Genomic DNA, 57,671 nt, shown 5'->3' with positions numbered 1-57,671 from the left:
AACCAGCCCGGTTAGAAACCGGAGTGTAAGTGGCCTTGGGTGTGATGGCCGCACTTTGGCCATTGCGTCCAAGGTCCTTACACGCAGGTTTCTGGGCTGGTGAACGCGTTTAGGAGGTGTGACAGCATGGGCAAAATCTTAATTGTCGAAGATCATCAAGATATTCAAGCCTTGTTAAGAGATGTATTATCACCCTACTACGCTGTGATCCAAGCTTATGACGGTATCAGTGCCTTAGCACAATTTCATCAGGAAGCACCTGACTTGATTATTCTTGACTTAATGCTGCCAAACGTCACCGGTGAAAGTGTTTTGACGACCATTCGCAAAACGTCTAGCGTGCCAGTTTTGGTCCTTACCGCCATTCAAGACAAGCAAAAAACTGTCGCGCTTCTGCAACAAGGCGCCAATGATTATTTAACCAAACCGTTTGACATTGACGAGTTATTGGCTCGGGTTCAGGTGCAGTTGCGTCAAACGTTGCCTGCACCATCGGCTAAAGCACAAGATCACTTACAGGTTGGTGAAATCACGCTGAATCTCAAACGTCATGCGGTTACTGTCAACAATCAACCGCTGACCCTGCCGAAAAAAGAGTATGCGATGCTGGCGTTGATGATGCGCGATCCCCATCAAGTTTTCGACAAACAACAATTATATGAGCAGGTGTGGGGCGAGCCGTTCATGAACGCAGATAATACGCTGAACGTGCACATTAGCAATTTACGCACCAAAATCAATGATCTGGCAAAAGATCCGAAGTATATTGTATCAATCTGGGGCATCGGCGTTCGGTTGATATAGCTAGTTAGCTACGGATCATTTTTAAGGATAACTGCTAGCAATCGAAAAATGTTTTTCAAAGGAGAAGGCTATGCTTGGTATCATCATCGGACTCAGCGTCATTTGTCTTGTATTGGCGATCACTCTTTTGTTGATCATCATCGATATCCGCCGTATCAATCGCGAACTCACCTATATTAATCACATCGAGACTAACGCTGGGGTGACAACCAATACCAATTTTCCTTTGGTTCGTAAACTCGCAGCTGGGATTAATGACAATCTGAATGCCACCCGCCAGTTGCGGCTTGAGCAAATTGCGCAAGAAAAAAAGATTCATCAGATGTTGCTGAATTTGACGCATGATATTAAAACCCCGCTGACCGTCGCAACTGGCTACGTTCAACTTCTAAATCGCGATCCGCACGCCGACGCCAAACAATCGCTGGCCCGCGTGGCACACAATTTGCGGTCTGTTAATTACTACTTACATTACCTGATGGACTTCAATCTCATTCAGGAAAAATCCACGGCGTTAAAGCTAAAACCTATCAACTTATCAAAATTACTCGAAACTGAATTATTTGATTATTTTGACCAATTGACGGCCAATGGTATGCAGGTAACCCCAAAAATCGCGCCCAATCTTGTTTTAACAACCGATGAGACGATGATGCGCCGAGTTTTCCAAAATCTTATTGGTAACTGGCTAAAATATGCCAAGAATCAGGCTAGTGTCACGCTCGTTCGCCAAGATGAGCAGCACTTGACCATCACCTTCACCAACAACACCGACAAACCGCTTGCGAATGCTGACCAGCTCGTTGACAGGTTCTACACAACCGATTCGGCTCGGACAACCCAAAGCGTCGGCTTGGGTCTGAGCATCGTGCAATCACTCACCACCACGCTTGGCGGGAAAATGACGCTGCAAGCAGACAGGCAACAATTTGCTGTCACGCTCACCTTTCGCGACCACAACGTCTAAGATCACGCCTTTGCCTAGTCCATTCGTGAACTGGGTTTTTAAGCTGTCATTCAAAAAGCATCAGTTCATACAAAACACTTGCTTTTTGTAAGGAGATTGCTATTCTAGTAACAGCTTACAAATTGGAGGGGCATGATTTGAAAACACAACAAAAATGGCTTGTGGTTGCTGCTGCAGCACTCACTTTTGTACTGACTGCATGCGGTACCCAATCGAGCAAGGACAGTTCTAGTTCCAGCAAGCAACAGGTCTGGCACCGAATGGAAGCCGATGTGTTGCAAACGCTTGATCCAAGTAAAGCATCTGAAGGTGTCTCTGGACAGGCTATCATTGATACCATGAACGGGTTATATAAATACTACGGTCACGACCTGCAACCAGCCATGGCGACCAAAATCGTGAAGCCGACAAATAATGGCCTCACCTACACCTTTACGTTACGCAATGCCAAGTGGAGTGACGGCACCCCGGTTACAGCCCAAGATTTCGTTTTTGCTTGGCAGCGAACCGTTGATCCAGCTACCAAGTCCACTCAGGCCAACATGTACTCTGGCATCAAGAATGCGGACGACATTCGTGCAGGCAAAAAGCCAGCAACAGATCTGGGCATCAAGGCTATTAATGATAAAACTTTAGAAGTCACGCTTGAACACCCGATTCCTTACTTCAATAGCTTGTTAAATAACGTTGCGTTTTTCCCGCAACCTGCTAAGAAGGTTAAGGCATGGGGCGCCAAGTACGGTACCAAGTCGCAATATACTTTGTCGAACGGCGCTTTTAAATCCAAAGGCTGGACCGGCACTGGCGATAAATGGACAGAAGTTAAAAATACCACCTATTGGAACAAAAAGAATGTTCATTTGACGCAAATTGACGTTCAGGTAGTTAAGGATACCAATACGGCACTTGACCTATATCGCACTGGTAAGCTTGACGATGCCAATTTAACCGGCCAGCTCGCTGCCCAACAAAAGGGCAAGACTGGCTATGTTGCCACTAAACGGGCCCGGACTTACTTCCTTGAATTAAATGAAAATAAGGTCCCGGCATTCAAGAATACCAAGATTCGCCAGGCCATCTCCATGGCGATCAATCGCGACTCTTTTGTTAAAAATGTGTTAGCCGACGGTTCTATTGTCGCCCGTGACATTACCCCGGCTGATCTCAGCCAGCTGCCGGACAGCAGCACCGATTATGCGACAGCGGTCGCCAAGAACACGAAGGCCATCACGACTTACAATAAGAAGAAAGCTCAAACATTGTGGGCAGAAGGCCTGAAAGAAGTTGGCACCAAAACAGTTGATGTTGAGCTGCTAGGTGATGATGTTGATGCAGTCAAGGCAACTCAAGAATATCTTCAAGGTGCTTTGCAAGAGAATTTGCCAGGCCTCAAAATCAGTATCGCCAGTGTGCCAGCTAAGAACCGTCAGCAGCGCGCTGCCACCCACGATTTTGACATGGTCCTCAGTACTTGGGGGGCGGATTATCCAGATCCCAACACCTATCTCGATTTGTTCACGAGTAACAGTGAATACAACCATGGCCAGTGGCAAAATGCTGACTATGACAAGCTCATGGCCAAGAGTAACGGTGCGGATGCTAACAAGCCTACTGCCCGCTTCAAGGACATGACTGAAGCTGAACAGTTGCTGGTCAATCAAGCCGGTGCCATCCCGCTGTATCAACTCGTTTCAGCACGCATGGTTAATCCGAAGATCCATGATCTGAAGACGAGTCCGGGCAACAGTTTCAACTTTGTTTACGCCTATCTGAAATAAGCGCTTCACGGCGTTTTGAAGAAACAATCTAGGCTAAAAAAAATCCTTTGCCGTGCCAAACCCCGCAATCTCCGGCCAGCTGGGGCTTGCGACGCGAAGCTAAAGCGGAGACGGCGCTTCGAGCCCGCAAAACCTGCGGTCTCGAAGTCGCCTAACAACATCAGCTCCAAGCCCGGTCGCTGTGTTGTTTTCACGGCTGAGCCCCATCTGGCCTACGATTGCTCCGCCTTGGCACTGAGATCTTAAATCCCGACAGTTATCTATGAGAAAACGAAAGACGCCCGATTTTCCCTGCAAATGGAAAAATCGGGCGTCTTTATTTTTCAAAGCTGTGAATGATGTCCTCACCCTGTTGCCATTAATAAGCATTATCAGCATCAATCACTGGCGGCTCAATCGGTACCATTGTCCGCTGATGTTGACGATACGTGGCGATTTCTTTTACCCCGTGACGTTTAAGCATCGCTAGCGCATCAGCAAAGTTTGCCTCGTATTGCGGTCCTTCATGCGCATCACTGCCAATAGTAAACAAGTGACCACCCGCTGCTTGATACCAAGCAATCGCCTGATCATACAGTGGTGCATTGCCCCAGCGATACATTGACTTCGTATTCAACTCCAACGCCAAGTCATTTTCGACGGCAATGGTAAAAATTTGATCCAACAACGGCTTGCCCCAAGCTTCTAGCTGGTCCGGTGTGATGTCAAATCGGCGCAAGGCATAGTCAAAGTGTGCCAAGACGTCGGCATCATGAAATCGTTTGAGGCCAGCGAGCATCCGTTCAAAGTAATCTTCAAGCTGCTGTTTAGCTGGCATGGTGATCAATTGCTCATCCAGATAATCGTAATGACCATCATGATGAAAACTCAAAAGTGTCAAATCAAAGTCATGGTTGTCCAAGTACTGTCGGAATCGAGCATCGGCAGGAGCAAAATAGCCGGCTTCGATTCCAAGCAAGAATTCGTTCGGAAATTTTTCGGCCAGAGCCGCCTGCGTTGCCTTCATCCTAGCATAATCAGGCAGATTATCCCGGCCGCCATCATCAGGATTATCAAACTCTAAATGTTCTGTTGTCACGACAGGCGCCTTTGTCTGCGTTAAGTAATCACGGAGTTGGGCTTCGGAATCAAATGAATACAAGGTATGCATGTGCTGATCATAAATTGTCACGAATGAGTTCCTCCTTCTAGTGGGGTCAGTGTCCTTTACCCTACTGACAACCAATGATAGTTAGGGTTTCGAACCATGGCTTCTTATAACATAAGCATATCATAGACTGAACTTGCAATCGAAAATAGATGGCATCGCGTGAATCGACCGAGTTGCTGTGTTTGTGAACATGTTTTATGAAACAAATCAAAAACGACCTGTGTTATCCCCTAAAAATGAGGATGACACAGGTCGTTGTTTCTAACAATTTAACTGGAAATCATGCAAACTTAGAAATCGGCCCATCTGCATGTTGCGCTTGCAACGCATCAAACGCTTGCGGGGATAATTTGCCGAGATCAACAAGCTTGGTTTCAATTTGATCTAACACACTGGCACGGTCAGCTGCTGAGTGCATAAAGTCATAACGATCACGATCAATTGTAATCATGGACGAGCGCGTATACCCCTTCGCCCAATCACGATAAGCTGTGTTGACCCGCCGATAGTAATCGACCAACTCCGGCTTTTCGCGAATATCTTCCATATCGCGACCACGACTTTGAATTTCGTCAATTTCGTGATCTGGATCAATTTTCAGATAAACTGCTAGATCAGGAAAACCGTTCCAAGGACTGCCATTGACATTACTTTGCATCTCTTGAGACAGTGTCACATAAACATTGAAATCAACATCATCGATTTCACCGTGTTTATGCAACTGCGAGGCCATCACGAAGTCTGATTCAAGCGAAGAATCCATGATCGCGTTTTCTTGGGTCACAGCCTTCTTCAATTGCTGGTAACGGAACGTGAGAAATGCAATCTGCAACATCGCGCCGGTTCGCTTACGACTCTCAACGCCTGCACCATAAAATTTTTGCAGCATATTGGCGATCATGCCATTACCTTCAACATCTTCATAATATGCCGGTGCCTGCATATCTTCTGACAAAACTTTTGTCAGCGACGTTTTTCCTGCACCAATACTGCCTAAAATGTAGATCACAGTTCTCGCTCCTCAATTATGTTTATTATGTTGCGCCAACAACAAACATTACCACAAACACAGCTAAAGCACCACTTAGATCGTTTTTAGACCCAGCTGCTTGCGGCCCCGATTGAACCATGGGCTAACCGTGAAGGCCAAAATATCATTAATGACGTAAATGCTGGCATTAATCGCCATCGCTAAACTGGCATCCCCTTGCGCAAAAGTAATGGCCCATAAAACGAGCTGAGCCACGCCACTGAACAACCACCAGAAGTACTGATTGTTGTATCGCAGGAAGCAAACAATCCCACCAGTCAATGAAATCGCAAAAGCCATACCATCAAAAATTGGCCGCGGATCATTGGTAAACTGGCCGATCAAATAGGCGCTCACCGCCCACACAATCAACGTAAAGCCAATTGACAGCATCCATTTCTGGGCATTGAATGTCTTCAAGTTGTTCTTAGTATCATCATTCCAAGTCCGAACGCTAATCAAAACTGGCAAATCAAGTGTCACCACATAGGCTAGCTGTTCAAACATTGATAGATAATTGCGGGCGATAAAGCCGACATAGATAAAACATGCGGCACTCAAAAGACCTAACCACCCATTGACTGCTTTAGTGGCATTAATGGCCAAGACGCAAAGCACACCCAAAGTTGTCCCAATAAAAGTAATGATAGTCACGGGCGTTATCTTAGCATCTACAAGGGTCATCAACTGACACCCAAAAGCAAACCAGAACAAATAATAGTTCTGCTGCGGCCACCCCTTCAACTGATGCATCAACCAACTAAAATAATTCCCAGATGTTTGCACAAACAAGACTCCCTTAAGCTTTCGTTTTCGTTGCACTGACAACGACTATGCTCTATTATGCAACAAATTTTTTTAAATGTAAGTCTTGAATATACAATATATTGGTGTTAGCGAGTATGCTCACCACTACATGTGCCATTTTAGGTGAACCGCTTACACAACGCTAATCACAGCAAAAATAGCATGGGATCAGCAGAAATGATGCTTTTGGGGCATTAGCAAAGTCGCTTCTTAGAAAATCTAACGTGCCCAAAATGGCAGTCATACACCAGTTACATTGCGTGAAGCCCGATATAAACGATCAAGCAACTTCTGATCGTGTAATTCGGGCCGCTGATTCCAAGCCCATAATGCTGGGTAACCTCGCAAACCACGCCATGCATGTGGTGCATAAATCACGCCGCCTTGCGCATTGGGGTCGGTTGCCGCATACAGTGCTGGCAATGCCGCCTGATCTGGCGATTGCCGGAGAAACGGCAGCAAGCAAAAACTCAACGCACCCATTCGCATCAACCACGCAGTTTTCCTTGAGCTGATTGTTTTCAAACTCGTTGCGGCTAATCCCGGACTTGAGCCAGTCACGGTCACCGACTGTCCTGCCTCTGTCAATAGCTGATTGAGCTTAACCACCATCATCGCTTGCGCCAGCTTGGTAGTCGTATAAATCGTCCAAGGGCGATAGTCATGGCCATCAAACTGATTAAAGGTCAAATGTGGTCGACCCATGGCGATTGAGGCAACGTTAACCACACGGGCATGATCCGATCGCAATAGTAGCGGCATCAGTTCGATTGTTAAGATAAATCCGGCAAAATAATTCACTGCCCACATCAGCTCGAGACCGTCACGGGTCAAGGTACGTTTAGCGGGCATCATCACACCGGCATTATTGATTAAAATATCCAGCTTAGGAAGCATCCTCAGCAGGCGGTTGGCTAAGTGTTTAGTGGCTGCTTGATCCGCCAGATCAGCGCCCATAAACGTGACATTTTGTTGACCGGTTTGCGCCCTTAACTTGGCTGCAGCAGTGACGCCTTTTGATGCCTGTTTGCCAACGATGATCACCGTCGCCCCGTGCCGCAACAAAGCAGCACTCATTGCAAACCCAACTCCGCTGGTACCACCTGTTACGACCGCATAGCTGCCGTGAAGATCAGGCATATTTTTTTGCGTCCAATGTCGTATCGGTTCCCGCATAGGCCACTACCTCCGTTTCAACAACAACTGCCATTTGACTGCAAGAATTTATGCCTTTTTACGCCGTTTCAACATCACCCGCAGGTTGCCTTGTGCACGCTGAAATTGAAGAAACTGGCGGCGCGTCCGTTCAACCATCTGATAGCGCTTCGGATTCTTTTTATAAAAGTCTTGATGATAGTTCTCGGCTGGCCAAAAAGTCGCAACAGGTTCAATTGCAGTGATGATTGGCCGCAAATAACGCCCAGAAGCAGCCAATTCAGCCTTAGCCGCTTCCGCTATCTGGCGTTGCGTATCGTCTTTGACAAAAATCACAGGACGATATTGACTGCCGCGATCTTGAAATTGCCCCAGTGCATCAGTCGGATCAGTTAACTGAAAATAAAGCGCCACTAATGCGGCGTAGCTCATTTTGCGGGTATCAAAAATAATTTCAACGGCTTCAACATGCCCGGTATAGCCGCCGATCACTTGTTCATAAGTGGGATGTGCGCTATGCCCGCCAGTGTAACCCGAAGTGACTGCGGTGATACCAGGCAAATCGACGAATGGTTCAACCATACACCAGAAACAACCGCCAGCAAAAATAGCCCGCTCCTGAAACGGCATGTCGCGATCAAAATGGGCACTCAAATCTGTCTGCACAGCCCCTACTGGATCACCGGTCTCTGCTCGATAAAAGTCAGCCACATCCGGGGTCAGGTTATCACGCATCGCCAATGGCCGCAAAGATGATTCAAGTTGCGCCCAGCCTTCCGCCACTGGTCGCCCGGCCTCTACCAAATGTTTGGCCTGGCGCAATTGTTCGCGCTCAAATGCACGCGTTCCCGGTGCAAGCATCAAGTTAGTCACCTTAGCTAAAAATACGTCTTGCTCCATGTCACCAGCTCCTTTTAAATGTGCTTATCAAGTTAACGACAATGAATAAGCCTGCCTATTTTTACTAAGTTATCACGGTCACAAAAACGAGGCCAGCCCATATCTTAAGGCAAGTATACGCGCGAACGGCAAATTTCGATAGCGCACAACCTTTTTGTCCTGATGAACCTAACCGAGCCTCCTAACATATAGACAACTGCGCACCTAAAAAAGCATCCATAGCCGTCTTGCCTACAGATGCTTTCCCAATATTTTTATGATAATTCTTCTTTTAATCCCTGATCACGAAACTCAGTGTTGTCCATCCAGTCAACCTTAAATCGCCCGTTGTCATAGGTAACCTTGCTAACACTGGCATTCGTGAGTTCGGTCCGATTTGGCAAATCGCCACCATGCGCTCGTAACCACAGGAGACTGGCCGTGCCATGGCTGACAACCAACACATTGGTCTCATTCGCAGCTTCTGCGGCTGTCACAATTCGGCGCATGGCAAAATCATACCGAGAAACCACTTGTTGCGTATTCTCAGCTTGATTAGTTGCATCAGCTGCGTGTATCCCATCAGGAATCGCTTCCAGCGGCATTTTACCGCTGCGCACAAGAATGTGATAATCCGGAACACCAAAAACCTCCTGTGAAACATCCTTTAACGATCGTCCTTCAAAAACGCCATCATTTTCTTCACGCAGTCCTTTGTCGGTTTCAATTGCCAGCTTTACCTGCATGCCCAGTAAAATTTGTTGCGCAGTTTCCTGTGCTCGAAGCAGATCACTGGCAACGACTCGGTCGATCATCAAACCGCTTGCCCGCAACCCGCGGCCCAAAGCCAATGCCTGTTTACGGCCACGCGCATTGAGTTGCGAATTGGTGATACCTTGAATTAACTGGCTGACATTACCGGCTGTTTCCCCATGACGAACAATATAGAAATGAATCACGAGCTCCTCCTGTGTTTCCGTTTAAACTGCAACTGACGCTAACACCCAGCTTGGGGCATCTCCACAAATATCACGCCCTGAAATAGCCAAGACTGACAATGATTATTTACCGAAAATTTCCTCTTTCAAACGCAATCCGGTTGGTGTCGTTGCTAAGCCGCCTTCGCCTGTTTCCCGTAAGGTCGCTGGTAATTGCATCCCGACACGATTCACAGCCTCAATCACTTCATCAGCCGGAATAACACTGATGCAACCAGCCAACGCCATGTCAGCAGAAATCATCGCCTGACTGGCGCCCAGCGCGTTGCGTTTTACACACGGCACCTCAACTAACCCAGCGACTGGATCACAGACTAACCCGAGCATGTTCTGTAAGGTAATGGCAACTGCAGTCGCTGCTTGCTCCACCGTACCGCCATTAGCCGTTACCAACGCAGCTGCCGCCATTGCACTCGCAGAACCGACTTCCTCTTGGCAGCCGCCTTCTGCACCAGCAATTCCCGCATTATTGGCAATCACTAGGCCAAACGCACCAGCGGTAAAAAGAAAATCCAACTGTTGATCATGACTTAGATGCAACCGATCACGCATAGCAAGCAGAACACCAGCTAAAACGCCAGCTGATCCTGCAGTGGGTGTGGCACAAATCAAGCCCATTTTGGCATTAACCTCGTTAACAGCAACCGCATTGCGAACAGCCTCCATGATCGGCTTGCCGCTCATGAACTGACCACTGGTGACATAGGCGTCTAATTTCTTCGCCTCGCCGCCAGTCAAACCGGTAACACTTTTGACGCCGGCGATGCCTTCTTTGACGGATCGTTCCATCACTTCCAGATTACGGCTCATAAGATGGCGAACTTGTGCCTCCGTCCGTGTCGAGTTTTCAACCTCGGTATGCACCATTAACGCAGCAACAGATGGAAACGCGTGACTTTGCTCAATCAATTCTTTGACGGTATAAAACATAGGCGACTCCTTTATCAAAACATCAGGGACAACAATTAAAAACGACTGTCATTCGAAGTAAGTGACATTCACCATATGCGGCAATTGTTTCAACTTAGCCAAAATATCATCTTGATAGTCGTCTGTTTCAATAATCATGATCGCCTGCTCGCCTTTTGATTCGCGAGTCACAGTCATGGTACCGATGTTAATACCAGCATCGGAAAAGATTTTCGTCACCTGCGCGATCATCCCGGGAACGTCTTCATGAATTGTAATATAAGTTGGCTGCCCCATACTCAGAGAAATCTTAAAGCCATTGATTTCAGTAATCTGAATATTACCGCCGCCAATCGATACCCCAGTCACGGCTAGCCGGTGGTCGCCTTTTTGCAGCACGATATGCGCTGTGTTTGGATGATCAACTTTGTCGCTTTTCGGTACAAAGCTAACCTTAATGCCTTGATCATAGGCAAGCTTCATTGATTCAGGTAGATGCGGATCATCCGGCGCCATGCCTAATAATCCTGCGACCAAAGCCACATCTGTCCCGTGGCCTCGGTAAGTCTTGGCAAACGATTCATACAAGTAAATCGTGATCGTTTCTGGTGCTTCACCAAAAATATCGCGAACCACTTTTCCAATTCGGGCGGCACCTGCTGTATGGGAACTACTTGGGCCGACCATCACTGGACCGATAATATCAAACACACTATGAAATCGTACATCTGGCATGGCTTTTCTCCTTTAACATGATGCAGTTTGCTAGCTAATCCAAGTGGTGAACTAGGCAAAATAGGCGTTCGCCAAAACTTTACCAACACGCGCAGGCGAGCAACACCACAGTGTGATTCTACCACCCTAAACATGGCGGCGGACAGGTTTCGCTGAATTCTCGCGGCATTCTCATACAAAGCATTCAAAATGATCCATTTGCAGGCGATCACCCCGACATTAGACGTTTTGAACCAACTGATCAAACATTGGTTTAAGGGCGACAACCCGCTGTTGTATGTCCTGCCAAAGCCGCACGGGATCTGCCCAAATCGGATCATCTGCCAAATAAACTTTTCCTAGAAGGAACTCCGCCTTTTTAATCGTCTGAAATCGAGCCCCAACTGTCGCTAAATTGGCTGAAGTCAGTGGTAACATCGCCTTATCTGTATGCTCCCCTGCCACTTGCCATTTTCCCGGTAAGGTTGTTGCCATCGCGGTGATCCCCGTCAATACCCGCGACGCCGGCTTACTTTCACGTAAAACTGACAGCCACAAGAAGAGCCGATCATCCCAAAAGCCCAGCGCCAGATGCGGCACCATTTTGTAACCGCGTGAACTGGTTGAAAACGCGACCCATGTATTCGGCGGCGGATTGCGATAGCGACGTTGATGCTTCGCAATGTGCGAATAGATCGCCTGCTGATCTGTTTGCAGCAGCGGCACAATCACCGTGGCGGCCTCAGCAAACTTGGGATCCAATTGTTCGCGAATCAGATGCATTCGTGTCGCCAGCGTTGTCGCCTTAAAAACGGCGAAATCTTCAAGTGTAAACAGAACCACAACCTCTTTTCCAAGATAAGAACATGTTACAATGAGGGCATATGAATGCGTTTAAAAGGAGGCACCATTAATGTCAGACGATAATATGCAGGAACATCTGAACAGTGCGATTTACGGTCCCCCGCAGACCAAACCCGATGAACGTCGAGCCTATATGGGCTCTTTGCGAGAACGTGTTGCTCTACAGGTCACCAATCAAGCATTGGCCGACCCTAAACGACAAGCGCAAGTGCAACCTTTACTCAAAGACTTTCACGCTCATGGTTATAAAGCGTTGCTAAACGGGAAGCTCGATAATGCCATCACAGGCCCCTATATGAAAATGCTCACGGATGCGAATGTGCCATTCACGCTGGTGGCTAATGAAACCGCGCAAACAGCCGAAAAGGCCGCTGGATTGCTGATTGTTGCCGACACGGCGATTAATCAATCGAATGTTGATCTGCCACCACTTGAGCAAGATTCTGAAAAGCCGAAAAAACGTGGCTTTGATTTTTTTAAAAAGTTATAACCAACATCTGCCGAACATGACGGCAGATGTTTTATTTTTCGCTAAACAGATACGTGAGTAAAGCAGGTGCAATTGAATGCGCCGCGCCCATATCTGGTTGTTGTGGCAACATTAAGTCGGGAATCGGATCGACACTGATGATGATAGCTTGGCCTTCATGCTCAGCAGCATAGGCGTCATAAAGATTATCAATCACGATATCAACGGCGGCAATCGGCAATTCAAGCGCATCAGCAGCGGCAACCGCAAGTTGGTTGTAGCTTGGATCGATTTCGGTTGTAACATCATAAATATCGCCACCTGTTTGCGGATGCGCCGCAGACGCAAGGAAAATCTGCTGACCGCGCCGCAAGACAGTATTCATCGTAACCGATTGTAACTTCAACTGCCGATTTGCTGTTTCGTCAAGTTTGAGCTGCCGTGCATTCGGCCGCTTACCATTTTTCAACGCAATCAATTCTTTGATTGATTTACGACCATCGCCAACCACATTGGCAGCGGCATTTTCCAACACACTTACCACACGGCGACCTATAACAGTAAAATGATACGTTGTTCCCCGCCCCATCATCTCGACCAATACGCCGTGATCTTGGTTAGCAGCGTGAAAGGCTTGGGCGAATTGTTTGGCAGTTGGCGGCACCGCAAATTGCTCAACAGCAAGCCCATGACTACGCTGTTCAGGTTTCACGACGATACTTTTACGGGCAAAGCTTTGCTCAAAAGCAGCTTTAGCTTCAGGCCAACGTGTGAACTTGGCGCCTCTGGCAACAGGTAACCCAGCCGCCGCTAACACCTTTTTGGCAGCATGGCGATGTTCTGCTACCACCATGGCACTAGCAGGTGTGCGGCTAGTCAACGCACCGTCAATCAACACATGGCGCTGAGTATCACTGGCAATCTGCAGAATGTTCTGTTCCCGATCCAGCAAGGTCCACTGATACCCGCCATCAATCACTGCCTGAAGCAAGGCTTGACTGTTGCCTGACAAGTTACTGAAGCCCGGTAAATCTTCTTCCATTGACAAATCTGCGTGGGCTTGCGTTGCTAACGGTGTTTGAGCTGCTGAAATATCATGATAAGCCGCCGCCACCTGACCCGCAATCGTCGTTTCTGGCTTCAGGACTCGGCTTTGCATCAACTCAAAAGCTTGTTTGCGTTGCGGTGTGAGGCCGACCTGATTCAGCCAGACCGCCATGGCATCAATCGGTGCTGTCAAACTCGCGACTGGTGCCGTGGGATCGCCAGCAGCAATCTTCTGTGCTTCTGCCAAACTATGCCGACGCACCTCAGCCGCCGCGGGCAATGGAATCGCTGGTTGACTCAAAGCAAACCAGCAACTGTCGATTAAAAAGTTCAACATTTGTTCCGTAACACCGCTCGCCGCATAAGGATCAAGTTCCACTGCAACATCCAAAGCCAATGTTCGCGCTAAGTGATCAGGGTCACTGACCTTTTGAACCAGTTGTCGTTCTTGATCCGGCGCAGGCCAAAATGCCCGGCCGTTTTTGGCCGGTGAAGCGGCAAAGAGATAAGTCAGTAACGGCAATTGTGTGATCAACCCATCAGCGACCAAATCATAAATTTGATTCCGGTACGTCACATAATCAGGGCCATTCCCTTGAAAATTTTCCGCCGTATAAAGCCGCTCAAACAACACTTCCGGCAAAACAATGCGAATGCGCTGATTATTTTCCAATCCGGCGGTGAAAACCGGCAGCTTGCCGTTTTCTGGCAGCGCTGCCCAGACGCGGCTGAGTCCCGCACGCAAATACGCCACAACTTCGCTGGGATCGTCTAAAAGCGGTGTCGTCAACTGTAACATTGTAGCCGACACCTGCTGCACCAACGCATGCCGACTCGCATTCGCCCACACTGGCAGCTGCTCGCCTTCCGCCAACACCGGCTTCACCGTCCGAATCACCCCAATCCGAGTGTCGTCCCGTAAGCCAAACAAGTTATTTTTCTGGATCAGTTGCCAATAATGATTCAACATGTGTCATTCCTTTATTTGATGATCTAGAATTAGATTAACACGCAGACAACAAGAGCGCGAGCCGGCGCGATCAGAAACCGGAGCGTAAGCATCCCCGTGCAACAACAACCGCCTATTTTCAAGTCACATCTCTATGCTAAACTAAGTCAATCATCTTAAAAGTACTTCCTATAGTTAACGTCTATTTTTAAACTGCCACACACACAAGGAGGGTTCGCCTTGCAACAACCGCTTGCCTACCGCATGCGTCCACAAAATTTAGATGAAGTTGTCGGTCAACAAGACCTTGTTGGCCCAGATCGCATCATTCGTCGCATGGTCAGCGCCCATCGATTAAGCTCGATGATCCTCTATGGCCCGCCCGGTACCGGTAAAACCAGTATTGCCAGTGCCATTGCTGGCAGCACCAAGTATGCCTTCCGTATTTTAAATGCCGCTACCGACACTAAAAAGGATCTTCAAATCGTGGCTGAAGAGGCCAAAATGAGCGGGACCGTCATCTTGCTGCTAGACGAAATTCATCGGCTGGATAAAACCAAGCAAGACTTTTTACTGCCATTGTTGGAAAGTGGCCGCATCGTTTTAATTGGGGCAACCACCGAAAACCCTTATATGAACATTCAGCCAGCCATTCGCAGCCGAACTCAAATCTTTCAGGTTAAGCCACTGACGCCAGATGATATTGCAAGCGCCATCAACCGGGCTTTAGCTGATCACAAACGCGGACTTGGTGACTATCAGGTTGACTTACAGCCTGACGCACTTGATTATCTCACCCATGCAACCAATGGCGATTTACGATCAGCGTTGAACGGGCTTGAATTAGCGGTATTATCAACCCCAGCAAGCGATGACGGCACGATCACAATTGATCTAACTACCATTCAGCAAAGTCTGCAAAAGCCCGCTTTGGCTGGCGATACAAACGGCGACGCGCATTACGACATTATTTCGGCCTTTCAAAAATCCATTCGCGGCTCCGATGCTGATGCAGCTTTACATTACCTCGCTCGGCTAATCGCCATTGGTGACCTCAACAGCATCACCCGCCGACTGCTGGTCATTGCCTATGAAGACATTGGCCTTGCCAATCCAGCCACTGCTAGTCGCACCTTGACCGCCATTCAAAGTGCTGAACGTCTCGGATTGCCGGAAGGTCGCATTCCACTGGCTGATGCTGTCATTGATCTTTGCCTCGCACCTAAAAGCAACTCCGGTATCAAGGCTATTGACGAAGCTCTCGCCGATGTTGAAAACGGCAATGCCGGCCAAATCCCAGATGATTTACGCGATGCCCATTATCGCGGTGCCAAACAACTAGGCCATGGTATCGACTACAAACTGCCGCATAACTATCCCAACGGCTGGGTTGCACAGCAATATCTGCCTGACAACCTTAAAAATAAACACTACTATCAGCCTAAGGCCACCGGCAGATACGAAGCGGCACTGGCTCAGCGACTACAACAACTTAAAGACTGGCAGCGTGATGCGCAAAAGTCTAAGAAAAGGTAACGTAAGCGTTTACGCTTGCAACTACTTGCCTTCCCGTGCTACTATAACTATGAAAGTTCTAAGGTGTTCGCGCTTCCTTAACTATCAGTTGACCGAACAGTATCGAGACCTTGGGACCGGAAGAGTCTTGGACGGTGCTGCTATTTCACTTAGCGGCTAATGTCTCTGGCGTCTGGGCCCACATAGCTAGTAGCGGGTTTCAACGATCCGGGAAGAAAACGGCACCAATTAGCCTTTCACAAAAACCAAACCTGTTTTTGGCCGGCCCAGTGCCGGCTTTTTTTGTGGAAGCGTGAGCCAGCCCGGTTAGAAACCGGAGCATAAATGGCCTTGGGCGTGATGGCTGCTCTTTCGCCAGCGCGTCCAAGGTCCTTACATGTAGACTTCTGCGACTGCGAACGCGTTATAGAAAGCTAGCCCAGTGTCAGTTATAGCCTTCCGCAAAAAAATAGCCTCAAGCGTGAGCTAGCCCGGTTAGAAACCGGAGCATAAGTGGCCTCAGCCATAAATGGCTGGGTTTTGCCATTTATGGCTGACGTCCTTATGTGCAGGTTTCTGGGCTGGCGAACGCGTTATAGCGAAGCGTGAGCAGGAGCGCCTAGGAGTCGGAATGTAAGTGGCCCTGGGCGTGATGGCTGCTCTTTGGCCAGCGCGTCCAAGGCCCTTACAGGTAGACCGAACCCGTTAATGTTAAGTGGGAACACGAGCGTCTAAAAGTCACTCAATTTTCAGAAAAATCCCCCCGCCATTCCCTGCCAGCTATGGCATAATAAAGAAAACAGATAGGAGGACTCTCGTGACTCTCTTGTTAATGGGCATTTACGCCGTAGTAACGTTTGCCTTAGCAGCCTATACATGGTCGCATCGTGAACAAAACTTTTTGATTATTAAGAAACCAACACCGGGATTAACCCGTTTTCTTAAACTATTTGCTTGCCTGTTTGTCCTTGTTGGCATTGCTGCTATCATTGGTGGTCTTTTCTTTCCGCTCTGGGCAAATCTCGTGATTTTGGTCGTTGGTGCCTTCTTAGCCATGATTTTCGTGCTAATTAGTCTGACCCAAATGAAGTTGTGAAACGCTTTTCATTTAATTCCATGATTAAATCAAGTACAATGAAGGTAGAGGTGATGAGGAATGTTACAACAATATCAACATATTTTGGTTGCGATCGATGGCTCATACGAAGCTGAGTTGGCATTCAAGAAAGCGGTTGCCGTTGCAAAACGGAATGACGCAGAATTGATTCTCATTCATATTGTCGACACCCGCGCGTTCCAGAACGTTTCCAGTTTTGACTCAGCGATGGTTGAACAAGTCACAGAAAACGCGAAGAGTACCATGGAAGGCTATGTGGATCAAGCCAAGAAGGCAGGATTGGACAAGGTCAGTTTCAGTATTGAGTATGGCGCTCCGAAGACGATCATCGCCCGTGATATCCCAAAGGCTAAGAATATCGACCTTATTATGATCGGCGCCACCGGTTTGAACGCTGTTGAACGCTTACTGATTGGGTCCGTCACTGAATATGTGACACGAAACGCACTTTGCGATGTCTTGGTTGTCCGGACCGATTTGGCCAACAAACCGGCACTGGCAAGCACTAAAAAGCCAACTGACAACAGTGATAAATAATCATTATAATTTTAATATTCAAGTAAGATAGGTCATTAAAACCTGCTTAAAAAATAAAAAAATACCTGAGACATCTGGCTCTTAAATCAGCCGATGTTTTCAGGTATTTTTTTCGTCATAGACGGCAGCATCTATGAGGATTTTTCAAGCTGTCTCAATATTTGGTTTTTGCGAGACCATTTCTGCGACTAAGCTCGTTTCCAAAGGCGTTGAGCCTGTCACTCGGGCAAATGCGATCGCAATTTGATAACTTTTAGAGGCATCGGGGTCACCCAAAAGCTTGAGCGCCCTTGCTTGTAATGCAAACAATTCATCTAGAAGGAAAAGTTTATCGTGCTTGACTGCCTCTCGAACACCCAGATCAGTGTATTTGAGGACGGCCTTAAAGTCACTGAGTTCATAATAAATTCGGGCAATGTGCCAATAAATTGTCAACTCAACATCCAGATATTTACTGTCAGACAGTGGCACGTGTTTCAACATGCGTAACGCTTGATCAATATAGACTCGAGATCGGTCAAACGTATGCTTGGCAGCATAGGCCAATCCTAACCCCAGCGTTGCTAGAATACCAAAAAGGTCACGTTCGGAGTTAACTAACGGGCTCAGGACTCGGCCAAAGAAATAAATCGCCTCATCCGGTGCATTGTTTTTGAATAGTTCGATAATTCCTTGATAATAATAGTAGCGCTTTTGGTCATCATCATTCTTGATCTTATCCAACCGAATCTTACTCAAATTCTCCGCAGCAAGTGCATATTGGTGGTGCTGAATCTGAAAATCAATACCGGTCAACAGTTGCTGAACCCGATCATGATGCTCGACAACAATGTCATCCAGCTGAATTCCTAAACGACCAATTAATCGCATCAAAATATTCATGCTTGGCACTTTATTACGCTTCTCAATCAAGCTAATTGTAGCTTGCGTGCAAATATTTGCCGCCAGCTCGGCCTGCGATAGACCCTTCAACTTGCGATAATAACGGACCTTATCCCCCAAGATCCGCAGTGTTTGCTGCTCCTTTCGCATACTTATCACTCCCCAGTGTTTCAGTTAAGTGCATCAACATAGAATTTTGGCAAGGCTTAACCCTTAACCTAGAGTCAATTATACGGATAAGTGGTTTTAAAAGCTAATAATAACAACTGATATTTATTCAATTTTTAAAAAATATCTTTTTAGATTTTGATCTTTTGTATCTAAAAGCCACGAGATATAAATTTTATAATATAAACGCAAAATAAAAATGCTTATTGATTATAAGAATTTTTATCATCAACTATTCCCATAATATCGGTTAGTTTCTTAATCCGTTGATCTGCTGCTTGCTGATTTTGAGTGAACCGGGGATCACGTAGCGGGACTGCTAAAGTATATAGACCAGCAGCTTTTGCGGCGGCAATACCAAGCGTTGAATCTTCCACCGCGATCGCTTCCTCAGCAGCCACGTCCAGCACCTGCAGCGCTGCCAAGTAGACATCAGGTGCCGGTTTAGTGCGTGTGAAGTCGGCGCCGCTAAGCAATTGATCAAAATACTGACGCAAGCCTGTCTCTGTACACATCTTTTCGATGAAGGTCAGATCTGAGGCTGATGCAATGGCGGTTTTGATATCATGCTGCTTCAACCATTGTAAAGTTGGCCGTGCACCCGGCATTACAATCTTTGCATACGGAATCGGATGGGCCTGTTTGTAGGCCACATAACCTGCTTGAAGTTGCAGAGCATCTTTCGAAGGCGCAATGATGCGCCAAACATCGGCCATATTGCGCCCTAATAACCCAGCCAACTTGCGATCATCGGCTTCAATCCCCACCTGACGTAAATAGGCCAGTCGATTTTCTAAGGCACACGGCTCTGAGTCGACAATCACGCCATCCATATCAAAAATAATAGCCTTAATCAAAGCCGTGCTCCCTTCTATTGACCATCTGGACTAAAAAAGATCCACAATTTGCTGAATATAATCGGCAATCGGCTGTGGCAAATCAGCTCGCAGGGCCAATGCTTGCAACAATCGATTGCGGTTGTACCACCGAACCCAAAAACTGTAGGATTCTTGCGGACGAACATTCACCAAGGCGTGCTGCCAATTCTTGAGACACATCAATAAGGTTTCACTGTAAAACTTATTGACGTTGGTCAGGCTGCTCAGATACAAAGCCATGCGATGATCTTCCCCAAAAACAAGCGGTGTTTCGACGCGCCGCCAAGCTTCCACAACTGCGGCCATGAGCAAAACTTTCTCAGCTCGCGGTAAGACCCCAACTTGACTCAATTCTTCCAGCATGTTGCCAATATGTGTATAGGCATGTGCCCAGCCCTTTTTCTCAACATAACCACGGCCATCTTTTTCTAACAGAATATAAACGGCGATATTCTGAACAGTCGCCAAATAATCGGCTTTAGTCAACACGTGGTAACGATTCTGATCAGCATAGATCATGCCGCTTAGAATCATCAACGAAAAACTGCGCAAAAAGATACCATTGTTTTGCGGTTCAAAAATATGATTGAACAAAATATCCGGTGCTTGCAGCCGCTTGAAAAGCGTTTTAATTTGCTCATTGGTGAAGGCCTCCGCCTGAAACAAATCATTGAACAGGAAGAAAACGCCTTTATCCCGAACTGCAGGGTTGGTACTTGCCAAATGTGCTACCAAAAAGTCAATCTCATCATCAGTCACGCTGGGATCACTTGTTTGCTTGATCCTCTTCTGGATAGCTCTGATTTTGACAATGGCCGTCTTGTCGTCTCTAGGTATTTTAATCGGGGTAGCAGGTTCAACTGCCACGCTTTCAATCACTTTGCCCAACATATTCGGTAATGCTGTAAAAATTTCGCCTTTATTCAGCAAATCGCGTAGTTGTTGTACCGTTCGCTGAATCGTATCAAGTTGCGTCAAAATGGACCTCCTGTAAATACGTGATTGTCGTCAGAAACTAACCGCACTTTTTGCAATGTTCAACTGGCAAACGGCTTCACAACCGGCGTGCGTCGCCAACTTATAAAAGGATGGGTCGGGCTATTTTCTGAGTCGGGTGCGCCAATACCCAGCCAAAATCGGTTTGCAAAACGCGCTTAGTCACGCGCATTCCCGGTTGATTCATAATGGTGAAAGGATAGTTGTGGGCTAGGGCCTGCATCATGTATTGATTGACCAGACTTTCGCCCATTCGGCCATTAAGAAAAATTCGATAACCAGGATAACGGGTCAACACCGCATCAAGCATGGTGGTGATTCGTGCATCGCGTAACTGCTTAATCGTAATGGCCATCGCAACTCGCTCACGAAAATTACCGAGAAAAGCTCGCTTTTCGTCTGGTTTAATCGTTGGAATCCCCAGCGCCATTGTCTTGATAAAATGTTCAAGATCCTCAGCCATGGTACACCTCCTCGCGATCATGGCACACGCAATAGCATGCAAAAAATTGAGATTCAGTTTGCAAATCAGTAATTTAATTGTAGCACCCATGACGTGTGATCGCTATCAGGCTCACGACTTGTTTTGTGGGTTCATAGCTTTTATCCTGACGCTTCTTGCAATTTGGCCAAATTAACAAGCCCCTTATTCTAGCGATTTCAATACCGCTTATTTCGATACAAACTGGCAATCTTCTTTACATAGGCCTCTGGTGCCTTTTCAATGCCTTCGTGACGATCACGATAATGCCAAATCTGCCCGATACTGATACCGGTCTGCTGAGCTATTTTTGACAATGCCGTTGATTGCAAAACCTTTCTTGCTTTATCATAGTTATCCATTTGCGGCCTCCTAAATTAGTGTGTTTTTGTTGCCGCTTCTATCATAAAGTAAAAAGTTAGGCTTGCCTAATATTTTTATGTCGAATAAAAAAAGCTGGCTAAACGTCTATCCACAACCTCCAGATTGCAGATAACAATTTAGCCAGCTTTTCTTCAAAAATCGACATTAAAATAAGAACTCGATTTCAGCCTACAGACCCATCCATTTCCATACCAATCAAACGATTCAATTCAACCGCATATTCCATCGGCAGTTCTTTAGTAAATGGCTCAACAAAGCCCATGATAATCATTTCAGTGGCCTTGGCTTCAGAAATACCGCGGCTCATCAAGTAGTACAACTGTTCTTCGGAAACCTTTGATACCTTCGCTTCATGTTCCATTGACACTGTGGCATTATGGATTTCATTATAAGGAATTGTATCACTTGAACTTTTTTCATCCATCAAGATCGTGTCACATTCTACGTGGCAAAAGGCATTGTCTGCCTTTTTAGTGAAGCGAACTGTGCCGCGATAATCAACCGCGCCGCCATCTTTGGCAATCGACTTGGAGACAATCGAACTGCTGGTATTTGGCGCATTATGAATCATTCGTGCGCCATTATCCTGATCAACGCCTTCACCTGCGACCGCGATACTTAACATCGTACCGTGCGCGCCTTTACCGTCAAGATACACGCTAGGATACTTCATCGTAGTTTTACTGCCAAGGTTGCCGTCAACCCACTCCATAGTGGCGTTGTCGAGTGCCTGTGCGCGTTTGGTTTCAAGTGAGAAGACATTCTTGCTCCAGTTCTGAATCGTCGTATAGCGGCAGTAAGCGTCATTTTTGACGAAAACTTCAACAACCGCCGCGTGCAAACTGTCGCTGGAATAGTTAGGAGCCGTACATCCTTCCACGTAGTTAACATGCGCGCCAGGCTCAACGATGATCAGCGTCCGCTCGAATTGACCAGTGTTCTCGGCATTAATTCGGAAGTAACTTTGAATTGGCACATCTGTCTGCACGCCTTTAGGCACATAGATAAAACTGCCGCCAGACCACACAGCACCGTTCAAAGCAGCAAATTTATTGTCGCTAGGTTTAACCAGCTTGCCAAAATAATCATGCACGAGTTCCGGATACTCTTTCAAGGCTGAGTCCATGTCCATGAAAATAATGCCGAGTTTTTCGAATTCATCCCGCATGTTATGGTAAACCACTTCAGACTCGTATTGAGCGCTGGCGCCGGCCAAATATTTACGTTCAGCCTGCGGAACGCCTAACCGATCAAACGTATTTTTAATGGCGTCAGGCACGTCATCCCAGTCGCGATAGGTTCGATCCGTCGCCTTTTGAAAATAAAGCATGTTGTCCAAGTCAAGATCGGAAAGATCCGGGCCAAAATTCGGCATTGCCAGCCTTTTGTACGTTGCATAAGCACGCAGCCGATAATCGAGCATCCAGTCAGGCTCATGCTTCTCCGCAGAAATAGCGCGAACCGTTTCCTCGGTTAAGCCCCGACCTGTAGAATACACCGGCTTGATATCATCCTTAAAATCTGCTGGATTGTCTTCTGGCAAAAAGTCGATATCTGCCGCGACAGTTTCATTGTTTTTAGTGTTTTTTGTCTCAGTCATGGTCTTCACCTTTCTGCGTCAAAACTTGCGCCGCTGCTTTCCATGCCAAAGTGGCACATTTGATCCGTGCAGGAAATTGGTGGACGCCCTTTAAAACCGCTGCATCGCCTAAAATATCAGCGTTTGGCACATCCCCGTTAATGATCAAATCAGAAAACGTTTCGACCATTTGTTCAATGTCTGCTGGCGTTTTGCCAATGATCTGTTCCGTCATCAGGCTAGCACTTGCTTGAGAAATCGTACAGCCACTACCAGAGAAGGCCACGTCCGTTACCCGGCCGGCATCCTCTTTGATTTGAAGATGCAAGACATCACCGCAACTTGGATTGCGAACCGTAATTTCATGGTCAAAAGCTGGCAAAACCCCGTGATGTCGCGGGTGTTGTGCTTCATCCAAAATGACCGCCCGATACATCTGGTCCAGCTTAGTCAATGCCATGGAAATACCTCCTTGCCGCCTGAACTGCCTGAATCAATCGTTCAACATCGTCAGCATTGTTGTAAACGCCGAAACTAGCACGAACCGTGGCTGGCACCCCTAGTCGCGCCATCAGCGGTTGTGCACAATGATGCCCCGCACGAACCGCAATTTGCTGCTCATCTAAGAAAGTCGCAAGATCATGCGGGTGAATCCCAGTTAAGTTAAACGACACAGTCGCCAAACTTGCTTGATTACCATACACAGTCACATCTGGAATCGCTGCCAAGCCAGCGCGTAACTGATCTGCCAATTGATGTTCGTTGTCAAATGCTGCTGCATTCACAGACTGATCAAACCACGTTAAAGCAGCGCCTAATCCGATCACGCCAGCAATGTGCGGCGTGCCAGCCTCATACTTAATTGGGCCGTCTGCCCAAGTACTGACATCATCGCGGACTTCTGAAATCATTTCACCGCCAAACTGAATCGGCGGCATGTGCTGCAATAAATCAGCGCGGCCATAGAGGACGCCAATGCCAGTTGGGCCATAAATTTTATGCCCAGAAAATGCATAGAAATCCGCCCCCATAGCTTGAACATCAACGGCCAGATGTGCTACCGCCTGCGCGCCATCAACAACAACAACAGCACCAACTGCATGGGCTTTGGCCGCAATTTTGGCAATCGGTAACGTATCACCTGCAACATTCGTCACTTGCGCCACCGCAACCACCTTCGTCTGAGGCGTGATGGCCGCTAATAAGGCAGCAATATCCACCGTGCCATCCGGCTTTACCGGCGTCACTGTGAACGTAGCCTGCTGGCGTTTGGCTAATTGCTGCCAAGGAATGAAATTACTGTGATGCTCTGCACCTGTCACAACAATTTGTGACCCAGCCGTGACGACTTGCGGCCCATAAGCACTAGCAACCAAGTTCAAGCTATCAGTGGTCCCGCGAGTAAAAATAATCTCGTCAGCACTCGCCGCACCTAAAAAGCCGGCCACTTGTTGGCGTACGTTTTCATAAGCCTCGGTGGTGTCATAAGCCAATTTATACAAGCCACGATGAACATTGGCATTATCATTGACATAGTAATTTTGAATAGCATCTAGTAAAGCTTGCGGTTTCTGAGAAGTCGCCGCCGTATCTAGATAGACCAGTTCGGGATGAGCTTTAAAAAATGGAAATTGTTCACGCATCTTCAGCCACCAGCGTTCGATCAATCGTTGCGAAGAGTTCTTTCTTCAGTCGGACATCATCAATTTCAGCCAAGCCGCCTTCAAGGAAACCGCGAATGACCAACCGTTTCGCTAATGTCGCAGATAAACCACGGCTCATGAGATAGTAAAGCTGATCAGCATTCACACGCGTCACTGAAGCCGCATGTCCTGCGGTGACGTCATTTTCGTCAATTAACAGAATCGGATTGGCATCACCTTCCGCGTGCGGCGACAACATCAAGACCCGATTTTCTTGTTGGGCATCACTGCCACGTGCACCTTTGATAATGTGACCAATCCCATTGAATAATAAATGGGCACTGCCAGTAATGACGCCACGTTGGTTAATATGCCCTACTGTGTGTTGCGCTTCATTGGTTACCGAGGTCGTGTAACTGACATGTTGACTTCCTGCCGCAAGCACACCCACGTTGACGGTTGCCTCGGCATTTTGGCCCAATAAACGGACATCCACCCGGTTAAGGCCGGAGTTTCGCGAAAACCCTGCCAAGGTCCAATTCAATTTAGCATTGGCACCAAGCGTGGCGGTACGGTTTGCAATCACGGTCTCAGCTGTAAAACTGTCATAACTCAGCCAGCTGACTTCGGCATCGGCATCAATAACCAACACAAGCCAAACGCCTAAAACATTGCCGCCGCTCGCCCATTTTTCCTGAATCGTCACTTTAGCGCCTTTGCCGACATGAACATAAAGCAGTCCACCCGCTTGCTTAGGACCAGTCAAGACAATCGGCTCATCACCGCTTACAAAATGGGCCGGAATATCAATCGTGGTCGCGCCTTGGGGGTGTGCAAGTAACCAAGCATCCAATGACGTGACTGGGGTGAACCGTTGAACCTCACTGGAGCCTGCTGCATAGGCAACCGATTGCGGTGCGTGTAGAATCACACGATCTCGGACGGCATCAGGCTGAAGTTTTAAATACCGAGCTAAAGGAAACTTGGGCAAGTTAGGTGCCGGTAAAGTCACTGCTTCAGCCATTTTGATCACCTACTTTAAGGTGTTCGTAGCCAGTCTTCTCCAATTCTTTAGCAAGTTCTGGGCCGCCACTTTCAATAATTCGGCCACCTTTCATCACATGCACAACATCGGGAATGATGTAATCCAATAGCCGTTGATAATGCGTAATAATCATGCTGCCAAAATCTGGTCCACGCAATAAGTTGACCCCCTTGGCAACAATCCGCAGTGCATCAATATCCAAGCCGGAATCAATTTCATCCAACAAACCAAAGTGCGGGTGAATCATCATCAACTGTAGAATTTCATTGCGTTTCTTTTCACCACCGGAAAAGCCTTGGTTCAAATAACGATCCGCCATGGATTCCGGCATTTCGAGGGTCGCCATTGTGTCGTCCAATTGTTTTAAAAAGTCGGTGATGCGAATCTGATCATCTTCTGGCCGGCGTGCATTGATCGCCGCCCGAATAAACTCGGCATTGGTAACACCAGCAATTTCTTGCGGGTACTGCATCCCTAGAAAAAGCCCGGCTCGCGCGCGTTCATCAACTGCCATGTCTAAAATAGACTGACCATCAATTAAGACATCGCCTTGAGTCACTTCATAAGCAGGATTGCCCATGATCGTCTCGGCTAATGTTGATTTTCCTGTCCCGTTCGGACCCATAATGGCATGAATCTCACCAGTCGCTAACTTTAAATTAACGCCGGTCAAAATCTCCGGATGCTCAGGTTCTGCTTTAATTTTGACATGTAAATCCTTAATCTCAAGTGTGTGCACTATGATACCCCCGACTGGAATTTGACTTTTAGTTATATCGCCATTCTACGTCATAAAAAGAACAGCGGCAAACGCGTTCAAAAAAAAGCAGAACGCTATCACGAGTTCTGCTTACAAAACGAGTTTTAAATTTAATGATGGGTTTTTCGTGCGAAGAAGTCACCGATAAATTGTACCAAGAAAACGATCGCCAGAATAAAGATTAAGGAAACGATGATGACGTCGTATTGGTAACGTTGGTAACCGACCGCGATCGCCAGATTCCCAAGGCCGCCGCCCCCAACTGCACCTGCCATAGCGGTTAAGCCGATGACAGAGATGATCGTCAGGACTGAAACTCGGATGAGTTCTGACAAACCTTCGCGCAGGTAAACCCGCAACACAATGCCAAGCGGCGAAACACCCATTGCTTCAGCTGCCTCGATGACGCCAGGATCAACTGTCAATAAGGCATTTTGAACCTGCCGTGCATAAAACGGTGTGGTCCCTGCAATTAAAGGAACCAAGGCTGCAGTTGGTCCGATCCCCGTCCCGACAATGGCTCGCGTCACAGGGGTCATGATTGCCAGCAAGATGATGAATGGCACCGCCCGAAAAATGTTAACCAGTTTATCGAGGATAAAATAAAATGGTTGGTTGGTTAGTAAACCATCTTCATCGGTTAGAACCAGCAGAATCCCAATAACAATCCCGAGAATGCCGGCAACAACTGCTGTCAACACGGTCATATACAACGTTTCGTTGATTGCCTGAGTCACCCCGCCGTCACCTGACCAGATAGGGACCACGTTAGGAAAATATTTTGTAAAGAACTGTCCCATCTGTCTAGGCCTCCTTCTTAAGAATGTCTTCAATCTTGACATCCTGCTGTTTCAAATACGCGATTCCGGCTTCAACTTCATCATGGTCACCGGAAAGAACCACAATTAAGTTGCCAAACGGCGTATCCTGTAAAATCTGAATGTCACCAAACAGAATGTTCGCCGTGACATGATAGCTACTAAACAGCTTAGCCACCAGCGGTTGATCGGCTGAATCACCGACGTAGGTTAATCGTAAAAGACGATCATCCGGCCCCAGATTTTTCACGGTCGGCTGCTGCATGACAGCATCAATCGCCTGATCCAGTTGCAAAGTAGTATCAATGAAGTCTTTGGTTAACTGTTGCTGAGGATTGGAAAAGACCTGCAACAAGTCACCGCGTTCAATGATTGCCCCATCATCCATGACCGCCACACGATTACAGATCTGCTTCACAGCTTCCATCTGGTGGGTAATCAGTACAATGGTCAGGCCCAGTCGTTGATTCAGCGACTGGAGCAACTCCAGAATAGAACTGGTCGTCTTTGGATCAAGTGCACTCGTTGCTTCATCCGAAATGAGAATTTCAGGATCTGACGCCAGCGCGCGGGCAATCCCGACGCGTTGCTTTTGTCCACCTGATAATTGCGCAGGATAGGAATTAGCGCGGTCAGTGAGTCCAACCAGATCGAGCAACTCCGCAACTTTCTTTTGGATCGCTTGCTTCGATTTGATTCCTTTTAATGGAAAAGCAACATTGTCAGCAATAGTTCGACTGTTCATCAGATTAAAATGCTGAAAAATCATGCCGATACGTTTGCGTTCCTTGCGCAGCTGCGCCGGCGACAAGGCCAACATATCCTGGCCTAGGACGTTGACGCTGCCGCCAGTTGGGCGCTGCAGCAAGTTGATGGTCCGAACAAGTGTGGATTTGCCGGCACCAGAGTATCCGACAATGCCATAAATATCACCGCGGTTGACCGTTAAGTCCACATGATCAACGGCATGCACCGAGCGGGTTTTGCCGTGGAACTCAACGTCCACATCTTTTAAAGTCACAACTGCTTGATCTGACATGATTGTCCCCGTTTCTAACTAAAACTTATAGTTCCAAGCCGGCAAGGTTGAACCTTTGTAAACTTTCTTCAAAAGATCAGCTGTCCGCTGTGTCTGATAGGCTTTCACGATCTTCTTATAGGTCGCATTGTCCTTGTCCTTGGCTGACTTGGCAGCAATGAAGTTCACCCAAGGCTTGGACGCCTTAGTAATCTTTTCAACTGCGATTGCGTTAGCTGGCTTCAGATTAGCGGCAGCAGCAATATCATTGTTGACAACAGCAACTGCGACATCATTCAAAGAACGGGCTGTTTGAGCGGCATCCAATTCAGTAAACTTCAGATTCAGCTTATTTTCAGTGATATCGCGAATAGTCGGTGAAGCTACACCCTTTTTCAACGTCAGCAAACCATTTTGTGCCAACAACTGTAAAGCACGGCCTTCGTTGGAAGGATCGTTTGGTACCGAGATCTGATCGCCGTTCTTAACGTCCTTCAACGACTTGATCTTGTTGGAGTACGCGCGCATCGGACCGATGTAGGTTGCGCCGATATCAACAATCTTGGTGTTGTGTTTCTTGTTCCAGTTATCCAAGAAATTGTGATGCTGGAAGGCGTTGAGTTGAATATCGCCATCTTCCAGTGCTTGATTAGGCTGATTATAGTCAGTGAACTGAACAAGTTTGATCGTCACACCCTGCTTCTTCAAACGTGATTGAATATCAGTCCAAATTTCTTTATCCGTGCTCATGATGCCAACTTTAACCGTGGTATTCTTCGTTGAACTAGCCGACTTGCCACAAGCTGCTAAAACAAATACTGGTAAAATCAGTGCAAACGTCAAAATTGCCTTTTTCCAAAATTTCATGAACTTTCTCCTCCTCGTTCAGGTAAACAAATGATGTGTGCAAGCGATGAAAGCATTCAAAAAGGCTCGCCTCTAAAAACAAGTTTTAGAAGCGAGCCTAGCTCGCGGTACCATTCTAATTCGACGCCATCGCGTCCTCAATAACAGGCAATCACCTGTGTGCGGATTAAAGGCCGCCAGCCATCATCGCTTAACCACTGCTCAGCGATGCCGATCAATGAGCCATCTTCGATCCAATTAACTACCCTGCTCTCAGCTACCCAGGTTTTCTGTACAGTCTGATTAGATCTACTCACTCACGTCATTCGTTTCCCGAAATGAATTAAATCGATTTTAGACGATGATTAGGTAAAATGTCAAGATAAAGTACTCAGAGCGTGAACCAGCCCGGTTAGAAACCGGAGTATAAGTGGCCTCAAGTGTGATGGCCGGGGCTTTGGCCATTGCACTTGTGGTCCTTATACGCAGGTTTCTGGGCTGGTGAACGCGTTTAAATCAGAGCGTGAGCAGCCGCGTTCAGAAACCGGAGCATAAGTGGCCTCAAGCCTAAATGGCTGGGCCTTGGCCATTTAGGCTTGAGGTCCTTATGTGCAGGTTTCTGCGGCTGCGAACGCGTTTTCGCAATGCGACTGATACTTTTTCTTCAGTTTTATTCCAGTAAAGCATCTCCCGTAGTCCGAGCTGGCTACGCGGCGAGGAGGGCTGGCGACCGCGAAGCTAGAGCTGTGGGCACAGCTTTGAACTCACGCAAAGCCCGCGCGATTTCAAAGTCTGGCCTTGCTGTAAGCGGTAAACCGCCAACAACAATTTCACGGCTGAGCCCCCTCTCCGCTCCGCCAACTCTCTGCTTTCTATCCTAGAATTCAACTCGGATTACCCTCAACATTGCTTACTTATATACCAACTTTCTCAACTCACCATTAAAATTTCTGCGTCCAAGCTGGGACTTCACTGCCATGATAAAGTTTCTCAATCAAGTCAGCGATGTCTTTTGTTCGGTATGCTTTGACGATCTTCTTGTAAGTAGCATTATTTTTATCTTTCTTGTTTGCGACGAAAACGTTAATCCATGGTTGGCTTTGCTTGTCGACTTTTTCAGTATAAACAGCCTTCTTGGGATCCAGTTTGGCATCGTGTGCAAGGCCAGAGTTGACGACGGAAGCAGCCACGTCAGGTAAGGAACTTGCTGTCTGGGCAGCATCAACGGCCTTCAACTGAAGATCCAATTTGTTTTCGGTCACGTCTCGCGTGGTTGGCAAGGCAACCTTTTTGTTCAGTTTGATTAAACCAGCAGTTTCAAGTAACTGTAATGCGCGGCCTTCGTTAGTCGGATCGTTAGGAAGTGCGATGGTGTCACCTTTCTTGATCTGGCTAATTTTAGTGATTTTTTTGGAATAGATCGCTAGTGGTGCAATGATGGTCTGCCCGATGCTGACTAGATCAGCCTTGTGGGTTTTGTTCCAGTTATTCAGGAAATACTGATGCTGAAACAGGTTCAAATCAATATCATGATCGCGCAAGGCGGTGTTAGGCTGATTGTAATCCGAGAACTGTACGATCTTGATCGTAATGCCCTCTTTTTTAACCTTTTTAGCAACTGCTTGCAAGACGCGATTATCCGCGCCAACGACCCCGATTTTCACCGTCGTTTGCTTTTGACTACTGGACGAACTGCTGCTACTTTTACCGCACCCAACCAAGACTAATCCTAAAACAAAAATGGTTGTCAAAATTTTCCAAAACCGTTTCATGTCTTCTCCTCCTAAATACGTTCGCCAATTCATCAATCTACGCATAAGTTTCCTAGTGGCCAAAATACGGCTATCACGTCCCCGCCTATTTATGCTTCGGTTTCTTACCGAGCTGACTCGCGCTCTCTAAAATATGTGCGTCGGCCTGCAGTCCGAGGCGCATAAACTTGCCATTGATACAAAAAGACCGAAAAAAACTCACTTCTAACAAATTATCAATCCTTGTTAGAAGTGAGCTCTGGCCCACGGTACCATTCTAATTGACCACACAAAACGTGATCCACTCAGCGGACGAATTCATCCGGGTGCAGGATAATGGGTGCCAACCATCACAGCCTCGCAATTTGCTCGGTGTGCCGTGTGTGCCAAGCCATCTTCATTTCCGCTAGCGACCCTGCTCTCAGCTCATCAGGTTTTCTGTACTGCCTCGCGGTAACTACTCACTCAGTTCGTTTACAATCAATTTCAAGTTTGTACAAGTGAGCTTATCACAATTTTTTAACTTGTCAATCATTGAATTTTAAATCAAAAAGAGTGTAAGCTGTGCTCAACAAAACTCGCGCACAAAGTCTGCAATAGCTGACTGTCGCGACAAAGGATGGTGCAATCATGACAGAACCAATTGCCCTGCTCCAAAAGCTGATTCAAATCAATTCTGTAAATGGCAACGAGCTCGCCGTCGCCAAATTGCTGCAAGCCGAACTTGAGGCTGCCGATATTCCTACCAAGCTGATCCCCTACACAGAAGACCGCGTGAATTTAATTGCCGAATTAAACCATGGTGATCGCGTTCTCGGTTTCACTGGCCACGAAGATGTTGTGAGTCCTGGAGACGAGTCAGCCTGGACGTACCCACCTTTTTCCGGAAAAGTCGTCGACAATGTCATGTATGGTCGTGGCACCGATGATATGAAAAGCGGTTTAGCCGCCATGGTGCTGGCCCTGATCGCCCTCAAACAATCCGGGTTCACTCATCCGATTCGCTTGATTGCAACGGTAGGCGAAGAATACGGTGCGATGGGCGCTCGTTTGCTGACAGAGCAAGGCTATGCCGATGATCTCGCTGGCTTAGTTGTTGGTGAACCCACCACTAAAATCTTAAAATATGCACATGCTGGCACCGTGAATTACGAGATTGACAGTGAAGGCGTCTCTGTCCATAGTTCTAGGCCTGAAAAAGGCGTCAATGCCATCGATGGTCTAACGACTTTTGCCGCACTGGAACATCACGCCTTTGATAAGGCGCCTGCTGACCCGGATCTCGGCCCATTTCGACATTCAATCACGGTCATCAATGGCGGCGACCAAGTCAACACCATTCCAGCCCACGCTTTCCTTCGTGGCAATCTTCGCCCGACCCCATCGGCCAATATTGAGCTGGTTGTGAAAATGCTTGAAGACTTAGTGGCACATGTCAACGCCACGACCAATGCGAAACTCACGTTGAAAGTATTGCACCGTTTTCTGCCGGTTCACTCCGATAAAACAGGCCACTTGGTAACTTCGGCAAATGCTGCCATCGCGGCGGTAACTGGTAAACCAGCTGAATTAGCCGTTGCGTTTGGAGGAACCGATGCTTCCGAGTTCATCAAATCAACTAACCATTTTGATGTGATTGTCTATGGCCCCGGTGATAACCACTTCAGTCATCAAGTGAATGAACACATCGACCTGAACAGTTACACGACGGCGATCAAAATTTATCAAGAAATTGCCAAGCGCTTCTTCGAATAAGCCGCGCTAACTCACAATGTGCCATGCAAAAAGCCGACCGTCATTTTAAAAATGCGGGTCGGCTTTTTGATTAGCTATTTGGTTGAAACTGTCACAACCCAGTTTTGGTTATGATCGGTTTCGTCTAACAAAGCTGGTTTATCACTCAATTCCTGATGCACGTCCACAATTGTTCCTGCTAACGGTGCCTCAAGATCTAACACGGCTTTTTCGGCTTCAACACTTAAAAAAGGTTTGCCGGTGGTAAGGCTCGCGCCAATTGTTGGCAAATCAACATACTTGATTTTGCCTAACGTTTCTTGAGCCTCTTGGGTCAAGCCGAGACGAATTTGCCCGGCAGCCAGTTCATCTTGCCAAAAATAAGTTGTTGCCATTTTGCTCTCCCCTATTCAAAATCTTCTGTGTCGCGACTGAACATGTAGCTCGTATGATGGTAGCGCATCGACAAGACCATCCCGACTGATAACATATTAGCCAACAAGAATGAACCACCTTGTGAAATAAATGGTAGCGGAATCCCCGTCAATGGTAGTAACCCGATGTTCATGCCGATGTTTTCAAATACATGGAATAGGATCATCATGATGACACCAGTCGAGATGTAAGCATAAAACTCATTTTTTGTGTCAAACGTGACCCTAATCATTTGGTAGATCAACATAAAGTATAACAGAATCAAAACCGCAGCACCTACAAAACCGAAAGCCTCGCCAATCACGGAAAAGATCATATCCGATTCTCGGACTGGAACAGGCACTGCAATGTGCATCGGCCCTTTCCCAGTCAATTGACCAGAACCGATAGCCTTCATTGATTGCCACAGCTGGTAACTGTCGCCAGTTGTACTACCAGAAGGGTTTAACCACGAATCAATTCGGGCAAATTGATATGTTTTAAAGCCGATACTACCAAGAATAGATCGACCCCATGTCTGCGTCACTAACAGAATGCCAACTGTCCCGATAATGCCAGCCACAAGTGCAATCGGCACGAGAATGCGCCAATTAATCCCGGCAACCAAGGTGACACCAGCGAAAATCGCCAGAAAAACAAGTGTCGTCCCAAAGTCATTTTGAAATTTCATGAGGACTGCTATCGGTAATGTCCACAAAACCATCCGGCCAATTAACTGCCAATCGTGTTGAATGGTATGTGAAAAAGCAGCATTGTGTTGGGTCACAACGCGACTCAACATCAAAATATAGGCAGGTTTCATCACTTCTGACGGCTGAAAACTGATCGGGCCAAGGGCAAACCAGCTTTTCGCACCTGTACTGGCTTCTGTGTTGCGGTCATAAAAAATCAATACCGCAATCATCAGAAAAATGCCAATCCCGTATAAATAAGGGGCAATGCGCCAAAGCTGCTCCGCATCAAATCGCATAACGAAGAAAATGCCGATACCGCCAATCACATACCACGCCGCCTGCATAACCGTGGCACGAACAGGATTCTGTAGCGTAGAAGTATCATGAGCGGTGGCCAGATAGATGGACACAAGCCCGATCAAAGCCAGTAACATGACTGACAGGATGATGCCATAATCAATCCGATCACCCTCTGAGTTTGATTTGATTTCGTGTGACTCCACGGGCTGCCCTCCTTTAAACACGTTCACTGACGCAGAAACGTGCACATAACAGCCTTGAAACTAAAGGGTCAAAACCCAACAGGTCGTCTCAAGGTCGCCTATGTCCCGGTTTCTGAACGTGCCAGTTCACGTTCTTGCCTAAACGCGTTGGTTCACGTTTCGTTCTTAAAATGCCTTCGATTTTCGCAAAAGCATATTCTTTACTAGCTAAACGTTGATGATAAAACCGTTTAAATACCGATTTACCTCTAAAATCACGGAGCACTGGATGTTGCGATGCGCGTTGCCAGAGTTGTTTCAGCCTTGATGTAAATGGTATTCGGCAATCAACGCATTAACTGCGGCATCCAGTGTTTTGAACCGGTTAGGCTTAGTCGAGCCGGCTACAAATGCTGAAAATCGCGTGCCGTCCGGTTCAATAAAGCCAATCTCCCGGTCACCGATTTTTAAAACCGAAACTGTATGACCATTTCGAGTTTCATCTGCCTGTGTGACCTTGATATTTCTTTCCTTAGCCATGACGGCCTCCTAGCTTATGATTGAGATTTTGAATGTCACTAAGATCCAAGTCATTTTCGGGATGCGGATTACGCCGCAAAGTGAAAAAAGCTGGCACTGGATCAAGCCCGCCTTTAACAAAGGGGTTGCACCGTAAAATCCGGGCAATCCCCATTAAGGAACCTTTGATGGCGCCATGTTTCTGCAACGCCTGAATCATGTAGGTTGAGCATGTCGGATAATATCGGCAGCTCGGCGGCAGCAACGGGGAAATGAAGCGCTGGTAGCCCCGCACTAACCATGTCAGAACCTGTTTCATGAAACACTCCTAACGCAGAAACTTAAAGAAGTGCACCCATGTTGATGGTAGGAACAACTTAAGCGGATTACCTTCCCCAAGAGCAAAGCCAATCAATAAGCCCAATATCAGTGCGATTAAGGCTATCATCAGCCAAATTTTAATGATGTGGAAGATGCGTTTAGGATATTGTGAGTCCATAGCTCGCTCCTAGTACTGGCGATGGTGTTCAATATTATCGAGTAAAACACCGGTCCCAAGTGCAACTGCATCTAAAGGATCGTCCGCCAACAACACTGGCACTTTCAACTCTGCAGCAAAAAGTTGTGAAATACCTTTAAGCAAGGCGCCGCCGCCTGTCAGCATAATCCCACGATCAATGATATCCGCAGACAATTCCGGTGGGGTCTTTTCAAGCACACCTTTTGCGCCTTCAATGATCGCCATCATCGTCTCATGTAAAGCTTCAGCAACTTCAACAGATGTCACCGAAACTTCGCGTGGCAAACCAGTCGCAATATCACGGCCACGGACTTCAATCGTTTCTTTCTCATCGGCTTCGTAAACGGCACCAATCTTGATTTTGATCTGTTCCGCGGTATGCTCACCAATAATTAACTTATGCTTGTTCTTCACGTAAGCAGCAATGGAGGCATCCATTTTGTCACCTGCCAAGCGCAGTGAACGACTCGTGACGATTTCGCCTAAGGATAAGACAGCAATATCACTCGTCCCACCGCCAATATCAATAACCATATTGCCTTGTGGTTGGAAAATATCCAATCCCGCTCCAACAGCCGCTACTTTTGGCTCGAACTCCAAGTAAACATGGCGGCCGCCAGACTTTTCAGCTGCCTGAATAATCGCTTTCTGTTCAATATCCGTAATATTGGTTGGTGCACAAATCAGAATATTAGGCTTTGAAAAAACACCTTTTACATTTAGTTTATTGATAAAATATTCAAGCATTGCTTCGGTAATGTCAAAGTCAGCGATGACGCCATCCTTTAACGGCCGGATCGACCGAATATTACCCGGTGTCCGTCCAACCATTTTATAGGCTTCTGTCCCCACCGCCAACACTTTGCCGGTATGGGTATCAATGGCGACAACGGAGGGCTCATTTAAGACGATGCCTTTGCCTTTTACATTGATCAGCACATTGGCCGTCCCTAAGTCGATCCCAATATCTTTTGCCATGGGTATATATCTCTCCTCGTAAATTGACTAACTATCGCATTATACCATAGTTAAGACGAGGTTTTTACAGGAAAAGTTTAGGTAAGTTTAAAGCTGCTTGTAAGAGTGATAGAAAGAACGAACTGACTAAGAATCCTAGCGCAACCGCAATGAAGAGTAACAAGACCTGTGCCTCACGAACATGGTTGGCTTTGATGAACTGTTCAAAGCGCAAGGCATTGAGTGCACGGAACGCGAGCATGATGAAAACAAAATGCGACACGATTGTAATCGCGCCGTTTAAACCGATTGTCTGAAACATATGATCACCTCATGACGTATCTTCCCGCAGAACACGATAAGACGCAAGCAGAGCGTGAACAGGCGCGGTTAGAAACCGGAGCATAAGGGCCTTGAATCTAAATGGCTGGGCTCTGGCCATTTAGGTTCAAGGCCCTTATGTGTAGGTTTCTGCGCCTGTGAACGCGTTTCAGCAAGAGCGTGAACCAGCCCGGTTAGAAACCGGAAAATAAGCGGTCTTGATTGCAGGTTTTGCTAGCTTTCATCAAGCAGCAAACAAGCAAAAAGCAGTCCTCTCCAAGTTGGGAGAGAACTGCTTTTCATGTTTAATGACTGGTCTTGACGTTAATTCGGTTGATGGCCCGTCGCAGTGCGACTTGTGCCCGCCGAAGATCGTCTTGATTATGATCATTCTTTGCTTGAGCAATGCGCTTTTGAGCACGATCGCGCGCAGCTTGCGCACGACTGAGATCAATATCACGCTCACGCTCGGCAGAATCGGCGACGATGGAAGCAACATTTTCTGATACTTCCATAAAACCGCCGTTAACGGCAATTGAATCGTTGTGATCACTGGCGTCAACACGTTGCACGTCAACCTCACCGATCTCAAGTGGTGTCACGATTGGTTCGTGATTAGCCATAATACCCAATTCGCCTGCGACAGAATGAACAACTAGCATCCTGGCGTGATGATCGTATACTAACCCATCAGGCGTCACGATGTTGACCCGAAGAACGTTGCTCGTTTCAGCCAAAACGCGTCGCCTCCTTAGTTAGCTGCAGCTTGTGCAGCCGGCTTTTCGTCAGCATCCGTATTCTGATCGTCAGGAGCAAAGCCCATCTTCTTAGCCTTTTCGACAACTTCTTCGATGCGACCGACCGAACGGAAGGCATCTTCAGGGTAATCGTCGTATTTGCCATCCAAGATAGCTTTAAAGCCTTTAACCGTTTCTTCAACCGGCACATATGAACCTGGCTGGCCAGTGAACCGTTCCGCAACGTTAAAGTTTTGTGACAAGAAGAACTGAATCCGGCGAGCACGGGCCACAACGACCTTTTCTTCATCAGACAATTCATCCATCCCCAAAATAGAGATGATATCTTGTAACTCACGATACCGCTGCAAAACTTGTTGCACTTCGGTAGCGACTTTATAATGTTCATCACCGACAATTTCCGGCGTCAATGCACTAGAAGATGATTCCAGCGGATCAACGGCAGGATAAATCCCTTGCTCAGTCAGACGCCGTTCCAAGTTGGTCGTTGCATCCAAATGCGCAAAAGTCGTTGCCGGCGCAGGGTCAGTGTAGTCATCAGCAGGCACATAAATTGCCTGAATCGATGTAACTGAACCTTTTTTAGTCGATGTAATCCGTTCCTGCAACTGACCCATTTCTGTTGCCAGCGTTGGCTGATAACCAACAGCTGATGGAATCCGGCCAAGTAAAGCAGAAACTTCGGAACCGGCCTGAGTGAACCGGAAAATGTTGTCGATAAACAGCAGGACATCCTGACCTTCAACATCACGGAAGTATTCCGCGATCGTCAATCCGGTCAAGGCAACCCGCATCCGGGCACCAGGCGGCTCGTTCATCTGACCAAAGACCATGGCTGTATTCTCCAGAACGCCACTTTCCTTCATTTCGAAGTAAAGGTCGTTCCCTTCACGGGTTCGTTCGCCGACCCCAGTGAAAACGGAGATGCCGCCGTGTTCCTCGGCAATATTATGAATCAGTTCCTGAATCAAAACGGTTTTGCCGACACCAGCACCGCCGAAGAGTCCGACCTTCCCACCACGCAGGTAAGGTTCGAGCAAATCGATGACTTTGATGCCAGTTTCCAAGATTTCTGAACTGGTATTCAAATCTTCGAATTTTGGCGCATCACGATGGATGCTGTCGCGCCGATGATCCGGTCCAAAGGCTTCACCGCCATCGATGGGGTCGCCCAACACATTGAACACCCGACCCAGTGTGTCTTTTCCGACAGGGACTGAGATCGGACCGCCAGTATCTTGAACCGCCATGTTGCGTTGCAGACCATCGGTGGAATCCATCGCAATAGTCCGCATCACGCCATCACCAAGTTCCAAGGCAACTTCCAGCACAAGCTGGGAGCCATCCTTCTTGGCAACGGTCAAGGCGTTATTGATTTCTGGCAGATCGCCATTGATTGGGAAGGCTACGTCGACAACAGGACCGATCACTTGCGCGATTTTACCAGTTGAATTTGGCATTTTCGTCCTCCTGTTGTAAATTGAGCGCGAGCTGACGCGTTTAGGAACCGAAGTGTAAGCGGCCTTGGCTGGGATGACCGCACTTTGGTCATTGCGGCCAAGGTCCTTACACGCAGGTTCCTGCGTCAGCGAGCGCGTTATGATGAGCACCGAGCTGGTGTGTTTAAGAACCAGCACCAGCGAGCGCGTGATTATTCTAGTGCTGCCGCACCACCGACGATCTCAGTGATCTCAGTGGTGATCGCAGCTTGTCGGGCCCGGTTATATTGGGTCGACAGATGTGAGATCAGGTCATTGGCATTATCAGTTGCGCTACGCATAGCAGTGGTCGAAGCGGCATGTTCAGCCGTTTTGGCATCCATAATCGCGCCGAAAATCAGACTTTCCGCATATTGCGGCAAAACTGATTCCAAAACCGAGTCAAGATCTGGTTCAATCAGATACTCAACATTGGTATCGGCCACTTCACTGACATCCAAATCACTGATCGGCAACATTTTCTCTGCACGGAAAGCAGAGGTCAAAGTGTTGACGTGATGGTTGTAACAAACGTAAAGTTCATCAAACACACCATTGTCAAACATCGTCACAGCTGTTTTTACGATTTCCCGAACTTCATTAAAAGTCGGAATGTCAGAAACACCGCGATATTCATAAGCCAGATTTAGGCCGCGCGCTTTGAAAAAATCAGCACCGACACCGCCGATGGCCATCATGACGTAATCGTCAGGACTTTCATGGTCATCTTTGATCATCTGCATCATGGCTTTTAAAACCGTGCTGTTGTAACTGCCAACCAGCCCGCGATCACTTGTGATCACGAGATAGCCGGTTTTCTTCACCGGCCGCTTCTGAAGCAGGCTAGCAACGGAGATGACCTGACTCTTGTCGCCCGAATCGGTATCACTTTCTGCAGCGTTGGCTAACTCAAGAAGCTGCCCAGCAGCCAAATGGGTCACAATCTGGCGAACCTTATCAGAATAAATCTGATACTTTTTAGCCCGCTTTTCGATCTGACTTAACTTGGCCCCAGAAACCATCTGCATGGCTTGCGTGATCTGACCGGTTTTCTTGGTCGATGCGATCTTGCGCTTAATGTCCATTAATGATTCAGCCATGCGGCACCTCCTTAGTCTTTCGCTGCAGCAAGTTGTTTACTCGTTTGGAATCCGCCGGCAAAAGCCTTGATTTGTGCATCAAGTTTATCGGTATCCGGTAAATTACCGGTGTCACGAATCTGCTTGAGCAAATCAGCTGCATTGCTATCGAAGAAATCAAAAAGTTCATCTTGGAAGCGAGTAATGTCTTCAATCGGAATTGGATCAAGGAAGCCATGGGTTAATGCGTAAAGAATGATAACCTGCTTTTCAACCGGTAACGGTTTGTGAACAGGCTGCTTCAGCACTTCAACCGTTCGGCGACCACGATTCAACTTAGCTTGCGTTGCTGCATCCAAATCAGAACCAAATTGCGTGAAGGCTTCCAGTTCACGGAAGGATGCCAGATCCAACCGCAATGTCCCGGCAACTTTCTTCATCGCCTTGACCTGCGCATCACCACCAACACGGGAAACAGAAGCACCAGCATCAATGGCTGGACGTGTACCCGCATAGAACAGATCGCTTTGTAAGAAGATCTGACCATCCGTGATAGAAATAACGTTAGTCGGGATGTACGCGGAAATATCGCCTGCCTGAGTTTCAATAACCGGCAACGCCGTCATAGAACCGCCGCCGAGTTTATCACTCAATTTAGCAGCACGTTCCAACAAGCGACTGTGGGTATAGAAAATATCCCCAGGATAGGCTTCACGACCAGGCGGACGACGGAGCAGCAAGGACAGCTCACGATATGAGGTTGCCTGTTTGCTCAAATCATCATACACGATCAAGACGTGCTTGCCGTTATACATGAACTCTTCACCCATCGCTGCACCGGCATAAGGCGCGATATACAGCATTGGTGCAGGTTCAGATGGGCCAGCAGTCAGCACGATGGTATAATCCATCGCACCATATTTTTTCAACGTTTCAACTTGAGCTCGAACCGTACTGTCCTTTTGCCCAATCGCAACGTACACACAGATCATGTTTTGATCTTTTTGGTTCAAAATGGTATCAATCGCAATTGATGTTTTCCCGGTTTTCCGGTCACCAATGATCAACTCACGCTGACCACGGCCAATCGGTACCAGCGCGTCAATCGCTTTCAAACCGGTTTGTAACGGTTCTGATACGGATTTGCGTTGCATAACACCTGGCGCCTTAAACTCGATCGGACGGGTTTTATCCGTCTTAATCGCGCCTAAACCGTCGACCGGCTGACCCAAAGAATTGACAACTCGCCCGATCATGGCATCCCCGACAGGAACTTCCATGATTCGGCCAGTGCGTTTCACTTGGTCGCCTTCGCGAATCTCATCGAAGTCACCTAAGATAATGATCCCGACATCGTTCGTTTCAAGGTTTAACGCCATCCCGTATGAGCCGTTGCTAAATTGGAGCAATTCGTTGGCCATGGCATTTTCCAGCCCAGTCGCACGTGCGATCCCATCACCGATGTAAGTCACAGTGCCGACTTCTTCAGCCGCCAAATCGTCCTGATATCCTTCAAGTTGTTTTTTGATCAGAGAACTGATTTCCTCAGTCTTGATGCTCATCCGGTTCACCTCTTTTACTTACTCATTAGTCTGCCAGCAGTGCAGCTTTCATCTTATCGAAACGGTGCTTGACCGTACCATCGATAACCGAACCGCGTGCTTGAATTCGCACACCGCCGATGACGCTTGGATCAACGACTTGATCCAGTTGGGTCGATTTCATGCCAAAACGCGCAGCAATGGTACTGCGCAAAGCATCAGCTTGATCTGCTGACAAAGCAACTGCAGTCGTCACAGTCGCCGCAATAATCCCGGCTTCCTCATCGTACGCTTGGTTAAACGCGCTGATGATGGCTGGTAATGCTCCGAATCGCCCATATTGCTGGGTTAACTTCAACAAGTTAGCGACCAGCGGGCTAGCATCCTTGGTTAAGGTTGTCATCAAGGCGTCCTTATCAGCTGCCGTGATTCGAGCGTTATCAAAAATAGTCAAGATCGTTGGGTTGTCGTTAAAGACAGACTGTAGCGCTTGTAACTCTTCATGGACCGTCTCCACCTGATTTTGATCTTTTGCCGCTTCCAATAAAGCTTTGGCATAGCGGGGTGCGACCATCTGATTAGTGACTGCCATTTGCATCACCTAACCGTTTAATATAGTCATCGATCAAACCTTTTTGATCGTCTGCATTGAGTTCCTTACCGATCAGTTTTTGCGCGATGGTCAAACTTAGGTCTGCCACATCATTTTTGGCACTGGCCAAAGCATCTTTACGTGCTTGATCAATGTCGGTTTGCGCATTCTTCTTCATCGTGGTGACTTCTGCGTTGGCAGCGTCGACCAATGATTGCCGCTGTTTCTCGCCATTTTCCTTGGCTTGATTCACGATCTTAACGGCATCGGCTTGGGAGTGTTGCAGTTCTTCTTGACGTTTAGCTGCTAAAGCATCTGCGTCTTTGCGTGACTTTTCAGCATAATCCAGATCTCCGGAAATTTTCTGCTGACGATCCGCCATCATTTTCGAAACTGGCTTCCAGGCCACTTTCCCGACGGCTAGCATCAGAACCAGAAATGTGACTAGTGTGAAGAGTGTGTCACCTAAAGTCATTTTTTGCCACTCCCTTCTTTATTGATGAACCAGATTAACGACTCATCAACATGAAGGCAACAACGACAGACAAGATCGGAACGGCTTCAATCAAGCCAACACCGATGAACATAGTCCCACGAAGTGTCCCAGCCATTTCCGGCTGACGAGCCATACCTTCGAGGGTTTTGCTGATAACCATCCCGTTACCGATTGAAGCACCGAAGGCAGCGATGCCGGCGGCGATTGATGCAGCGATGAATTGCATAAGAAATTTCCTCCTAATTTAGTTACTCGGACACAATTTTGTGTGATGTGTAAACCATCCCAAGCGTGACAAAAACGTACGCTTGAATACTACCAATGAAGACTGAGAACCCTTGCCACAGAACCTCAAGCAAGAATCCGGAGACGAAGCTGACGGCCCCGCCTGAGAAAGCAAACTGCCTGATGAGCAGGACTAAGACTTCGCCGGCGAAAATATTCCCATACAGCCGCATGGAGAGTGTAATGAAATTTGTAAACTCTTCAAGCAGGTTGATCGGAAGCAGGATTGCGACCGGTGACGCATACCCCTTGAGATATCCTTTGAAACCCTTGAAGACAACCCCGAAGTAATGCGAGAGGACCAGTACCATCATGGCCAACGTCATCGTGATGACAGGCGACGCGGTCGCAGAACGGAACCAAGTGTCTTTGCCGATATCGACTTCAATGAATAACCCAATTTGGTTACTAATGAAAATAAATAAGAAGAGCGTAAACGCAAATAAATTAAAAGTATAACGCTCCGAACCAGGCATGGTACCTTTGACGATACCGTTCGTAAAGTCCATGATCCATTCCAGCACATTCTGCTTGCCGCCTGGCCGCATCTTAAGGTTGCGAGACAGCCAGAATACCAGTAAGAATACCAGAACTGCCGAAACCAAAACGCCGATGTCATTCGTCAGGTTAAAGCTTAAGCCAAAAAGCTTGATCGAGGGATATTGTTCGTTCACAGAATTCACCTCCTTACTGAAGTGACGTCATATCATTTGTATCATCAAAATGATGATGCACGATTGCGGAGACTTCGATAATCGTTGTTTACTAGGGCAGACCCCTGAAACACAATCATTACTCTAACACCATTTCACCTAAAAGACAAAGCAATGAAAGCAGAAACTTTTGCCGCCATAGCGGCTTTTTCATCAGTGTTTTCATGGCTTTGGGCGGCTTTTGACCACCTATTTTTGCGGCTATGAAAATTCTTTTGAAGAAATATGAAAAAGGCACGTGCTTTTACACATGCCAAAGAATGTCATTTTGTCCCAAAAAGTCTGTCGCCTGCATCTCCAAGACCCGGCACAATATAGCCATTTTCGTTCAAATGATCATCTAACGCTGCCGCATAGATATCGACATCTGGATTGGCCGCCTGGACGGCTTTAACACCCTCCGGCGCTGCCACCAAGACAACTAGCCGCATTGATGTGGCACCGCGCTTCTTGAGTGCCTCAATGGCCATGTTAGCTGATCCGCCAGTTGCCAGCATTGGATCGACAATGATCAAATCCCGTTGTTCAATATCCGGCGGCATTTTAACAAAGTATTCATGCGGTTTAAGGGTCTTCTCATCGCGATACATGCCAATGTGACCGACTTTTGCGGCTGGAATCAGGCGCAAAACACCATCAACCATCCCTAAACCCGCGCGCAAAATTGGGACAACCGCAAGCTTCTTGCCAGCAAGCTGTTTTTGGATAGTTTTACCCATCGGTGTCTCAATTTCGATACTTTCAAGCGGCAGATCCCGTGTGATTTCATACACCATTAATTCCGCGATTTCATTGGCGATTTCGCGGAACTCCTTGGTTCCAGCATGCTTGTCCCGAATCAGGGTCAGCTTATGCTGAATCAACGGGTGATTCAAAACTGTAAATTTGCCCATTTGGCGCCTCCTAAACGCATTCTTCATCCTAGAAACCGCTATATAAAAGTCTTAGCCGCCATGTGCTACCGTGAACATCACGTCCTAAGCCCTCTGATAGACCGGTTTCAAAAGAAGTCAATCACGTTTTCTTTGATAATCATTTGTTTGCAAACCCTAACTATGATAAAGGATGACGGGCTGTCAGTGCAAGCACTTCTTGATGAATCTGGTCCAAAGCTGGCTGATCATCACGCTGGGCAATCGCGGCACTGATCAATTCGCCAACTCGTTTGCTCTCATCTGCTGTAAAGCCGCGAGTGGTAATGGCAGCCGTACCTACTCGGATACCGCTGGTTTTAAACGGGCCATTCTGCTCTCCTGGAATTTGATTTTTGTTAGTCGTGATACCAACTTCATCCAGTAAATCTTGAACTTGGCGACCATTTACGCCATAACCCGTTACATCAATCAAGACCATGTGGTTATCAGAACCACCAGAAATCAACCGCAAATGCGGATCTTCTTCAAAACCACTCACCATCGCCTGCATGTTATCCAGAATATGCTGAGCATATGTTTTAAAAGATGGCTGCAACGCTTCGCCTAATGCAACTGCTTTTGCTGCAACCACGTGATCAAGCGGCCCGCCTTGAATACCGGGGAAAAGTGCTGAATTAATGGCCTTGCCGTATTGCGCCTTAGCAAGGATCAAGCCGCCACGGGGGCCGCGCAGCGTTTTATGCGTCGTTGTTGTGACCACATCGGCGTAAGGTACCGGATTCATATGCAAACCCGCGGCAACCAACCCCGCAATATGCGCCATGTCGACCATCAAAAAGGCCCCAACATGATCGGCAATTTCGCGGAATTTTTTGAAATCAATCTCGCGGCTATAAGCCGAAGCCCCCGCAACAATCATTCGCGGTTGCACCTGTTCAGCCTGCTCACGAATCTTGGTGTAATTTAGCTGTTCTGTCTTCGGATCCAAACCATAATGGTAGAAATGATATTCCTGACCACTAAAACTAACTGGGCTGCCGTAAGTCAGATGGCCGCCATCGGTTAGATCCATTGCCAGCACTTTATCGCCATCTTCTAAAAAGGCGCGATACGTGGCCATATTTGCCTGTGAACCGGAATGCGGCTGTACATTTGCAAATTCGGCCCCAAACAATTTTTTAGCGCGATCAATGGCGAGATTCTCAACCACATCAATGTATTGATTACCACCATAATAACGATGGCCAGGATAACCTTCAGAATACTTATTCGTCAGCACTGACCCTTGTGCCGCCCGAACCGCTGGGGAAACAATGTTTTCTGAAGCGATAAGTTCAATATTATGTTCTTGTCGTTCCTCTTCGTTATGAATTGCACCGAAAACTTCTGGATCTTGTGCCATGAAATCCATGCAAGTTCCTCCTTTAAAATGCGCCACAAAAACACCCGTTGCATTTGCTTTTATTAGAACAACCAACTCACAAAGGCTCTGTCAGTTGGTCTCATTATAGCAAATCATCGTGGGTCTGCTAGAAAATCTACTTATTTGTAGCTGAATGTTGGCGTTCTGTCTCGTTTAAACAGCTGCCATCATCCAAGATAACGATTCAGCACGACGGCTAAACTTGAGTCCTCGATAGTCCAGCACTCATAAACGGTTAGCGCTATGATTCGCCGTGACTATCCTTGAAAATGCATATCGCCAGCCGATTTCAACAGCCGATTCATGTAAGCAGCACTTAATTCAGTTTTTGAAAAAGCTTGTGCTAAGACCAGCGTGACATCGGGATGTAAATCAAACCACCGTAACCCGGCAAATAAAGCGTGGGCAGCGCTTTGAACATCCTTCCCAAGTGAATAGCTTGGTATCGTCGGATACTGAGCCAAAATTGCATCAGTTGCCAACAGGCCAAACACTTGACCAGTTTGTTTAGCCCAAGTGACCGCTGCCGAAAATTGGGCTGGATCATCAACAACAACTACTTGCGCAGCTGGTGCATAATGCTTGTATTTCATTCCTGGAGCCTTAGGTGCTTCGTTTTGGCCAACATGATGTGCTGCCGTATCAACGTGTCCGATTAACGGTTCAAGTTCATCGGGTCCAATGGCTCCCGGCCGCAAAATAGCTGGTGGCGTGACCGTGAGATCAATGATTGCTGATTCAACACCGACTTGAGTTGGCCCGTCATCGAGTACACCGGCAATTTTGCCGTCAAGATCATGCAACACATGGTCAGCAGTTGTTGGACTCGGCTTGCCCGAAGTATTGGCTGATGGACCGACAATGGGTACGCCGGCTGTCGCAATCAATTTGCGTGTTAACGCGTTATCGGGATTTCGGAAGGCAGCTGTCTGCAAGCCACCAGTCACCTTCATGGACAGCCGACCTGGCAAAATATTCAGAATAATTGTCAGTGGCCCCGGCCAAAAAGCCTGCATCAGCTTTGCTGCAAGCGGGGTAATCGTGGCATATTGTCCGACCATATCGGCGTCGGCAACCGTTACGATTAAGGGATTATCAGACGGTCGCCCTTTAGCAGCATAAACTTTTCCAACGGCCGTCACATTGGTCGCATCCGCCCCGAGACCATAAACAGTCTCGGTGGGAAAGGCCACCAACTCACCACGCTTCAGCGCAGCCGCAGCTTCCGGAATATCAGATTCGTGATAACGTTTTGACAAGATGTTGCCTCCAAATCATGTTCTTTTTAAAATAGCTCAAACTCAGTAGAAAAATTGTAGCAGATCGGTTCAAGGGTCACACCATGTGTTTTAACCTTCAGAATTGCAGCTTGGCCATACGAGGATGATCTGCCATATCGCGTCGAAAAGTCACCTGCGCCTGTGGCAGTTGCTTAGCAAAAAGTTCGCGCAATGCCGGCTCTTGGCGATAACCGAATTCTAAGTATGCCGCCCCGCCAGCTGTTAAGTGCTGAGGCAACGCTGCAACAAACTGCTCAAAAACGGCGAGGCCATGATGCCCTGCAAATAATGCTAACTTAGGTTCATAACGCAGCGTGCTTTGATCCATCACAGGCGTCTCTTCTGGGGCGATATAAGGCAAATTTGTCACAACAAAGTCATACCGTGCTGGTAGGGCTGCAAACAAGTCACTCACCGTAAACTGAACTGCCACCTGCTGTTCCTTAGCATTTTGCTTAGCGACCGCAAGTGCTTCTGGTGAAACATCGCTCAAGGTCATCGTTGTTTGCGGCAACTTGCGGGCTAAGGTTAAGCCAATCGCCCCGCTGCCAGTACCAAGATCCAAGCCAGTTTGTGCTGTCCGTTGCTCTTCAGCGACCCAAGCCACAAGCTCCTCAGTTTCAAATCGCGGAATTAAAACTGCTGGTGTGACCTTAAACAACTCACCAAAAAAAGGGGCTACCCCGACAATGTATTGGGCCGGCTCAAACTGACGCAAGCGTTCGACATCCTGTTGAAATTGCTGCCAACGTGTTTCAGGCATCAGATCTTGACGATGCAAAATCAATTGACTTGGAGTGAAGTCCGCGCGTGTCATCAAGACATACCGCGCACCGTCAGGATCAATCCCGTCCTTGGTCAACAACAAAGACGCCCACTTGAGCGCCTCGGCATACGTTTTAGACATTGAGCGATTCCATCTTTTGTGCCTGATCGTGAACGATCAACGCATCGATAATTTCGTCCAGTTCGCCATTCATGATACGATCCAACTTGTTGAGTGTTAACCCAATTCGATGATCAGTAACCCGGTTTTGCGGGTAGTTGTAAGTTCTGATTCGTTCCGACCGATCACCAGTCCCAATCGCATTCTTCCGATTCTGATCATATTTTTCCTGATTCTGGGTTTCATAATAATCGTAAACACGCGAACGCAGAATCTGCATTGCGCGGGCCCGGTTTTCCTGCTGACTACGTTCATCTTGCATTGAGACCACAATGCCACTCGGAATATGGGTCATCCGCACGGCCGAACTGGTTTTATTGACGTGCTGACCACCGGCGCCTGATGACCGATAAACATCTGTCCGAATATCTTTTGGATCAATTTTTAGATCAACTTCATCGTACTCTGGCATCACACCAACCGTTGCAGTGCTGGTATGCACGCGGCCAGCACTTTCAGTCACTGGAACGCGCTGCACACGATGCGCCCCATTTTCATACTTAAGCTTGGAGTAGACGTTGTCCCCAGTAATCATGACCACAACCTCTTTGTACCCGCCGACTTCAGTAGGAGTTGCGTCAATGATCTCGGTCTTCCAGCCTTGGCGCTCAGCGTAATGCATATACATATTCAACAAATCGCCAGCAAAAAGACTGGCTTCGTCGCCACCTGCTGCACCACGAATTTCCATAATGATATTTTTATCGTCGTTAGGATCCTTGGGCAGCATCAGTACCTTGATTTGATCTTCAAGGTCAGCCTTTTGCTTCTGCAAGTCTTCGAGGTCTTCTTTGGCCAAAGCTTCCATGTCGTCGTCTTTGCTTTCCCGCAGAACTTCTTCACTTTCTTTAATATCTGAAAGCACTTGCTTATATTTCTTGTAAGCGGCGACAACATCCCGCATGCCGCCTTCTTCTTTGGACAAGGCAAGATAACGCTTTGTATCGCTAATCACTTCAGGGTCTGACATCAGCTCCTGAAGTTCTTCATAACGGTCCAGCAGACCATCCAACTGTTCAAAAATCTTATCCATGTTTCCTCCTAAAAATGCATTTACCGGCGTCACAATCGACACGCCTAGTCGCTAAACGCGCCAGTGCGGGCACTTATCGTCAAGCGCCATTTAAAATTTAATCGGCGGGGTCAATCTGCTTCAATGGCGGATGAAAATAATGATGTCGGCAAACTGGATAATACGACTCATTCCCACCAATCAGTACTTGTTTGCCTTCGTAAACTGGCTGGCCATCATGAATCCGTAAATTCATGATCGCTTTTTTGGCACAAAACCAGCAGATCGTTTTCATTTCTTCAATTTTGTCCGCATAGAGTAATAAATATTTTGAACCTTCAAACAGCTCATTGCGGAAATCATTTTTCAAACCGAACGCCATGACTGGAATATGTAATTCATCAACCACACGTGCTGCTTCAAAAATGTGATGTTTCTGCAGGAACTGCGCCTCATCGATCAACACACAGGCTGCCTTAGGATCAGTTGCCTTGATGATGTCGTAAAGGTTAGTTTCGTGTGTAATCGGAATTGCCGTGCGTTCTAAGCCGATTCGACTGGCAATCATACCGACGCCGGCACGATCATCCACGGCACTTGTCATCAAAATGACGCGTTTATTTTGTTCTTCATAGTTATGCGCAACCTTCAGGATTTCAATACTTTTCCCGGAGTTCATCGCACCGTAACGAAAGAAAAGCTGGGCCATATGCCGCCTCCATCTCAAATATCACAGCTCACAGTATAACGGATTTTTTGTGCAAAGAACACCACGCCCGCCGGTTTGCTTGCAACTTATGCTAAAATAGTCCCATTAAGTTGAGAGGAAGAACGCCGTGGCATTTTCTGCAAAAGCTAGCCTGGCAACTGCCATTGGTCGCAGCAGTTACTGGTTCTTACACACATTTCTAAAAGGCGGGTCGAGCCTACCAGGCCAGATCGCCAACCGAATTGATCCCCAAGTCTTGCGGACGCTCGGTCAAAACTACGATGTTATTGTGGTGACTGGAACAAATGGCAAGACGTTGACCACCAGCCTGATTGTTAAGGTGCTTAAAAAGAAATATAAAGAAGTCTTAACGAACCCCACTGGCTCCAACATGTTGCAAGGTATCACAACAGCTTTTTTGGCCCAGCCGAAGCGCGGTCATGGCCGCGGTATCGCTGTGCTCGAAGTCGATGAGGCCAATGTTGCACCAGTTGCCGCTCAGTTAAAACCCAAGGCCTTTGTTCTCACCAATATTTTCCGCGACCAGATGGACCGTTATGGGGAATTTTATACCACCTATCAGAAAATTTTAGACGGTGTGACACGCGATCCTGAAGCGATGGTCATTGCTAATGGCGACGCTCCGATTTTCAGCTCCCGAAAGCTGCCTAATCCAGTCACCTACTATGGCTTTGAACTCACGGCAAATGGCGATCATAAAGCCCCGCCGAATACGGACGGTGTCTTATGTCCGGTATGTCAGCACATTCTGCACTACCATGCACAAACTTACGCCAATTTGGGCAATTATTTTTGTCCGCATTGCGGCTTCAAACGCCCCGCTTTAACCCATCAAATCACCGAGGTCACCCAAATGACCCCACAAAGCAGCGACTTCATGATTGATGATCAACCATGCCACATCGACATCGGTGGCATGTATAACATCTACAACGCGCTCGCCGCCTTTGCTGTTGGCCGGGCGTTCGGTGTTACCCCGACTGAAATCAGCCAAGCTTTTGCTTATGACGAAAAGGTCTTCGGTCGTCAAGAAGTCATTCAACTTGGCAAGAAAAAATTAACCTTGATTTTGGTTAAAAACCCAGTCGGCCTCAACCAGGTCCTCAGCATGATCGAAACCGCCAAGCAGCCGTTTGGTTTTGCAATGCTGCTTAATGCCAATTATGCAGATGGCATTGATACTAGTTGGATTTGGGACGGCAATTTTGAAGAACTCGTTGCCAGTCAAAAGGCCGCCAGCTATTTGGTCGGCGGCGAACGCTACAAGGACATCGGTTTACGCCTTACAGTCGCAGGTGTGCCCGAAAAAGCGCTTGTCAGCAAGCCAGCTCTTGATGATGTCATCAGCACCTTAAAACGCTCCCCGCAAGATCAACTTTACGTTCTGGCCACCTATACAGCAATGTTGCAACTACGCAAGAAATTAAGCGATGGCGGGTACATCAAAGCAGGCTTTTAGGCCGCGTATGCTTTCTACGACAGTGTGGGAAGGAATGCTAGGCAAAGAATCCTTTGCCGTGCTAAACGCCGCAATCTCCGGCCAGATGGGGTGGCGACGCGTAGCTAGAGCAGTGACGGCGCTTCGAGCCCAAAAACCGGTTTCGAAGTCGCCTAACTAGATCAGTCGCTGTGTTGTTTGCACAGCTGGGCCCCATCTGGCCGGAGATTGCTCCGCCTTAGCACTGGGATCTTTAAATTCAACAGCAGATTGTCTATAACAAAATGAAAGACGAACGGTTTTCCGTACTCCAAATACTACGGACAATCGCTCGTCTTTTTTTGCAACTATAAATCATGTCCCAAAACTTTATCAGTTATACAGCAGGCATTGTTTTGAAATCACTTAAAAATCGGGCTATCAAAGCATCCCGCTTTGCCAAAAAAGCCGGATTTGGTTGGGGGTGAACCCGATTGGTCAAGACAACCAATGCCAATTGATCATCAGGTTGAATCAGCCAAAAAGTGCCCGTATAGCCAGTATGATAAAGCCATAGTCGGCCTTGACCATCGCGCCGCAAGTCCCATCCGAGACTGCGGCCTAAGTGATGCTTTGTCCAATCCTGTGTGAGATCAGCCGCATGCGCGGGCCAGCTTGCTGATTGGCGGTTGCCAAAAAAGTATTCGGTGAAAGTTACTAGATCGGCCAACGAAGCAAATAAGCCAGCTGCACCGCTATGCTTACCAAGAATGGCGCTCTTGGGATCATGGACAACGCCTTGCCGCAACCCGACTGCCGGACTATACGTTGTTGGAACGCATTGTTGTGAATCAGGTTGAAAAGTAGCTTGCGGTAAGGCTAGTGGCTGTATCACTTGCCGCGTGATGAGTGTTTGAATTGGCTGATGATATACCTGTTCCAAAGCCCAGCCAACCAGCAACAAATTCACGTCGCGATAAACCACTTGACGATCCACTTCTTCGGTAACAGTCAGTTGCGTCATCAACGCCTGTTTCAGCGCCGGGGCTGGCAAGGCATTACGGTGCGGAATATAGCCTTCCAGTCCTGAAGTATGCGTGAGTGCCTGTCGAAAAGTGGTTGTGTGTGGGAAATCTTGCAAGAATCGGTGTAGCGGCATATCCGGCGAAACCAAGCCTTGGTCCCATGCTTGCAAGAACACCGTGGTAGTTCCTATCACCTTCGTCAAAGATGCCACGTCGTACAGCATATGCGGCTGCAAAGGCGCAGGTTGCGGGAACCACTGTGCTTCGCCACTGACCGCCGTCTGCACCGTTTTACCCGTCAATAATGCCACACTAAAACCCGGCATTACCCGGGCTTTTGTCCATGTCTTCAGTTCATCCGTCACTGTTTGAAAATCCATGCTGGCCTTCTCTCTGATGTACTGACCATTATCACGAATCACGCCACCCGAAACCACAGCGTTAGGCGATTAGGACCAGCAATCATCAAAAATTGATTGTCTTTATTATAATCGTAATCCGTTAAACCTGCCGCATCAAGGTTCATCAAAATGTTTTCCATAGCGTGCTGATCTGGCAAGATAAAACTCACATAATCCAAACCATACATATCCGGCGTCGGCAACGCCAACTTAGCATCCAGTCTTAAGTTAATGCCAATGTGGTGCCGATAATCCCCTGCCGCTAAAAAAACCTCATTTGGATCATGGCTAGTCTTTTCGCGAAAACCCAATCCCTGTTCAAGATAATGACTTGTCGCTGGTAAATCGGACACCCGAAATTGGACATAACCAATCGTCGTACCAGATGGCAATCGATCATATTCCCGAGCGGCATGTTTGCCAATGGTTGCCGGGTCAATCGACTGAAGCGTTTCGTCTTCCCAGTTATATTGTCGTTCTTCTTGATACTGTTCAATCGCGCGATCAATGGTGAAAGCGACCCCGTTGCCTTCGGGATCATGGGCAATGAAGCCTTCCCGGTAACCTGTCTGAAAGGCGGTCATTACAGTTTGATCCTTAGCCACAATGCGATAAGCCGAACCTAAGGCACCTGGATTCGGTAACAAAATGGCAAAATGATCCAAGCCAGTCACCGGCTGTTGTGCCTGCAGCCCTGTAATTTGATGCAACACCACTAAAACCTGTTGATTAAGCCGGGTACCTAAATAAATCGTTGACCCATTTTGCCGTAGCAGATCTAACCGCGCAACCTGCTGATACCATTGACTCACCAACGTCAAATTCGCCACTTTAAGCGCGACAAAATCCACTCGCGTCTCTTCTGGCAATATGATTCCTGTCATTTTAATCTGCTCCTTCTTGAACACGCAAACAGCGTTCATCTCCCGCTGTTTACATAACTGAGAACAGCATAATGATTCGGTTCAATTTTTGCCAACAAAACGCTTGATTTGGTGATTCAATTCGCAAGTCAACTCAAAAAGTGCTGGCCATCGCGAAAGTCGGCTTCTTCAACAAAACTAAGTTGCGAAATTCACAAATGTTTTTTAGAGTTAAGTGTGACGTCATGTAAAAACATGACATAGAAAGGCGCAAGTATTTGATGAAAATTTTGGGGATATACGGTGGTCAAGATGCTAATGGCCTCACCGCCAGCTTAGTCAAAGAAGTCCTGGCCGGCGTTGCAGCGCCCGCCACAACTGAGTTTGTCGATTTGAATCAATATCAAATTCATCCTGACAAACCTGAGACCACAAATCCAACGCTGGATAAACTCGCAGCCAAATTAAAAGCTGCTGATGTTTGGGTATTAGGTACACCAACCTATTTTGGCACTGTCGCTGGTCAATTTAAGCAACTGCTAGACTGTATGCGCCATCGCATGACGCGAATGACTCATAAAGGTGACACCTTGCCTGGGCAATTTAAGGACAAGCATTATGTCAGTGTCACCAGTTGTTTTGCCACCGGCTTGGACAATACGTTCACGCACCAAACCGATGCGACCTTGGTTGCGATTGACAAAGCCATGACAGCAGCAGGTGTCCATAAAATAACAGAACTGGTTTTACCGCATACTTGGGGGATGACCTCACTGCCACTGGCAAAGGTCAATCAAGCCCACCAACTCGGCGAAAAATTAGGCACATTTAAGAAAAAGGATGATGAAACCGTGAAACGATACTTCTTATTATTCGGCATGATTGCTGTGATGGCGCTGGCGACGATGGGCATTCAGTTACTTTTACCTGGCATCGCCACCAACTTCTGGTGGCGCTATGTCAGCTTCGTGGTAATCTTCTTTGTTCTGTTAGCCTGCCTACTGCACTACGCGACCTTCATGCGCCACAAGCGGCGCTGAAAAGTTAAGATGTTTCAACGTTCACCATTGCCAAACAAAAGACGACTGATTTTCAATTGCGGAAAATCAGTCGTCTTTGTTTTTCATAGATAGTCAGGAAAAATTTAAAAATCCTAGTGCCAAGGCGGAGCAATCGTAGGCCAGATGGGGCTCAGCCGTGGAAACAACACAGCGACGGTCCTTGGAGCTGATGTTGTTAGGCGACTTTGAGATCGCGCTGCTTTTTGCGAGCTCAAAGCGCCGTCACTGCTCTAGCTACGCGTCGCCACCCCATCTGGCCGGAGATTGCGGCGTTTGGCACGGCAAGGAACTTTTAGCCTAGCACCCGCCTACGATTATTCGGAATTTAACGAATCACAAGTCCTACAAGGAAATTATGGCTCACGCTCGTCCCTACAAATCAGCCCTAAATAGCAACATTGCCGCTAAATTGACTGTTATACAGATCAGCGTAGAAGCCGTTTTTGGCCATGAGTTCATCATGGTTGCCGGTTTCAACAATCGAACCATGATCCATCACGATGATGTTGTCAGCGTCGCGAATCGTGGAAAGTCGATGTGCAACAACAAAACTGGTGCGATTCGTCAACAGTCGGTTCATGGCATGCTGAATATGAATTTCAGTTCGGGTATCAACTGAACTGGTTGCTTCATCAAGAATCAGAATCTCAGGATCGGCGACAAACGCACGCGCAATCGTCAGCAATTGCCGTTGCCCTTGAGAAATATTTGAAGCCTCTTCATTCAGAATCGTGTTATAGCCATCTGGCAACTGCCGGACAAAGTTATCAACATGCGCCGCCTTGGCAGCCGCAAGCACTTCATCGTCTGTCGCATCTTCTCGACCATACTTCAAATTATCCCAAATGGTACCGGTAAACAGCCACGTATCCTGAAGCACCATAGCAAAATGCGAGCGAACTGCCTCTCGCTTCATATCACGCGTGTCTGTCCCGTTCAAGCGAATCGAACCGCCACTGATGTCGTAGAAACGTTCCAGCAAGTTGATGATTGTGGTTTTGCCGGCCCCAGTTGGTCCAACAATGGCCACCATTTGCCCTGGTTTCACTTGCAAATTGTAATCCTTCAACAGCAGCATATCCGGTGTATACCCAAATTGTACGTGATCCATCACTAATTTGTTCGGATCATTTGCGACTGCTGGCACACCAGACGGCTCGTCTTGCATGTCCTGTTCGTCCAGAACAGCAAAGATTCGTTCGGCACTGGCAATCGTTGACTGAATCGTGTTAGCCAAGTTGGCCAATTGTGAAATCGGCTGAGAGAACTGTTGCATGTATTGCAGGAAAGCTTGCACATTCCCCAGTGTAATGGCACCGTTGGCAACTTCGATACCACCCATGATTGCTACAAAAACATAACCGATGTTGTTCAGGAAGATCATGAGCGGCATGATAATCCCAGAAACAAACTGGGCTTTCCAAGCCGCATTATAAAAGGCTTGGTTCTGACCTTCAAAATCGCGGACTTCATCGTCTTCACGGTTGAAACTCTTGATGATGACTTGGCCGCCATAAGTCTCTTCAACTTGGTTATTCAGCAACCCTAAGGCTTTCTGCTGAGCAGCGAAGAACCTTTGTGACTTAGGCGCAACGATCCCGACCACAATCAGGCCAAGCGGAATCGTCACCAAAGCAATCAGCGTGAGTTTCCAAGAGATCGTCAACATCATCCAGATCGTCCCGACAAACATCACAGCACTTGTCACCATTTGTGTCAGACTTTGCTGCAAAGTTGAGGCGATATTGTCCATATCATTAATCGCCCGCGACATGATATCACCGTTGCTGTGCGTGTCGTAATACTTAATCGGCACAGTTTTCATCTTGTACTTCAAATCTTTTCGCAGTTGATAAACCGTGTTCTGCGAAATTCGGGTCATAATGAACTGCTGCAGGAAACTGAACAGTGCACTGCCCAAATACAAAACTAGGACGATTAAGATAATCTGTTTGATCTTGTCAAAATCAACTGGATAAGTGCCAACTGACATGCCAGCTTTTTGTTCAGCTTGCCCCTTCATGACGCCTTTAAAAATTTCAGTTGTGGCTTCCCCTAAAATTTTCGGCGTGCGAATCTGAAAGACGGTTGAGGCAATCGCCAAAACCAGTACGGCAATGATCCCAATCAGCCGATTGCGCATGTAACCAAACAAACGCGCCGTCGTGCCCCAGAAATTCTTCGGCTTTTCAACGAGACCGGCACGGCCGCCTGGACCCATCCGAGGGCCGGACGGCTGCTTCGTGGTTTCAGACTTTTTTTGATCTGCCATTATTGCTCGTCTCCTTCCCGAATCTGTGACTTGATAATCTCCTGATAAGTCGTGTTGGTGGCCTTCAACTCAGCATGTGTCCCCTTGCCGACCATCTTACCTTCATCCAACACGACAATCGTGTCCGCATCGGCGACGGTTGATACTCGCTGACCAACAATGACAACGACTTTTGTCTGGATTTTAGCATCGGCCTTTAAAGCGGCCCGCAAATTAGCATCGGTTTTAAAGTCTAGCGCAGAGAATGAATCATCAAAAACATAAACAGATGCATCCTTGACCAAAGCACGCGCAATGGCTAACCGTTGACGTTGCCCGCCAGAGAAATTACCGCCGCCTTGTTCAACTTGATAGTCCAGGCCTTCTGGATTGGCCGCGATGAAATCTTTAGCTTGGGCAATTTCAAGGGCATGCCAGATTTGATCATCGGTTGCCTCATCATTCCCATATTTCATGTTATCGCGCACCGTTCCGGTGAAAAGATTGGCTTTCTGCGGTACGAAAGCCACAGCTTCATGCAGCTTCTTCAAATCAACGGCTTTCACGTCCTCGCCGTCAACTCGAACATGCCCTTTTTCCGCATCGTAAAACCGAGGAATCAGATTGACCATCGTCGTTTTCCCACTCCCGGTTCCGCCAATAATCGCCAGCGTCTCACCACCAGTGACCTGCACATCAATATCACTCAAGGCTGGCTCTTCCGCATGGTGATAACGGAATTGGACGTGATCAAACTGCAGTGCAGGATGAGTAGTGTCTAACGACTTTGGTGAGGTTGGCGTCGTAATCCGACTATGTTGATCCAAAACTTCATTCAAACGAACCGCAGAAGCCTGCGCCCGCG

The 57,671-nt window shown here is 47.5% G+C and carries 59 protein-coding genes (1 of these 59 only partly in view); 10 read left to right on the top strand and 49 right to left on the bottom strand.

Annotated features, from left to right (window positions below; genetic code table 11):
* The first annotated feature begins 126 nt into the window (after positions 1–126).
* The 3 genes from ACWPAB_RS06725 to ACWPAB_RS06715 all read left to right on the top strand — a co-directional run bounded on the left by ACWPAB_RS06725 (position 127) and on the right by ACWPAB_RS06715 (position 3,549).
* Positions 127–804, top strand: coding sequence for a response regulator transcription factor (locus ACWPAB_RS06725; protein WP_003565058.1), 678 nt, complete (start codon positions 127–129; stop codon positions 802–804).
* A gap of 70 nt (positions 805–874) precedes the next feature.
* Positions 875–1,771, top strand: a complete 897-nt coding sequence (locus ACWPAB_RS06720) for a sensor histidine kinase (protein ID WP_003584253.1) — start codon at positions 875–877, stop codon at positions 1,769–1,771.
* A 137-nt stretch (positions 1,772–1,908) separates the two neighbouring features.
* Entirely contained in the window at positions 1,909–3,549 is a 1,641-nt protein-coding gene (locus ACWPAB_RS06715; RefSeq protein ID WP_003570006.1) for a peptide ABC transporter substrate-binding protein, read from the top strand.
* A gap of 358 nt (positions 3,550–3,907) precedes the next feature.
* On the opposite strand, the gene ACWPAB_RS06710 is transcribed toward ACWPAB_RS06715, so the two are convergent.
* The 9 genes from ACWPAB_RS06710 to ACWPAB_RS06670 form a co-directional block, all read right to left on the bottom strand.
* Positions 3,908–4,720 (bottom strand): PHP domain-containing protein, encoded by an 813-nt coding sequence (locus ACWPAB_RS06710; RefSeq protein WP_003570005.1) that lies wholly within the window; start codon positions 4,718–4,720, stop codon positions 3,908–3,910.
* Positions 4,721–4,979: 259 nt separating this feature from the next.
* Positions 4,980–5,708 carry a deoxynucleoside kinase gene (locus tag ACWPAB_RS06705; RefSeq protein ID WP_003565046.1) on the bottom strand — a complete coding sequence of 243 codons (729 nt, stop codon included), beginning with the start codon at positions 5,706–5,708 and terminating at the stop codon, positions 4,980–4,982.
* A gap of 75 nt (positions 5,709–5,783) precedes the next feature.
* Positions 5,784–6,515 (bottom strand): nicotinamide riboside transporter PnuC, encoded by a 732-nt coding sequence (gene pnuC, locus ACWPAB_RS06700; protein WP_003565044.1) that lies wholly within the window; start codon positions 6,513–6,515, stop codon positions 5,784–5,786.
* Between the two features lie 261 nt (positions 6,516–6,776).
* Entirely contained in the window at positions 6,777–7,712 is a 936-nt protein-coding gene (locus ACWPAB_RS06695; RefSeq protein ID WP_003570002.1) for an SDR family NAD(P)-dependent oxidoreductase, read from the bottom strand.
* 48 nt (positions 7,713–7,760) lie between these two features.
* The gene (msrA, locus tag ACWPAB_RS06690) at positions 7,761–8,591 is read right to left on the bottom strand and encodes a peptide-methionine (S)-S-oxide reductase MsrA (protein WP_003570000.1); all 831 of its coding nucleotides are present in this window, start codon (positions 8,589–8,591) and stop codon (positions 7,761–7,763) included.
* Positions 8,592–8,845: 254 nt separating this feature from the next.
* Positions 8,846–9,529 carry a histidine phosphatase family protein gene (locus ACWPAB_RS06685; protein ID WP_003565038.1) on the bottom strand — a complete coding sequence of 228 codons (684 nt, stop codon included), beginning with the start codon at positions 9,527–9,529 and terminating at the stop codon, positions 8,846–8,848.
* Between the two features lie 102 nt (positions 9,530–9,631).
* Positions 9,632–10,498, bottom strand: coding sequence for an L-serine ammonia-lyase, iron-sulfur-dependent, subunit alpha (gene sdaAA / locus ACWPAB_RS06680; protein WP_003569998.1), 867 nt, complete (start codon positions 10,496–10,498; stop codon positions 9,632–9,634).
* 48 nt (positions 10,499–10,546) lie between these two features.
* The gene (gene sdaAB, locus ACWPAB_RS06675) at positions 10,547–11,212 is read right to left on the bottom strand and encodes an L-serine ammonia-lyase, iron-sulfur-dependent subunit beta (protein ID WP_003565035.1); all 666 of its coding nucleotides are present in this window, start codon (positions 11,210–11,212) and stop codon (positions 10,547–10,549) included.
* 219 nt (positions 11,213–11,431) lie between these two features.
* Entirely contained in the window at positions 11,432–12,034 is a 603-nt protein-coding gene (locus tag ACWPAB_RS06670; RefSeq protein WP_003569996.1) for a DUF1054 family protein, read from the bottom strand.
* Between the two features lie 70 nt (positions 12,035–12,104).
* Between ACWPAB_RS06670 and ACWPAB_RS06665 the strand changes: the two genes are divergently transcribed.
* On the top strand, positions 12,105–12,545 hold the full coding sequence (locus ACWPAB_RS06665) for a YueI family protein (RefSeq protein ID WP_003569994.1): 441 nt from the start codon (positions 12,105–12,107) through the stop codon (positions 12,543–12,545).
* A 31-nt stretch (positions 12,546–12,576) separates the two neighbouring features.
* On the opposite strand, the gene ACWPAB_RS06660 is transcribed toward ACWPAB_RS06665, so the two are convergent.
* Positions 12,577–14,541 carry a glutamate--cysteine ligase gene (locus ACWPAB_RS06660; protein ID WP_003569992.1) on the bottom strand — a complete coding sequence of 655 codons (1,965 nt, stop codon included), beginning with the start codon at positions 14,539–14,541 and terminating at the stop codon, positions 12,577–12,579.
* A 219-nt stretch (positions 14,542–14,760) separates the two neighbouring features.
* On the opposite strand from ACWPAB_RS06660, the gene ACWPAB_RS06655 reads away from it, so the two are divergent.
* The 3 genes from ACWPAB_RS06655 to ACWPAB_RS06645 all read left to right on the top strand — a co-directional run bounded on the left by ACWPAB_RS06655 (position 14,761) and on the right by ACWPAB_RS06645 (position 17,689).
* On the top strand, positions 14,761–16,056 hold the full coding sequence (locus tag ACWPAB_RS06655) for a replication-associated recombination protein A (RefSeq protein WP_003569990.1): 1,296 nt from the start codon (positions 14,761–14,763) through the stop codon (positions 16,054–16,056).
* A gap of 796 nt (positions 16,057–16,852) precedes the next feature.
* A complete protein-coding gene (locus ACWPAB_RS06650) occupies positions 16,853–17,131 on the top strand; it encodes a hypothetical protein (protein ID WP_003569988.1) in 279 nt (92 codons plus the stop codon).
* A gap of 60 nt (positions 17,132–17,191) precedes the next feature.
* A complete protein-coding gene (locus ACWPAB_RS06645; protein ID WP_003565021.1) occupies positions 17,192–17,689 on the top strand; it encodes a universal stress protein in 498 nt (165 codons plus the stop codon).
* A 144-nt stretch (positions 17,690–17,833) separates the two neighbouring features.
* Here the strand turns inward: ACWPAB_RS06645 and ACWPAB_RS06640 are convergent, their stop codons facing one another.
* From ACWPAB_RS06640 to ACWPAB_RS06575, 14 genes are all read right to left on the bottom strand, one after another.
* A complete protein-coding gene (locus ACWPAB_RS06640; RefSeq protein WP_003565019.1) occupies positions 17,834–18,721 on the bottom strand; it encodes a helix-turn-helix domain-containing protein in 888 nt (295 codons plus the stop codon).
* A 221-nt stretch (positions 18,722–18,942) separates the two neighbouring features.
* The gene (locus ACWPAB_RS06635) at positions 18,943–19,596 is read right to left on the bottom strand and encodes an HAD family hydrolase (protein ID WP_003569986.1); all 654 of its coding nucleotides are present in this window, start codon (positions 19,594–19,596) and stop codon (positions 18,943–18,945) included.
* 30 nt (positions 19,597–19,626) lie between these two features.
* A complete protein-coding gene (locus tag ACWPAB_RS06630; protein WP_003569984.1) occupies positions 19,627–20,595 on the bottom strand; it encodes a DUF2785 domain-containing protein in 969 nt (322 codons plus the stop codon).
* A gap of 100 nt (positions 20,596–20,695) precedes the next feature.
* On the bottom strand, positions 20,696–21,076 hold the full coding sequence (locus tag ACWPAB_RS06625; RefSeq protein ID WP_003565014.1) for a DUF1694 domain-containing protein: 381 nt from the start codon (positions 21,074–21,076) through the stop codon (positions 20,696–20,698).
* 197 nt (positions 21,077–21,273) lie between these two features.
* Entirely contained in the window at positions 21,274–21,456 is a 183-nt protein-coding gene (locus tag ACWPAB_RS06620; protein WP_003565012.1) for a hypothetical protein, read from the bottom strand.
* A 185-nt stretch (positions 21,457–21,641) separates the two neighbouring features.
* Positions 21,642–23,078, bottom strand: coding sequence for a Fe-S cluster assembly protein SufB (sufB, locus tag ACWPAB_RS06615; protein ID WP_003565010.1), 1,437 nt, complete (start codon positions 23,076–23,078; stop codon positions 21,642–21,644).
* Complete coding sequence (sufU, locus tag ACWPAB_RS06610; protein ID WP_003569981.1) at positions 23,071–23,517, bottom strand: Fe-S cluster assembly sulfur transfer protein SufU; 447 nt, start codon at positions 23,515–23,517, stop codon at positions 23,071–23,073. The genes sufB and sufU overlap by 8 nt, the downstream gene beginning before the upstream one ends.
* The gene (locus ACWPAB_RS06605) at positions 23,504–24,700 is read right to left on the bottom strand and encodes an aminotransferase class V-fold PLP-dependent enzyme (RefSeq protein ID WP_003565006.1); all 1,197 of its coding nucleotides are present in this window, start codon (positions 24,698–24,700) and stop codon (positions 23,504–23,506) included. The genes sufU and ACWPAB_RS06605 overlap by 14 nt, the downstream gene beginning before the upstream one ends.
* Positions 24,693–25,724 (bottom strand): SufD family Fe-S cluster assembly protein, encoded by a 1,032-nt coding sequence (locus ACWPAB_RS06600; protein ID WP_003569979.1) that lies wholly within the window; start codon positions 25,722–25,724, stop codon positions 24,693–24,695. Before ACWPAB_RS06600 ends, ACWPAB_RS06605 begins: the two co-directional genes overlap by 8 nt.
* Entirely contained in the window at positions 25,717–26,484 is a 768-nt protein-coding gene (sufC, locus tag ACWPAB_RS06595; protein WP_003565002.1) for a Fe-S cluster assembly ATPase SufC, read from the bottom strand. The genes ACWPAB_RS06600 and sufC overlap by 8 nt, the downstream gene beginning before the upstream one ends.
* A gap of 131 nt (positions 26,485–26,615) precedes the next feature.
* Entirely contained in the window at positions 26,616–27,305 is a 690-nt protein-coding gene (locus ACWPAB_RS06590; RefSeq protein WP_003569976.1) for a methionine ABC transporter permease, read from the bottom strand.
* 4 nt (positions 27,306–27,309) lie between these two features.
* The gene (locus tag ACWPAB_RS06585) at positions 27,310–28,362 is read right to left on the bottom strand and encodes a methionine ABC transporter ATP-binding protein (RefSeq protein WP_003564998.1); all 1,053 of its coding nucleotides are present in this window, start codon (positions 28,360–28,362) and stop codon (positions 27,310–27,312) included.
* A gap of 18 nt (positions 28,363–28,380) precedes the next feature.
* On the bottom strand, positions 28,381–29,208 hold the full coding sequence (locus ACWPAB_RS06580; protein WP_003569974.1) for a MetQ/NlpA family ABC transporter substrate-binding protein: 828 nt from the start codon (positions 29,206–29,208) through the stop codon (positions 28,381–28,383).
* A gap of 920 nt (positions 29,209–30,128) precedes the next feature.
* On the bottom strand, positions 30,129–30,959 hold the full coding sequence (locus ACWPAB_RS06575; RefSeq protein ID WP_003569973.1) for a MetQ/NlpA family ABC transporter substrate-binding protein: 831 nt from the start codon (positions 30,957–30,959) through the stop codon (positions 30,129–30,131).
* A 609-nt stretch (positions 30,960–31,568) separates the two neighbouring features.
* On the opposite strand from ACWPAB_RS06575, the gene ACWPAB_RS06570 reads away from it, so the two are divergent.
* A complete protein-coding gene (locus ACWPAB_RS06570; protein ID WP_003569971.1) occupies positions 31,569–32,693 on the top strand; it encodes an ArgE/DapE family deacylase in 1,125 nt (374 codons plus the stop codon).
* A gap of 74 nt (positions 32,694–32,767) precedes the next feature.
* Here ACWPAB_RS06570 and ACWPAB_RS06565 read toward each other — a convergent pair whose 3' ends face one another.
* From ACWPAB_RS06565 to ACWPAB_RS06465, 21 genes are all read right to left on the bottom strand, one after another.
* Complete coding sequence (locus tag ACWPAB_RS06565; protein WP_003569969.1) at positions 32,768–33,067, bottom strand: glycine cleavage system protein H; 300 nt, start codon at positions 33,065–33,067, stop codon at positions 32,768–32,770.
* Positions 33,068–33,078: 11 nt separating this feature from the next.
* Complete coding sequence (locus ACWPAB_RS06560) at positions 33,079–34,284, bottom strand: FtsW/RodA/SpoVE family cell cycle protein (RefSeq protein ID WP_003564988.1); 1,206 nt, start codon at positions 34,282–34,284, stop codon at positions 33,079–33,081.
* A gap of 297 nt (positions 34,285–34,581) precedes the next feature.
* Positions 34,582–34,803 (bottom strand): DUF2969 domain-containing protein, encoded by a 222-nt coding sequence (locus ACWPAB_RS06555; RefSeq protein ID WP_003564985.1) that lies wholly within the window; start codon positions 34,801–34,803, stop codon positions 34,582–34,584.
* Positions 34,796–35,101 (bottom strand): membrane protein insertion efficiency factor YidD, encoded by a 306-nt coding sequence (yidD, locus tag ACWPAB_RS06550; protein WP_003564982.1) that lies wholly within the window; start codon positions 35,099–35,101, stop codon positions 34,796–34,798. Before yidD ends, ACWPAB_RS06555 begins: the two co-directional genes overlap by 8 nt.
* Positions 35,102–35,110: 9 nt before the next feature.
* Entirely contained in the window at positions 35,111–35,281 is a 171-nt protein-coding gene (locus ACWPAB_RS06545; protein ID WP_003564979.1) for a DNA-directed RNA polymerase subunit beta, read from the bottom strand.
* Between the two features lie 9 nt (positions 35,282–35,290).
* Entirely contained in the window at positions 35,291–36,280 is a 990-nt protein-coding gene (gene mreB, locus ACWPAB_RS06540; protein WP_003564976.1) for a rod shape-determining protein, read from the bottom strand.
* A gap of 64 nt (positions 36,281–36,344) precedes the next feature.
* Complete coding sequence (locus tag ACWPAB_RS06535) at positions 36,345–36,581, bottom strand: DUF1146 family protein (RefSeq protein ID WP_003564975.1); 237 nt, start codon at positions 36,579–36,581, stop codon at positions 36,345–36,347.
* Between the two features lie 304 nt (positions 36,582–36,885).
* The gene (locus tag ACWPAB_RS06530; RefSeq protein ID WP_003564973.1) at positions 36,886–37,317 is read right to left on the bottom strand and encodes a F0F1 ATP synthase subunit epsilon; all 432 of its coding nucleotides are present in this window, start codon (positions 37,315–37,317) and stop codon (positions 36,886–36,888) included.
* A gap of 14 nt (positions 37,318–37,331) precedes the next feature.
* Entirely contained in the window at positions 37,332–38,798 is a 1,467-nt protein-coding gene (atpD, locus tag ACWPAB_RS06525; protein WP_003564972.1) for a F0F1 ATP synthase subunit beta, read from the bottom strand.
* Positions 38,799–38,989: 191 nt separating this feature from the next.
* Complete coding sequence (locus tag ACWPAB_RS06520) at positions 38,990–39,916, bottom strand: F0F1 ATP synthase subunit gamma (RefSeq protein ID WP_003564963.1); 927 nt, start codon at positions 39,914–39,916, stop codon at positions 38,990–38,992.
* Between the two features lie 11 nt (positions 39,917–39,927).
* Complete coding sequence (gene atpA / locus ACWPAB_RS06515) at positions 39,928–41,457, bottom strand: F0F1 ATP synthase subunit alpha (RefSeq protein WP_003564962.1); 1,530 nt, start codon at positions 41,455–41,457, stop codon at positions 39,928–39,930.
* Positions 41,458–41,482: 25 nt separating this feature from the next.
* Entirely contained in the window at positions 41,483–42,028 is a 546-nt protein-coding gene (gene atpH, locus ACWPAB_RS06510; protein ID WP_003569964.1) for an ATP synthase F1 subunit delta, read from the bottom strand.
* Positions 42,015–42,503: a F0F1 ATP synthase subunit B gene (gene atpF / locus ACWPAB_RS06505; protein ID WP_003564960.1), complete on the bottom strand. Its 489-nt coding sequence runs from the start codon at positions 42,501–42,503 to the stop codon at positions 42,015–42,017. The genes atpH and atpF overlap by 14 nt, the downstream gene beginning before the upstream one ends.
* A gap of 34 nt (positions 42,504–42,537) precedes the next feature.
* Positions 42,538–42,750 carry a F0F1 ATP synthase subunit C gene (gene atpE / locus ACWPAB_RS06500; RefSeq protein ID WP_003564959.1) on the bottom strand — a complete coding sequence of 71 codons (213 nt, stop codon included), beginning with the start codon at positions 42,748–42,750 and terminating at the stop codon, positions 42,538–42,540.
* Positions 42,751–42,772: 22 nt separating this feature from the next.
* Positions 42,773–43,483 carry a F0F1 ATP synthase subunit A gene (gene atpB / locus ACWPAB_RS06495; RefSeq protein ID WP_003564958.1) on the bottom strand — a complete coding sequence of 237 codons (711 nt, stop codon included), beginning with the start codon at positions 43,481–43,483 and terminating at the stop codon, positions 42,773–42,775.
* A gap of 302 nt (positions 43,484–43,785) precedes the next feature.
* Positions 43,786–44,415 carry a uracil phosphoribosyltransferase gene (gene upp / locus ACWPAB_RS06490; protein ID WP_003564957.1) on the bottom strand — a complete coding sequence of 210 codons (630 nt, stop codon included), beginning with the start codon at positions 44,413–44,415 and terminating at the stop codon, positions 43,786–43,788.
* 160 nt (positions 44,416–44,575) lie between these two features.
* Positions 44,576–45,808, bottom strand: coding sequence for a serine hydroxymethyltransferase (gene glyA / locus ACWPAB_RS06485; RefSeq protein ID WP_016382001.1), 1,233 nt, complete (start codon positions 45,806–45,808; stop codon positions 44,576–44,578).
* Between the two features lie 269 nt (positions 45,809–46,077).
* Positions 46,078–47,079: an L-threonylcarbamoyladenylate synthase gene (locus tag ACWPAB_RS06480; protein ID WP_003569959.1), complete on the bottom strand. Its 1,002-nt coding sequence runs from the start codon at positions 47,077–47,079 to the stop codon at positions 46,078–46,080.
* Positions 47,080–47,176: 97 nt separating this feature from the next.
* Complete coding sequence (prmC, locus tag ACWPAB_RS06475; RefSeq protein ID WP_003569956.1) at positions 47,177–48,007, bottom strand: peptide chain release factor N(5)-glutamine methyltransferase; 831 nt, start codon at positions 48,005–48,007, stop codon at positions 47,177–47,179.
* Entirely contained in the window at positions 48,000–49,079 is a 1,080-nt protein-coding gene (prfA, locus tag ACWPAB_RS06470) for a peptide chain release factor 1 (RefSeq protein ID WP_003564946.1), read from the bottom strand. Before prfA ends, prmC begins: the two co-directional genes overlap by 8 nt.
* 97 nt (positions 49,080–49,176) lie before the next feature.
* The gene (locus ACWPAB_RS06465; RefSeq protein WP_003569954.1) at positions 49,177–49,767 is read right to left on the bottom strand and encodes a thymidine kinase; all 591 of its coding nucleotides are present in this window, start codon (positions 49,765–49,767) and stop codon (positions 49,177–49,179) included.
* A gap of 127 nt (positions 49,768–49,894) precedes the next feature.
* Here ACWPAB_RS06465 and ACWPAB_RS06460 point away from each other — a divergent pair, with 127 nt between their 5' ends.
* Positions 49,895–51,247: a Mur ligase family protein gene (locus ACWPAB_RS06460; RefSeq protein ID WP_003578754.1), complete on the top strand. Its 1,353-nt coding sequence runs from the start codon at positions 49,895–49,897 to the stop codon at positions 51,245–51,247.
* 355 nt (positions 51,248–51,602) lie between these two features.
* Here ACWPAB_RS06460 and ACWPAB_RS06455 read toward each other — a convergent pair whose 3' ends face one another.
* A complete protein-coding gene (locus ACWPAB_RS06455; RefSeq protein ID WP_003569949.1) occupies positions 51,603–52,610 on the bottom strand; it encodes a serine hydrolase domain-containing protein in 1,008 nt (335 codons plus the stop codon).
* A 38-nt stretch (positions 52,611–52,648) separates the two neighbouring features.
* On the bottom strand, positions 52,649–53,515 hold the full coding sequence (locus ACWPAB_RS06450; RefSeq protein ID WP_003569947.1) for a VOC family protein: 867 nt from the start codon (positions 53,513–53,515) through the stop codon (positions 52,649–52,651).
* A 260-nt stretch (positions 53,516–53,775) separates the two neighbouring features.
* Between ACWPAB_RS06450 and ACWPAB_RS06445 the strand changes: the two genes are divergently transcribed.
* On the top strand, positions 53,776–54,534 hold the full coding sequence (locus ACWPAB_RS06445; protein ID WP_003569944.1) for a flavodoxin family protein: 759 nt from the start codon (positions 53,776–53,778) through the stop codon (positions 54,532–54,534).
* A gap of 406 nt (positions 54,535–54,940) precedes the next feature.
* Here ACWPAB_RS06445 and ACWPAB_RS06440 read toward each other — a convergent pair whose 3' ends face one another.
* Entirely contained in the window at positions 54,941–56,827 is a 1,887-nt protein-coding gene (locus ACWPAB_RS06440) for an ABC transporter ATP-binding protein (protein ID WP_003564926.1), read from the bottom strand.
* Positions 56,827–57,671, bottom strand: the 3' portion of a protein-coding gene (locus ACWPAB_RS06435) for an ABC transporter ATP-binding protein (protein ID WP_003569941.1). 886 nt of this gene lie beyond the right edge of the window; 845 of the gene's 1,731 nt are visible here — the last part of the coding sequence; the start codon falls outside the window, past its right edge — the gene reads right to left on this strand; its stop codon occupies positions 56,827–56,829. The genes ACWPAB_RS06440 and ACWPAB_RS06435 overlap by 1 nt, the downstream gene beginning before the upstream one ends.

The organism is Lacticaseibacillus sp. 30 (assembly GCF_053819265.1).
This window is presented reverse-complemented; position numbering and strand designations above follow the sequence as displayed.

Excerpts from the sequence above, each read along its gene's own strand:
- ACWPAB_RS06465 (WP_003569954.1), bottom strand. The coding sequence starts at position 49,767 with ATGGCCCAGCTTTTCTTTCGTTACGGTGCGATGAACTCCGGGAAAAGT.
- ACWPAB_RS06625 (WP_003565014.1), bottom strand. The coding sequence starts at position 21,076 with ATGGCTGAGGATCTTGAACATTTTATCAAGACAATGGCGCTGGGGATT.
- ACWPAB_RS06695 (WP_003570002.1), bottom strand. The coding sequence starts at position 7,712 with ATGCGGGAACCGATACGACATTGGACGCAAAAAAATATGCCTGATCTT.
- prfA (WP_003564946.1), bottom strand. The coding sequence starts at position 49,079 with ATGGATAAGATTTTTGAACAGTTGGATGGTCTGCTGGACCGTTATGAA.
- prmC (WP_003569956.1), bottom strand. The coding sequence starts at position 48,007 with ATGTCTAAAACGTATGCCGAGGCGCTCAAGTGGGCGTCTTTGTTGTTG.
- ACWPAB_RS06445 (WP_003569944.1), top strand. The coding sequence starts at position 53,776 with ATGAAAATTTTGGGGATATACGGTGGTCAAGATGCTAATGGCCTCACC.
- sdaAB (WP_003565035.1), bottom strand. The coding sequence starts at position 11,212 with ATGCCAGATGTACGATTTCATAGTGTGTTTGATATTATCGGTCCAGTG.
- ACWPAB_RS06570 (WP_003569971.1), top strand. The coding sequence starts at position 31,569 with ATGACAGAACCAATTGCCCTGCTCCAAAAGCTGATTCAAATCAATTCT.
- ACWPAB_RS06575 (WP_003569973.1), bottom strand. The coding sequence starts at position 30,959 with ATGAAACGGTTTTGGAAAATTTTGACAACCATTTTTGTTTTAGGATTA.
- atpF (WP_003564960.1), bottom strand. The coding sequence starts at position 42,503 with ATGACTTTAGGTGACACACTCTTCACACTAGTCACATTTCTGGTTCTG.
- ACWPAB_RS06720 (WP_003584253.1), top strand. The coding sequence starts at position 875 with ATGCTTGGTATCATCATCGGACTCAGCGTCATTTGTCTTGTATTGGCG.
- sufU (WP_003569981.1), bottom strand. The coding sequence starts at position 23,517 with ATGGCATTGACTAAGCTGGACCAGATGTATCGGGCGGTCATTTTGGAT.
- ACWPAB_RS06665 (WP_003569994.1), top strand. The coding sequence starts at position 12,105 with ATGTCAGACGATAATATGCAGGAACATCTGAACAGTGCGATTTACGGT.
- ACWPAB_RS06555 (WP_003564985.1), bottom strand. The coding sequence starts at position 34,803 with ATGGCTAAGGAAAGAAATATCAAGGTCACACAGGCAGATGAAACTCGA.
- ACWPAB_RS06620 (WP_003565012.1), bottom strand. The coding sequence starts at position 21,456 with ATGGATAACTATGATAAAGCAAGAAAGGTTTTGCAATCAACGGCATTG.
- ACWPAB_RS06590 (WP_003569976.1), bottom strand. The coding sequence starts at position 27,305 with ATGGGACAGTTCTTTACAAAATATTTTCCTAACGTGGTCCCTATCTGG.
- sdaAA (WP_003569998.1), bottom strand. The coding sequence starts at position 10,498 with ATGTTTTATACCGTCAAAGAATTGATTGAGCAAAGTCACGCGTTTCCA.
- ACWPAB_RS06545 (WP_003564979.1), bottom strand. The coding sequence starts at position 35,281 with ATGGACTCACAATATCCTAAACGCATCTTCCACATCATTAAAATTTGG.
- mreB (WP_003564976.1), bottom strand. The coding sequence starts at position 36,280 with ATGGCAAAAGATATTGGGATCGACTTAGGGACGGCCAATGTGCTGATC.
- sufB (WP_003565010.1), bottom strand. The coding sequence starts at position 23,078 with ATGACTGAGACAAAAAACACTAAAAACAATGAAACTGTCGCGGCAGAT.
- upp (WP_003564957.1), bottom strand. The coding sequence starts at position 44,415 with ATGGGCAAATTTACAGTTTTGAATCACCCGTTGATTCAGCATAAGCTG.
- atpD (WP_003564972.1), bottom strand. The coding sequence starts at position 38,798 with ATGCCAAATTCAACTGGTAAAATCGCGCAAGTGATCGGTCCTGTTGTC.
- ACWPAB_RS06725 (WP_003565058.1), top strand. The coding sequence starts at position 127 with ATGGGCAAAATCTTAATTGTCGAAGATCATCAAGATATTCAAGCCTTG.
- ACWPAB_RS06580 (WP_003569974.1), bottom strand. The coding sequence starts at position 29,208 with ATGAAATTTTGGAAAAAGGCAATTTTGACGTTTGCACTGATTTTACCA.
- ACWPAB_RS06585 (WP_003564998.1), bottom strand. The coding sequence starts at position 28,362 with ATGTCAGATCAAGCAGTTGTGACTTTAAAAGATGTGGACGTTGAGTTC.
- ACWPAB_RS06645 (WP_003565021.1), top strand. The coding sequence starts at position 17,192 with ATGTTACAACAATATCAACATATTTTGGTTGCGATCGATGGCTCATAC.
- ACWPAB_RS06640 (WP_003565019.1), bottom strand. The coding sequence starts at position 18,721 with ATGCGAAAGGAGCAGCAAACACTGCGGATCTTGGGGGATAAGGTCCGT.
- ACWPAB_RS06660 (WP_003569992.1), bottom strand. The coding sequence starts at position 14,541 with ATGTTGAATCATTATTGGCAACTGATCCAGAAAAATAACTTGTTTGGC.
- atpA (WP_003564962.1), bottom strand. The coding sequence starts at position 41,457 with ATGAGCATCAAGACTGAGGAAATCAGTTCTCTGATCAAAAAACAACTT.
- ACWPAB_RS06455 (WP_003569949.1), bottom strand. The coding sequence starts at position 52,610 with ATGGATTTTCAAACAGTGACGGATGAACTGAAGACATGGACAAAAGCC.
- atpE (WP_003564959.1), bottom strand. The coding sequence starts at position 42,750 with ATGCAATTCATCGCTGCATCAATCGCCGCCGGCATCGCTGCCTTCGGT.
- ACWPAB_RS06605 (WP_003565006.1), bottom strand. The coding sequence starts at position 24,700 with ATGCGTGAACAATTTCCATTTTTTAAAGCTCATCCCGAACTGGTCTAT.
- ACWPAB_RS06535 (WP_003564975.1), bottom strand. The coding sequence starts at position 36,581 with ATGTTTCAGACAATCGGTTTAAACGGCGCGATTACAATCGTGTCGCAT.
- msrA (WP_003570000.1), bottom strand. The coding sequence starts at position 8,591 with ATGGAGCAAGACGTATTTTTAGCTAAGGTGACTAACTTGATGCTTGCA.
- ACWPAB_RS06440 (WP_003564926.1), bottom strand. The coding sequence starts at position 56,827 with ATGGCAGATCAAAAAAAGTCTGAAACCACGAAGCAGCCGTCCGGCCCT.
- atpH (WP_003569964.1), bottom strand. The coding sequence starts at position 42,028 with ATGGCAGTCACTAATCAGATGGTCGCACCCCGCTATGCCAAAGCTTTA.
- ACWPAB_RS06600 (WP_003569979.1), bottom strand. The coding sequence starts at position 25,724 with ATGGCTGAAGCAGTGACTTTACCGGCACCTAACTTGCCCAAGTTTCCT.
- ACWPAB_RS06520 (WP_003564963.1), bottom strand. The coding sequence starts at position 39,916 with ATGGCTGAATCATTAATGGACATTAAGCGCAAGATCGCATCGACCAAG.
- yidD (WP_003564982.1), bottom strand. The coding sequence starts at position 35,101 with ATGAAACAGGTTCTGACATGGTTAGTGCGGGGCTACCAGCGCTTCATT.
- glyA (WP_016382001.1), bottom strand. The coding sequence starts at position 45,808 with ATGGATTTCATGGCACAAGATCCAGAAGTTTTCGGTGCAATTCATAAC.
- ACWPAB_RS06450 (WP_003569947.1), bottom strand. The coding sequence starts at position 53,515 with ATGACAGGAATCATATTGCCAGAAGAGACGCGAGTGGATTTTGTCGCG.
- ACWPAB_RS06565 (WP_003569969.1), bottom strand. The coding sequence starts at position 33,067 with ATGGCAACAACTTATTTTTGGCAAGATGAACTGGCTGCCGGGCAAATT.